Source organism: Achromobacter sp. Root565, assembly GCF_001427425.1.
Classification (GTDB): Bacteria; Pseudomonadota; Gammaproteobacteria; order Burkholderiales; family Burkholderiaceae_B; genus Achromobacter; species Achromobacter spanius_D.
Map to the genome: position 1 here is coordinate 1,487,947 of NZ_LMGO01000001.1, position 55,356 is coordinate 1,543,302.

General features: G+C 65.6%; 57 protein-coding genes (2 of these 57 cut by a window edge). 23 read left to right on the forward strand and 34 right to left on the reverse strand.

The genetic code is table 11. The features are described 5' to 3' along the window. The 7 genes from ASD71_RS06575 to ASD71_RS06605 form a co-directional block, all read left to right on the forward strand. Positions 1 to 531: the final stretch of a tetratricopeptide repeat protein gene (locus ASD71_RS06575; protein ID WP_056561324.1), read on the forward strand. It extends 792 nt beyond the left edge of the window; 531 of the gene's 1,323 nt are visible here — the last part of the coding sequence; its start codon lies off the left edge, out of view; the stop codon is at positions 529 to 531. Between the two features lie 40 nt (positions 532 to 571). Then, positions 572 to 1,714, forward strand: coding sequence for a formylglycine-generating enzyme family protein (locus tag ASD71_RS06580; RefSeq protein ID WP_056561326.1), 1,143 nt, complete (start codon positions 572 to 574; stop codon positions 1,712 to 1,714). A 102-nt stretch (positions 1,715 to 1,816) separates the two neighbouring features. After that, positions 1,817 to 2,797: an HAD family phosphatase gene (locus tag ASD71_RS06585; protein ID WP_056566500.1), complete on the forward strand. Its 981-nt coding sequence runs from the start codon at positions 1,817 to 1,819 to the stop codon at positions 2,795 to 2,797. Positions 2,798 to 2,929: 132 nt separating this feature from the next. Next, entirely contained in the window at positions 2,930 to 3,430 is a 501-nt protein-coding gene (locus ASD71_RS06590) for a sigma-70 family RNA polymerase sigma factor (RefSeq protein ID WP_056561328.1), read from the forward strand. Between the two features lie 3 nt (positions 3,431 to 3,433). Beyond that, a complete protein-coding gene (locus ASD71_RS06595; protein ID WP_056561330.1) occupies positions 3,434 to 4,414 on the forward strand; it encodes a FecR domain-containing protein in 981 nt (326 codons plus the stop codon). 231 nt (positions 4,415 to 4,645) lie between these two features. Further along, complete coding sequence (locus ASD71_RS06600; RefSeq protein ID WP_369818961.1) at positions 4,646 to 6,919, forward strand: TonB-dependent siderophore receptor; 2,274 nt, start codon at positions 4,646 to 4,648, stop codon at positions 6,917 to 6,919. Then, positions 6,919 to 8,094 carry a PepSY domain-containing protein gene (locus ASD71_RS06605; protein WP_056561335.1) on the forward strand — a complete coding sequence of 392 codons (1,176 nt, stop codon included), beginning with the start codon at positions 6,919 to 6,921 and terminating at the stop codon, positions 8,092 to 8,094. The genes ASD71_RS06600 and ASD71_RS06605 overlap by 1 nt, the downstream gene beginning before the upstream one ends. Before the next feature lie 157 nt (positions 8,095 to 8,251). On the opposite strand, the gene arsC is transcribed toward ASD71_RS06605, so the two are convergent. From arsC to ASD71_RS06625, 4 genes are all read right to left on the reverse strand, one after another. After that, positions 8,252 to 8,683, reverse strand: coding sequence for an arsenate reductase (glutaredoxin) (gene arsC / locus ASD71_RS06610; RefSeq protein ID WP_056561337.1), 432 nt, complete (start codon positions 8,681 to 8,683; stop codon positions 8,252 to 8,254). 72 nt (positions 8,684 to 8,755) lie between these two features. After that, positions 8,756 to 9,835, reverse strand: coding sequence for an ACR3 family arsenite efflux transporter (arsB, locus tag ASD71_RS06615; RefSeq protein ID WP_056561339.1), 1,080 nt, complete (start codon positions 9,833 to 9,835; stop codon positions 8,756 to 8,758). Positions 9,836 to 9,932: 97 nt separating this feature from the next. Further along, complete coding sequence (locus ASD71_RS06620; protein ID WP_056561341.1) at positions 9,933 to 10,259, reverse strand: helix-turn-helix transcriptional regulator; 327 nt, start codon at positions 10,257 to 10,259, stop codon at positions 9,933 to 9,935. A gap of 662 nt (positions 10,260 to 10,921) precedes the next feature. Beyond that, positions 10,922 to 11,830: a LysR substrate-binding domain-containing protein gene (locus tag ASD71_RS06625; RefSeq protein ID WP_056561342.1), complete on the reverse strand. Its 909-nt coding sequence runs from the start codon at positions 11,828 to 11,830 to the stop codon at positions 10,922 to 10,924. A 278-nt stretch (positions 11,831 to 12,108) separates the two neighbouring features. Between ASD71_RS06625 and ASD71_RS06630 the strand changes: the two genes are divergently transcribed. The 3 genes from ASD71_RS06630 to ASD71_RS06640 all read left to right on the forward strand — a co-directional run bounded on the left by ASD71_RS06630 (position 12,109) and on the right by ASD71_RS06640 (position 14,644). Then, positions 12,109 to 12,894 (forward strand): SDR family oxidoreductase, encoded by a 786-nt coding sequence (locus tag ASD71_RS06630; RefSeq protein WP_056561343.1) that lies wholly within the window; start codon positions 12,109 to 12,111, stop codon positions 12,892 to 12,894. Between the two features lie 42 nt (positions 12,895 to 12,936). Then, positions 12,937 to 13,872 carry a dihydrodipicolinate synthase family protein gene (locus tag ASD71_RS06635; RefSeq protein WP_056561344.1) on the forward strand — a complete coding sequence of 312 codons (936 nt, stop codon included), beginning with the start codon at positions 12,937 to 12,939 and terminating at the stop codon, positions 13,870 to 13,872. Between the two features lie 67 nt (positions 13,873 to 13,939). Beyond that, positions 13,940 to 14,644: a ribonuclease activity regulator RraA gene (locus ASD71_RS06640; protein ID WP_056561346.1), complete on the forward strand. Its 705-nt coding sequence runs from the start codon at positions 13,940 to 13,942 to the stop codon at positions 14,642 to 14,644. Between the two features lie 64 nt (positions 14,645 to 14,708). On the opposite strand, the gene ASD71_RS06645 is transcribed toward ASD71_RS06640, so the two are convergent. From ASD71_RS06645 to ASD71_RS06655, 3 genes are all read right to left on the reverse strand, one after another. Next, entirely contained in the window at positions 14,709 to 15,434 is a 726-nt protein-coding gene (locus ASD71_RS06645) for a type 1 glutamine amidotransferase (protein WP_056561348.1), read from the reverse strand. Positions 15,435 to 15,615: 181 nt separating this feature from the next. Then, on the reverse strand, positions 15,616 to 16,599 hold the full coding sequence (locus tag ASD71_RS06650; RefSeq protein ID WP_056561350.1) for a hypothetical protein: 984 nt from the start codon (positions 16,597 to 16,599) through the stop codon (positions 15,616 to 15,618). A 9-nt stretch (positions 16,600 to 16,608) separates the two neighbouring features. Next, positions 16,609 to 17,073 (reverse strand): hypothetical protein, encoded by a 465-nt coding sequence (locus ASD71_RS06655; protein WP_369818942.1) that lies wholly within the window; start codon positions 17,071 to 17,073, stop codon positions 16,609 to 16,611. A 225-nt stretch (positions 17,074 to 17,298) separates the two neighbouring features. On the opposite strand from ASD71_RS06655, the gene ASD71_RS06660 reads away from it, so the two are divergent. Beyond that, positions 17,299 to 17,514, forward strand: a complete 216-nt coding sequence (locus tag ASD71_RS06660; protein WP_056561352.1) for a hypothetical protein — start codon at positions 17,299 to 17,301, stop codon at positions 17,512 to 17,514. A gap of 125 nt (positions 17,515 to 17,639) precedes the next feature. Here the strand turns inward: ASD71_RS06660 and ASD71_RS06665 are convergent, their stop codons facing one another. From ASD71_RS06665 to ASD71_RS06720, 12 genes are all read right to left on the reverse strand, one after another. Next, positions 17,640 to 20,072, reverse strand: a complete 2,433-nt coding sequence (locus tag ASD71_RS06665; protein ID WP_056561354.1) for a membrane-bound PQQ-dependent dehydrogenase, glucose/quinate/shikimate family — start codon at positions 20,070 to 20,072, stop codon at positions 17,640 to 17,642. Positions 20,073 to 20,405: 333 nt separating this feature from the next. Beyond that, a complete protein-coding gene (locus ASD71_RS06670) occupies positions 20,406 to 24,266 on the reverse strand; it encodes a cobaltochelatase subunit CobN (RefSeq protein WP_162253552.1) in 3,861 nt (1,286 codons plus the stop codon). Positions 24,267 to 24,281: 15 nt separating this feature from the next. Then, complete coding sequence (locus ASD71_RS06675; protein ID WP_235512033.1) at positions 24,282 to 24,641, reverse strand: DUF2149 domain-containing protein; 360 nt, start codon at positions 24,639 to 24,641, stop codon at positions 24,282 to 24,284. Then, positions 24,638 to 25,192, reverse strand: coding sequence for a MotA/TolQ/ExbB proton channel family protein (locus ASD71_RS06680; RefSeq protein WP_056561358.1), 555 nt, complete (start codon positions 25,190 to 25,192; stop codon positions 24,638 to 24,640). Before ASD71_RS06680 ends, ASD71_RS06675 begins: the two co-directional genes overlap by 4 nt. 3 nt (positions 25,193 to 25,195) lie before the next feature. After that, positions 25,196 to 27,256, reverse strand: a complete 2,061-nt coding sequence (locus tag ASD71_RS06685) for a TonB-dependent receptor (RefSeq protein WP_082578949.1) — start codon at positions 27,254 to 27,256, stop codon at positions 25,196 to 25,198. Positions 27,257 to 27,539: 283 nt separating this feature from the next. Further along, on the reverse strand, positions 27,540 to 28,121 hold the full coding sequence (ribA, locus tag ASD71_RS06690) for a GTP cyclohydrolase II RibA (RefSeq protein WP_304438791.1): 582 nt from the start codon (positions 28,119 to 28,121) through the stop codon (positions 27,540 to 27,542). Between the two features lie 130 nt (positions 28,122 to 28,251). After that, positions 28,252 to 28,671: a YgiW/YdeI family stress tolerance OB fold protein gene (locus ASD71_RS06695; protein WP_056561360.1), complete on the reverse strand. Its 420-nt coding sequence runs from the start codon at positions 28,669 to 28,671 to the stop codon at positions 28,252 to 28,254. Positions 28,672 to 28,779: 108 nt separating this feature from the next. After that, positions 28,780 to 30,183 carry an ATP-binding protein gene (locus ASD71_RS06700; RefSeq protein ID WP_056561362.1) on the reverse strand — a complete coding sequence of 468 codons (1,404 nt, stop codon included), beginning with the start codon at positions 30,181 to 30,183 and terminating at the stop codon, positions 28,780 to 28,782. Position 30,184: 1 nt separating this feature from the next. Beyond that, positions 30,185 to 30,841, reverse strand: a complete 657-nt coding sequence (locus ASD71_RS06705; RefSeq protein WP_056561364.1) for a response regulator transcription factor — start codon at positions 30,839 to 30,841, stop codon at positions 30,185 to 30,187. A gap of 127 nt (positions 30,842 to 30,968) precedes the next feature. Continuing rightward, complete coding sequence (locus ASD71_RS06710; RefSeq protein WP_056561365.1) at positions 30,969 to 31,466, reverse strand: glycine zipper 2TM domain-containing protein; 498 nt, start codon at positions 31,464 to 31,466, stop codon at positions 30,969 to 30,971. A gap of 39 nt (positions 31,467 to 31,505) precedes the next feature. Beyond that, positions 31,506 to 31,946: a hypothetical protein gene (locus ASD71_RS06715; RefSeq protein WP_056561367.1), complete on the reverse strand. Its 441-nt coding sequence runs from the start codon at positions 31,944 to 31,946 to the stop codon at positions 31,506 to 31,508. A gap of 77 nt (positions 31,947 to 32,023) precedes the next feature. Then, positions 32,024 to 32,260 carry a lipopolysaccharide assembly protein LapA domain-containing protein gene (locus ASD71_RS06720; RefSeq protein ID WP_056561369.1) on the reverse strand — a complete coding sequence of 79 codons (237 nt, stop codon included), beginning with the start codon at positions 32,258 to 32,260 and terminating at the stop codon, positions 32,024 to 32,026. 267 nt (positions 32,261 to 32,527) lie between these two features. On the opposite strand from ASD71_RS06720, the gene ASD71_RS06725 reads away from it, so the two are divergent. After that, a complete protein-coding gene (locus tag ASD71_RS06725) occupies positions 32,528 to 33,256 on the forward strand; it encodes a carbonic anhydrase family protein (RefSeq protein ID WP_156395094.1) in 729 nt (242 codons plus the stop codon). 69 nt (positions 33,257 to 33,325) lie between these two features. Here ASD71_RS06725 and ASD71_RS06730 read toward each other — a convergent pair whose 3' ends face one another. Together ASD71_RS06730 and ASD71_RS06735 are read right to left on the reverse strand one after the other, a co-directional pair. Beyond that, on the reverse strand, positions 33,326 to 33,949 hold the full coding sequence (locus ASD71_RS06730; protein WP_234015627.1) for a class I SAM-dependent methyltransferase: 624 nt from the start codon (positions 33,947 to 33,949) through the stop codon (positions 33,326 to 33,328). A gap of 335 nt (positions 33,950 to 34,284) precedes the next feature. Then, on the reverse strand, positions 34,285 to 35,724 hold the full coding sequence (locus tag ASD71_RS06735) for an NAD-dependent succinate-semialdehyde dehydrogenase (RefSeq protein ID WP_056561374.1): 1,440 nt from the start codon (positions 35,722 to 35,724) through the stop codon (positions 34,285 to 34,287). Between the two features lie 214 nt (positions 35,725 to 35,938). Here ASD71_RS06735 and ASD71_RS06740 point away from each other — a divergent pair, with 214 nt between their 5' ends. Further along, entirely contained in the window at positions 35,939 to 36,223 is a 285-nt protein-coding gene (locus ASD71_RS06740) for a hypothetical protein (RefSeq protein WP_056561376.1), read from the forward strand. Between the two features lie 10 nt (positions 36,224 to 36,233). Here the strand turns inward: ASD71_RS06740 and ASD71_RS06745 are convergent, their stop codons facing one another. From ASD71_RS06745 to ASD71_RS06780, 8 genes are all read right to left on the reverse strand, one after another. Then, on the reverse strand, positions 36,234 to 37,163 hold the full coding sequence (locus ASD71_RS06745) for a symmetrical bis(5'-nucleosyl)-tetraphosphatase (RefSeq protein ID WP_082578811.1): 930 nt from the start codon (positions 37,161 to 37,163) through the stop codon (positions 36,234 to 36,236). Positions 37,164 to 37,262: 99 nt separating this feature from the next. After that, positions 37,263 to 37,502 carry a hypothetical protein gene (locus ASD71_RS06750; protein WP_056561378.1) on the reverse strand — a complete coding sequence of 80 codons (240 nt, stop codon included), beginning with the start codon at positions 37,500 to 37,502 and terminating at the stop codon, positions 37,263 to 37,265. Positions 37,503 to 37,535: 33 nt separating this feature from the next. After that, a complete protein-coding gene (locus ASD71_RS06755) occupies positions 37,536 to 38,081 on the reverse strand; it encodes a cytochrome b (protein ID WP_056561380.1) in 546 nt (181 codons plus the stop codon). 133 nt (positions 38,082 to 38,214) lie between these two features. Further along, entirely contained in the window at positions 38,215 to 40,701 is a 2,487-nt protein-coding gene (gene ligD / locus ASD71_RS06760; RefSeq protein ID WP_056561382.1) for a DNA ligase D, read from the reverse strand. Positions 40,702 to 40,703: 2 nt separating this feature from the next. Continuing rightward, a complete protein-coding gene (locus tag ASD71_RS06765; protein ID WP_056561384.1) occupies positions 40,704 to 41,720 on the reverse strand; it encodes a Ku protein in 1,017 nt (338 codons plus the stop codon). A gap of 19 nt (positions 41,721 to 41,739) precedes the next feature. Then, positions 41,740 to 42,018, reverse strand: a complete 279-nt coding sequence (locus tag ASD71_RS06770) for a hypothetical protein (RefSeq protein WP_056561386.1) — start codon at positions 42,016 to 42,018, stop codon at positions 41,740 to 41,742. A 60-nt stretch (positions 42,019 to 42,078) separates the two neighbouring features. Then, positions 42,079 to 42,471: a PRC-barrel domain-containing protein gene (locus ASD71_RS06775; protein ID WP_056561388.1), complete on the reverse strand. Its 393-nt coding sequence runs from the start codon at positions 42,469 to 42,471 to the stop codon at positions 42,079 to 42,081. Positions 42,472 to 42,501: 30 nt separating this feature from the next. After that, positions 42,502 to 42,699, reverse strand: coding sequence for a hypothetical protein (locus ASD71_RS06780; RefSeq protein WP_056561389.1), 198 nt, complete (start codon positions 42,697 to 42,699; stop codon positions 42,502 to 42,504). A gap of 284 nt (positions 42,700 to 42,983) precedes the next feature. Here ASD71_RS06780 and ppk2 point away from each other — a divergent pair, with 284 nt between their 5' ends. Next, positions 42,984 to 43,805 (forward strand): polyphosphate kinase 2, encoded by an 822-nt coding sequence (gene ppk2, locus ASD71_RS06785; protein WP_056561391.1) that lies wholly within the window; start codon positions 42,984 to 42,986, stop codon positions 43,803 to 43,805. Positions 43,806 to 43,822: 17 nt separating this feature from the next. Next, positions 43,823 to 44,077 carry a hypothetical protein gene (locus tag ASD71_RS06790; protein ID WP_056561393.1) on the forward strand — a complete coding sequence of 85 codons (255 nt, stop codon included), beginning with the start codon at positions 43,823 to 43,825 and terminating at the stop codon, positions 44,075 to 44,077. Positions 44,078 to 44,113: 36 nt separating this feature from the next. Here ASD71_RS06790 and ASD71_RS06795 read toward each other — a convergent pair whose 3' ends face one another. From ASD71_RS06795 to ASD71_RS27555, 5 genes are all read right to left on the reverse strand, one after another. Continuing rightward, positions 44,114 to 44,311 carry a hypothetical protein gene (locus tag ASD71_RS06795; RefSeq protein WP_056561394.1) on the reverse strand — a complete coding sequence of 66 codons (198 nt, stop codon included), beginning with the start codon at positions 44,309 to 44,311 and terminating at the stop codon, positions 44,114 to 44,116. A gap of 72 nt (positions 44,312 to 44,383) precedes the next feature. Beyond that, positions 44,384 to 46,444, reverse strand: coding sequence for a TonB-dependent copper receptor (locus tag ASD71_RS06800; protein ID WP_056561398.1), 2,061 nt, complete (start codon positions 46,442 to 46,444; stop codon positions 44,384 to 44,386). A gap of 179 nt (positions 46,445 to 46,623) precedes the next feature. Further along, a complete protein-coding gene (locus ASD71_RS06805; protein WP_056566517.1) occupies positions 46,624 to 47,037 on the reverse strand; it encodes a DUF2946 family protein in 414 nt (137 codons plus the stop codon). Positions 47,038 to 47,125: 88 nt separating this feature from the next. After that, entirely contained in the window at positions 47,126 to 48,529 is a 1,404-nt protein-coding gene (locus ASD71_RS06810) for a PepSY domain-containing protein (RefSeq protein ID WP_056561399.1), read from the reverse strand. A 73-nt stretch (positions 48,530 to 48,602) separates the two neighbouring features. Beyond that, positions 48,603 to 49,067: a DUF2946 family protein gene (locus ASD71_RS27555; protein WP_082578812.1), complete on the reverse strand. Its 465-nt coding sequence runs from the start codon at positions 49,065 to 49,067 to the stop codon at positions 48,603 to 48,605. Positions 49,068 to 49,351: 284 nt separating this feature from the next. On the opposite strand from ASD71_RS27555, the gene ASD71_RS06820 reads away from it, so the two are divergent. The 8 genes in view from ASD71_RS06820 to ASD71_RS06855 are tightly spaced (at most 43 nt apart) and all read left to right on the forward strand, a layout consistent with a single transcriptional unit that may run on beyond the window. Beyond that, positions 49,352 to 50,527, forward strand: a complete 1,176-nt coding sequence (locus ASD71_RS06820; protein WP_056561402.1) for a PepSY domain-containing protein — start codon at positions 49,352 to 49,354, stop codon at positions 50,525 to 50,527. Beyond that, entirely contained in the window at positions 50,524 to 51,063 is a 540-nt protein-coding gene (locus ASD71_RS06825) for a hypothetical protein (RefSeq protein WP_056561404.1), read from the forward strand. Before ASD71_RS06820 ends, ASD71_RS06825 begins: the two co-directional genes overlap by 4 nt. Then, positions 51,060 to 51,386 (forward strand): hypothetical protein, encoded by a 327-nt coding sequence (locus ASD71_RS06830; RefSeq protein WP_056561406.1) that lies wholly within the window; start codon positions 51,060 to 51,062, stop codon positions 51,384 to 51,386. Before ASD71_RS06825 ends, ASD71_RS06830 begins: the two co-directional genes overlap by 4 nt. Before the next feature lie 18 nt (positions 51,387 to 51,404). Continuing rightward, entirely contained in the window at positions 51,405 to 52,013 is a 609-nt protein-coding gene (locus ASD71_RS06835) for a DUF6162 family protein (RefSeq protein ID WP_056561408.1), read from the forward strand. A 43-nt stretch (positions 52,014 to 52,056) separates the two neighbouring features. Next, positions 52,057 to 53,010: a metal ABC transporter substrate-binding protein gene (locus tag ASD71_RS06840; RefSeq protein WP_056561410.1), complete on the forward strand. Its 954-nt coding sequence runs from the start codon at positions 52,057 to 52,059 to the stop codon at positions 53,008 to 53,010. Beyond that, a complete protein-coding gene (locus ASD71_RS06845; RefSeq protein ID WP_056561411.1) occupies positions 53,007 to 53,774 on the forward strand; it encodes a metal ABC transporter ATP-binding protein in 768 nt (255 codons plus the stop codon). The genes ASD71_RS06840 and ASD71_RS06845 overlap by 4 nt, the downstream gene beginning before the upstream one ends. After that, on the forward strand, positions 53,771 to 54,676 hold the full coding sequence (locus ASD71_RS06850; protein ID WP_056561413.1) for a metal ABC transporter permease: 906 nt from the start codon (positions 53,771 to 53,773) through the stop codon (positions 54,674 to 54,676). The genes ASD71_RS06845 and ASD71_RS06850 overlap by 4 nt, the downstream gene beginning before the upstream one ends. Then, positions 54,673 to 55,356, forward strand: the 5' portion of a protein-coding gene (locus tag ASD71_RS06855; RefSeq protein WP_056561415.1) for a metal ABC transporter solute-binding protein, Zn/Mn family. 318 nt of this gene lie beyond the right edge of the window; only the first 684 of its 1,002 coding nucleotides appear in the window; its start codon is at positions 54,673 to 54,675; its stop codon lies beyond the right edge, outside the window. Before ASD71_RS06850 ends, ASD71_RS06855 begins: the two co-directional genes overlap by 4 nt.

Consider the following 55,356-nt stretch of genomic DNA (forward strand, 5'->3'; position numbering starts at 1 on the left):
TCCACCGGGCAGGTGCTTGACCTTATCGACGCATCGGCCATGCTGTGGCGCCTGTTGCTGCGCGGGATTGATGTCGGTTGGCGGTGGCAGCAGCTTGCCGAGGTGTGGAAGGCGCGCGGCGGCTCGGGTTACTACGCCTTCAATGACGTGCATGCCCTGATGGCCTTCCTGGGCGCCGGCGACAACGCCGCGGCGCAGACGCTCATCGAGGCCATGGAAGCCGCCGCGCAGGGCGCTGGCACCAACGCCATGATGACGCGCGACGTGGGACTGCCGGTGGCGCACGCGCTGCTGGCATTCGCGCGCGAAGACTACGGGCTGACCGTGAATCTGTTGCGCGACGTGCGCCTCATCGCGCACCGGTTCGGCGGCAGCCACGCACAGCGGGACGTCCTGGCGTTGACGCTGGTCGAGGCGGCGCTGCGCGACGGCGCGCGGTCGCTCGCAAAGGTGCTGACCGCCGAGCGCATGGGTCTCAAGCCCAATAGCGAGGGCAACCGCAAGCTGGCCTCGCGGGCCGCCGCGTTGTAACGGCTTCATTGCGAAAGGATTCTCTTCAAGGAGAACGCGCATGAAAAAGCACGCGAAGATCGGGTTGGCGTTGGTGGCAATACTGGGCGCGGCAGGCGCGATCGGCGCGTATGTCGTTGTCTCCGCGCCGCGCGCTGGGCCGCCCGTCGTCACGCTGGGAGACGGCAAGCAGGGCCCGGCGGCGATGGCCTGGATACCCGGCAACGAATTCCTGATGGGCAACGACCACCAGATGTCGCAACCCAACGAGCGACCGGCGCACAAGGTGCGCGTCAGCGGGTTCTGGATGGACGTGCATGACGTCACCAACGCGCAGTTCCGCCGTTTCGTCGAGGCGACCGGCTACGTGACGACCGCCGAGCAGAAACCGCGCTGGGAAGATCTGCGCGTCCAGCTTCCGGCGGGCACGCCGCGTCCCAACGACAGCGCCTTGCAGGCGGGCGCCATGGTGTTCACCGGGACCGAGACCGAGGTGTCATTGCGCGACTATTCCCGCTGGTGGCGCTTTGTACCGGGCGCGAACTGGCGGCACCCCGAGGGGCCTGACAGCAATATCGACGGCAAGGACGATCACCCGGTCGTGCAGGTGTCTTACGAGGACGCGCAAGCCTACGCCAAGTGGGCGGGCAAGCGCCTGCCGACGGAAGCCGAGTGGGAATTTGCCGCACGGGGCGGGCTGGAGCAGGCCACCTATACGTGGGGCAACGAACTGCTGCCGCAGGGCACGGCCATGGCAAATATCTGGGACACCCGGCAGCCGCAGCCGTTTCCGGTCGTAAAGGATGAAAAGGTGCAGGTCGGCACCACGCCCGTGGGCAGCTTTGCACCCAACGGCTATGGCCTGTACGACATGGCCGGGAACGTCTGGCAATGGACGTCCGACTGGTACCGCGCGGACGCCTTCAGGTTTCAGGCGCAATACCGCCAGCCGCCACGGGACCCGGCGGGCCCAGCCGATAGCTTCGATCCCGACGACGGCGCCACGCCCGTATCGGCGCCCAAGCGCGTGACCCGCGGCGGATCGTTTCTATGCAGCGACACGTATTGCATCAGCTACCGCGCCAGCGCTCGACGTGGCACGGATCCGCTCAACCCCATGTCGCATATCGGGTTTCGTACCGTCATGACGCCTCAGCAATGGAAGGCGGCGCAGCCTTCGCAGGGCAGTATCGCCAGCCGTTGATGCAGAACGTCGTCCAAGTGGTGTCATCACTGCGCCATGCGCGCCCGGGAGATCCGCATGCAGACTTCGATTCAACGCCCCTCTGTGCGGGGGCTGGCCTGGATGTGGCTCTGCATCCTATGTCTGCTGGCCGGATGCGCTGCGTCAGATCGCCACAAGCAGGCGGAGCTGGCGTCGTGGACTGACGGGCCATCCCGCATGGCCATCGTCGCGTTCGTGAAGGCGGTCACCGACCCAGGCAGCCCGGACTTCGTGGCCGACGAAGATCGCATCGCCGTCTTCGACAACGACGGCACGCTGTGGAGCGAGATGCCGATCTACTTTCAGGTGATGTTCTCGATGGACGAGGTCCACGCGCTGGCGCCATCGCATCCGGACTGGGCCACGCGCCAGCCTTTCATGGCGGTGCTGCAGAACGATCATGCCGCAGTGGCCAAGTCCGGCGAACGCGGCATGATGGAGGTCGTGCTTGCCACCAACACCGGCATGCCCGTCCCGCAGTACACGCAGCGCGTCGACCAATGGCTGCAAACCGCGCGTCATCCGCGCACCAAACTGCCGTATGACAGCATGACGTACGTGCCGATGCGCGAGCTGCTGGATTACCTGCGCGCGCACGGTTTCAAGACCTACATCGTGTCGGGAGGCGAAACCGAGTTCATGCGCGCCTGGACGCAGAAGGCCTACGGCATCCCGCCGGAGCAGGTCATCGGCACGGCGTTCGGCAGCGAGTTCGTGGCAAGCGGAAACGGGTACGCGCTGATGCGGTTGCCAAAGCTGGACTTCAACGATGACGGCCCCGGCAAACCCGTGGCCATCCAGCGTCAAATCGGCAAGCGCCCGATCCTGGCCTTCGGCAACTCGGATGGCGACCTGCAGATGCTGCAATGGACCACCGCCGGGCCGGGCAAGCGCTTTGGCGGCATCGTTCACCACACCGACGCCAAGCGCGAATGGGCCTACGACCGCGATTCGAGCGTCGGCCGTCTGGACAAGGCCCTGGACGCGGCGCGGGCGAGCGGGTGGACAGTCGTCGACATGGAGAAGGAGTGGAAGCGGATCTACGCGAAGGATTGGCAGTGACTCCCGGGCGACACCGCGCCGAACACCCGTTGCGAACAATTCTTGGTATCATTTGGAGGTTCTCGCCGCCTGACCACACTCCGGACAGGCGGCTTTTCCGTGTCATCGCGCTGCTTGCCGGGGCGTTTGAGCATGTCCAACCCCCTCCAGCCGCTCCAGCTTCTTTGCGAAACCCATTACGAATGGCTCTGCCAATGGTGGCGGCGTCAGCTCGGCCATGGCGACGAGGCCTCGGATTTCGCGCACGACACCTTTCTGCGCGTCCTGCGCAATCCCGAAGAAGTCCGCACACTGCGGCAGCCCCGCGCCTATCTGACCACCATCGCCCGCGGCCTGCTGAACGATCACTGGCGCCGCCGGTCGCTCGAGCGCGCCTGGCTGCAGGCCGTTGCCGCGATTCCGCCCGAGATGGAGGCGTCGCCAGAAATGCTGCTGGGCGTGCAGCAGGCGCTGCAGCAACTGGACCGAATGCTGGCCGATCTGGCGCCACAGGCGCGGGAAGTGTTCGTGCTGTCGCAAATGGAAGGCCTGACATACGCCGAGATTGCGGTGCGCACCGGGCTCAGCGACCGCACGGTGAAGCGGTACATGGCGCAGGGTTTCGAGGTCTGCCTGACCTTGCTGGAGTACTGATCGATGGCCGCCACCGAATCCAAGCCCCTGGACGCCGCGATCATCCGCGAAGCGGCGCGCTGGCTGGTGCGCCTGCACTCGGGCGAGGCAGGGCCGGCCGATCACGCCGCCTTTGAGCGCTGGCGTGCGGACAGTCCCGACCGTGAGCTCGCCTGGCAACGCGCGCAACGCCTGACGCAACAGTTCAATGCCGTGCCGGCCGCGCTGGGGGTGCCGTTGCTGACGCGCGAGGCGCGGGTCAGCCGGCGCACGGTGCTGCGTACGCTGGCGGCTGTGGGTTTCGCGGCGCCGGCCGCGGCATGGCTGGGATACCGCGTCAACCATCGGCAGGCGGGCGAATACCGCACGGCGGTGGGCGAAAACCAGGATCTGGTGCTGGCCGACGGCAGCCAGGTGCTGCTGAATACCGATACCGGCATGAACGTACGGTATTCCGACGCGGCCCGTGTGGTCCAGTTGCGCGCCGGCGAAGTCTACGTGCGCACGGCGGCCGACAAGGCGGCTCGGCCCTTTTATGTCGAGACGCCGCAGGGCCGTCTGCAAGCCCTGGGCACCCGGTTCGTCGTCCGGCAGATGGACACACGCGACGCCATGACCGAATTGACGGTGCTTGAGCATCGGGTCGCCGTCACGCTGGCAAATGGAGGATCAACGCGGGTATTCAACGCGGGCGAGTCCGTGCGCTTTACGGCGCACGCTTTCCTGCAAGGCGACATCCTGCCGGACGCGCCGCTGCGGTCTGGCGTTGCACCGGGGTGGACGCGCGGGGTGATAGAGGCCGACAACATGCGGCTGGACGCATTGCTGGCCGAAGTGTCGCGCTACCGGCGCGGGGTCGTCCGTTGCGACCCGGCTGTAGCGGGCCTGCGTGTGTCCGGCGTCTTCCGCTTGCAGGACACGGATGCGCTGCTTGCAGTCGTGGCCAACACCCTCGAGCTGCGCGTAACGACGCGGACGCCGTACTGGGTGTCCCTCAGCAAATAACAGTCGCGACGTCGTTTCACTTATTTACAACTGTGTTGGTCCCTGCGTGTCCCTTTTGTCCCGGCTCATCCGGCATATCGCGCATTGATGACCTGAACGGGATGTGAACACGTGGCACTTCAAAACCCCTCGTCCGCACGCGCCGCGACGCGCGTCTTGCGCCTGGCCGCATTGAGCCTGAGCCTGACCGCCGCATTTGGCGCTTCATCGTCCGCGGCGGCTCAACCGGCGATGCAAGCCGGCGCGCAGGACTACCGCATCCCCGCCGGTCCGCTGGACCAGGCACTTTCGGCTTTCGCGAAGGCGGCGGGCATCATGGTTTCCTTCCGTCCGGAAGACGCCGGCCGCTTGACGACGCAGGGCCTGAGCGGCAGCTACGGGGTGGACGCCGGCCTGGCCGGGCTGCTGGCTGGCACGGGCCTGGTCGCCGAGGGGCAGGGCGGGCAGGGCTATGTCGTGCGCGCGGCGTCGGCTGCAAAGCCTTCGGCGCAGGCCGCCGAGCCCGCCGCCAGCGCCAGTACGCTGGAATCCATCCAGGTCAGCGGCGACTGGCTGGGCACCGGCCTTGAAAACAGCGTGCAGACGTTTGGCGGCGCGCGGACGCTGCTGCGGCGCGACGAAATCCAGAACAGCGGCGCCACCAGCGTGGCGGACGCGCTGCGCCGCGTGCCCGGTGTGCAGATCAGCGGCAGCACCAGCGCCACGGGCAGCTCGGTAGGCCTGCACGTCGGCATCCGGGGCTTGAACCCCCGCAATTCGTTCCGTACGACGATGCTGCTGGACGGCATCCCGATGGCGATGGCGCCTTACGGGCAGCCGAACCTGGTGATGTCCCCGACCAGCCTGGGCAACATCGAGGCCATCGACGTCGTGCGCGGCGGCGGGGCTGTGCGCTATGGTCCGCAGAACGTGGGCGGCGTCATCAACTTCAAGACCCGCGCGATTCCCAACACATCCGGCCTGACCGCCGAGGCCTCGGCCCGCTACAACATCTTCAGCCACGGTGGCGCCAACACCCAATACACCGGCTTTTTGGGCACGCAGTTCGACAACGGCCTGGGCGTGGCGCTGATGTATTCCGGCATGGATGGCGAGCAATGGCGCGATGGCAGTGATGACCGCTACAACGACGTAGCGATGAAATGGCGCTTTGCGCTGACGCCCACGTCGGAGATCTACGGCAAGTTCGCGCATTACGACGTCAAATCCATGACGCCCGGTGGCCTGACCGTCGCCCAGTATCGCGATGATCCCTTCCAGAACACGCACCCGACCGATTACTGGAAAGGGCAGCGGGACCAGGTCGATATCGGCTACTTGAATTCGATTTCCGACACGCAGGAGTTCGAGGCGCGCGTCTATCACTACGACAGCTCGCGCCAGAGTTCGCTGATCAATCCCGCCGCGAACCGGAACGACTACCAGCCGCGAAACAACCAGGTCCTGGGCATCGAACCGCGCTACACGCAGCGCATCGAATGGGGGCCGACGACGCACGACGTGACCATCGGCTACCGCTACATCCACGAAACGGGTCAGGACCGGCGCTATTCGGAGTCGCTGACGACCGGGCAGCGCGTCGGTGTGCAGCAGGTGTTCGACAACGAAACCGAGGCGCACTCCGTTTACCTGGACGACCGCATTGCGTACGGCAACTGGCGCATCACGCCGGGCGTGCGCTACGAGCGCATCGACACGCACCGCCAGCCCAACGGCACCGCCAACGACACGCCGTTCGACATGCGCAACAGCCGCGGGCTGCCGTCGCTGAACGTTGCGTACCTGCTCAGCGACGCGCTGACGCTCTACACCAACTACAACACCTCGTTCGGCGCGGTGCAGTACACGCAGCTCAACTCCATGTCGGCGACGAATCCGCTGAGCCCCGAGATCGCGAAGACGGTCGAGGCCGGCCTGCGCTACTCGGGCGAGCAACTGCACACCGAGTTCACCGTTTTCGACCTGCGTTTCGACAACCAGATCCTGTCGATTCCCGGCACGAACCCGGCCGTTTTCCGCAATTTGGGCGCGACGACGCACAACGGGGTCGAATTCGCCATCGACTATGACTTCGACCGGTCCGGCCCGCTTGCCGGCCTGAACGTCTACGCCAACTACACGTACGTGCGCGCCATTCAGAAATCGGGTGAATTCGAAGGCAACGACGTGCCGTTCTACTCGCGCCAGACCGGCACGGTGGGCGGCCGCTATACGCGCAACAACTGGACGTTGAACTTGTTCACCACGGCGCAGAGCGGCCAATACTCGGATACCGCCAACACCGGGCCTGAGAATGCGGACGCGACCAACGGGCGCGTGCCTGGGTTCAGTGTCTGGAATACGCAGTTGGCGTACAAGGTGCCGCAATGGCGCGGCAGCGAAGTGGCGGTGGGGGTGAACAACCTCTTTGATCGCCGTTACTACACGCGCAACGTCGATACCAACGGCGGGCGCATGGTGGGCGCGCCGCGGATGGTCTACGTGCAAGCGCGATTGGCTTATTGATGGTCCGGCGCTTCTGGCTGACCTGCCATCGATGGGCCGCGCTCATTCTGGGCGGGGTGCTGATCCTGTCCGGGCTGACGGGCGGCTTGCTCGTGGCGGTGCGGCCGCTGGATCGGCTCTTGCATCCGGCGTACTTCGTGGCGGAAAGCCGGCCGGATGACAGCGCCGTACCACTGGAAACCGTGCGGCGCACTTTGGTGGACACGTTCGGCCCGGACGCGTCGTTGACGTTCGATCCGCCTCGCAAGTCAGGTGACACGTTGCAGGTGCGGGTACGCGGCGGCTGGCGCGGCACCATCTATCTGGACCCGTCGACCGGCCGGGAGCAGGGCAGGCGGGCAGAGAACGAAGGCGTTGCCGCCTTTCTCTATCAGTTGCACAGCGCGTTGATGTTGGGGCAGACGGGCAAGGCGGTGCTGGCGTGGGCTGCCTTGGCGTATCTGGTGTTGATGCTGTCCGGCCTGGTGATCTGGTGGCCGCGCAAATGGCCGCCATCGCTGCGCATGGTCCTCGACAAGGGAACGTTGCGGGCGCTGTTTGATGTCCATCGACAGGGCGGCGCGATTCTGGCGGTGTTCTTGGCGGTGTCGGTGGCGACGGGGGCTTATCTGGCGTGGCGTCCGATCGGTGGGTGGATCACGGCGGCCAGCGGGCAGGCTCGCGTGGTGGCGCCGAAGCTGCCTGAGCTGACGGGGCTGACGGCTGGGACGGCGCCGTTGCAGGCTGGCATGTCTCAATCGTCAGCCGCGATGCCGCCGCTGCAGACTGGGACGCGAGAGCCGCCGTCTCTGGACGCCTTCGCAGCGGCCGCCAAGGCCGAATTCCCGGGTGGTGAGATCGGCTTCATTCTCTACACGCCGAACCGTGACCGGCCGATGGCCATTCGCATGCGCGTCCCCGACGATCCGCATCCGAACGGGCGTTCCACTGTATGGATAGACCCTCGCGACGGCACAGTCCTGGCCGCGCATCGCTGGGACGAACTGGATCCGGGCACGCGGATCAACTCGGTGATCTATCCGTTGCATACCGGAGAGCTCGGCGGGCCGGCGGGTGAGGTTGTCGTGGGGGTGCTGGGGCTGGGGTTGGGTGTGCTGGGGGTCAGCGGTTTGTGGCTGTGGTGGCGGAGGAGGGCGTTGCGGCGGGAGCGGGTTTCTGCGGATCTTGGTGTCTGACACCTGAATCAGTCTTACGGATCGGTTGCCAACCTCGGTGTCTGACTCCCTCTGAGACGCCGCTACAAGTTGACGTTCATCTCCCTGGGTGTCAGACACCAGACGCAAGTCTCCGGAACCGCCAGACGACAGTCTCCTGGGTGTCAGCCATCTTCAACTAAACATCTCGGAAGCGATCACCATTCGCGTCGATCACCCGCTCGCCGTCTTCCTTGTTGAAGGCGCCTTGTTGCGCTGACGGCAGGATGTCCAGGACCGCTTCCGAAGGACGGCAGAGGCGGGTGCCCAGCGGCGTCACCACGATGGGGCGGTTGATGAGGATCGGGTGTTGGAGCATGAAGCCGATCAATTGCTCATCCGTCCATGTTGGATCCGACAATCCCAGTTCCTCGTATGGCGTGCCTTTTTGCCGAAGCACGGCACGCACCGGCATCCCCATGGCGGCGATCAACGACTTCAGCGTCTCGGCGTCGGGAGGCGTCTTGAGGTACTCGACGATGAGGGGTTCTTCGCCGCTGTTGCGAATGAGCGCAAGGACATTGCGGGAGGTCCCGCAAGCGGGATTGTGATAGATCGTGATCGAACTCATGGCATGTCCCAGTGGGTGCTGAATAAGAAATCCTTGTCGCGGGCAACTGCGACTACGCTTGGCGACACCGCGTCAGGTGCGCGCGGCGCCGGCTTCGTACCAGCCCTTGCTTTGATTCACGATCCGCACGACGAGCAGCATGACGGGCACCTCGATCAGTACGCCGACCACGGTGGCCAACGCCGCGCCGGACTGGAAGCCGAACAGGCTGATCGCGGCCGCGACGGCAAGTTCAAAGAAGTTGGACGCGCCGATCAGCGCGGACGGACACGCGATGCTGTGTTTTTCGCCGACCCGGCGATTGAGCCAGTAGGCCAGGCCCGAATTGAAGAACACCTGGATGAGAATCGGCACGGCCAGCATCGCGATCACCAGCGGCTGGCCGATGATGGCTTCGCCCTGAAACGCGAACAACAGCACCAGCGTCAGCAGCAGGGCAGCCATCGAGAACGGACCAATCCGCGCCAATGCGGCGTCGAACGTGGGCTGACCGCGTCGCAGCAAGGCGCGGCGCCACACCTGGGCCAGGATGACCGGCACCACGATGTACAGCCCCACCGACACGAGCAAGGTGTCCCAGGGCACGCTGATGGCCGACAGGCCGAGCAGTAGTCCGACGACCGGCGCGAAGGCAAACACCATGATCGTGTCGTTCAGCGCCACCTGCGACAGTGTGAAAACCGGATCCCCGCCCGTCAGCCGGCTCCAGACGAACACCATTGCCGTGCACGGGGCGGCTGCCAGAAGGATGAGACCGGCGATGTAGCTGTCGAGCTGGTCGGCGGGCAGCCATGCGACAAAAACGTGGCGGATGAACAGCCAGCCCAGAAAGGCCATCGAGAACGGCTTGACCGCCCAATTGATGAACAACGTCACGCCGATGCCGCGCCAGTGCTGCTTGACCTGCCCCAGTGCGCCAAAGTCCACCTTCAGCAGCATCGGGATGATCATCACCCAGATCAGAATGCCGACCGGCAGGTTGACCTGAGCGACTTCCAGGCGGCCGATGCCTTGGAAAACGCCGGGGGCCGCCTGGCCCAAGGCCACGCCCAGGACAATGCAGAGAACGACCCACAGGGTCAGATAGCGCTCGAAGACGCTCATGGGCGGGCGCTGAGGCTGCGCAAGTGCGGCGGGTGCGGTGGAGGGCATGGTTATTTTGAGTGAAGGCGGGTGCGGCGAACTTTGGTCCACCGGCGCAGCCGGCGCCAGTTTCAGGAAATTAGAGCAGGGGGAACAGTTCGCGGTGTCAGCAGGACGTACACGCACCGCCGTCGGTGACTACGCAGGGCGCGCCTTCGCAGCAGTGTTCGGTCAGATAGCCCAGTAAGCCATTCATGCGTGAGAAGTCGGCTCGGTAAATCAGGTTGCGGCCTTGCTGCTCGATGGACACCAGTCCGGCATGCGCCAACTCTTTGAGATGGAATGACAACGTGTTGCGTGCAACTTCGAGCTGGTCGGCGAGCACGCTGGGAGTCAGGCCTTCAGGACCGGCAACGACCAGGGCGCGGAACACGCGCAGGCGTTGGGTATGGGCCAAGGCAGCAAGGGCGAGGACGGCATGATCTTCATTCATGCGGCGAATAATACAACGATTGTTGAATTATTGAATGATTGGAGATGAAAAATGCCGATTTCAAGGGCGACCTCGGTGTCTGACACCCTTTGAGAGGCCGCTACTGGTTGGCGTCCATCTCCCCAGGGTGTCAGACACCTGCCGAAGTACGAATGCCGATTCCAGGGAAAACCTCGGTGTCTGACACCCTCTGAGATGCCGCTACAAGTTGGCGTCCATCTCCCCAGGGTGTCAGACACCTGCCGAAGTACGAATGCCGATTCCAGGGAAGACCTCGGTGTCTGACACCCTCTGAGATGCCGCTACAAGTCGGCGTCCATCTCCCAAGGGTGTCAGACACCTGCCGAAGTACGAATGCCGATTCCAGGGAAAACCTCGGTGTCTGACACCCTCTGAGACGCCGCTACAAGTTGGCGTCCATCTCCCCAGGGTGTCAGACACCTGCCGAAGTACGAATGCCGATTCCAGGGAAAATCTCGGTGTCTGACACCCTCTGAGATGCCGCTACAAGTTGACGTTCATCCCCCAAGGGTGTCAGACACCAGCCGAGGTACGAATGCCGATTCCAGGGAAGACCTCGGTGTCTGACACCCTCTGAGATGCCGCTACAAGTTGACGTTCATCCACCCAGGGTGTCAGACACCCGCCGCATGCGACCGCGTTCACTGCGGTAATTCTCCCGCCGCGCTCTCATCCAGCAGCCAATCCCGGAAAGCCGCGACGGCAGGAATCGCCAGTCTGTCCGGCGATGCCAGGAAGAAATACCCCGCGCCCGTACTGAACTCCTCATCAAGCGCCGGCGCCAGCACGCCTTGCTGCAATTCATCCGCCACCAGGAAGGTCGGCAACAGCCCAACGCCCAATCCCGACGCAACCGCCTGGATCAGGTGCGTGGTCAGTTCGAACTGCGCGCCCCAGCGCATCGAGCGCACAGGCAGGCCGTGGGCCTCGAACCAGCGTTGCCACACGGCTGGACGGGCCGCGACTTGCAGCAGCATGTGCTGGGCGAGGTCGGCCGGTTTGCGAATGGTCTGGCGCGCGGCGATCTCGGGGCTGATGACGGGGATGACTTGTTCATTCATCAGCCGATGGGGGAGCAATCCCGGCCAGTCGCCGTCGCCCACGGCGATGACGGCATCGATGCCGGCCAGGTCCAAGTCGAAGCGCGTCACGCGGGAATGCAGGTGAACCAGAATGCCGGGATGGCGAGCATAGAAGCGGTGCAGCCTGGGCATCAGCCACTTTGCGGTAAACGTGGGCAAGGCGGCCAGGTGGAAGGCGCCTCGGCCGGTGCGGTGCGAGATCGCCTGAAGCGACGCGCTGCGGATGCGCTGCAGGGCGGCGGCCAGTTCCTTCTGGTATCCCGTGCCCGCCTCGGTCAGCACGATCCGCCGCTTCTCTCGGCGAAACAGCGCGACTTCCAGCAGATCCTCCAGCGCTTGCACCTGCCTGCTGACGGCGCTTTGCGTCAGTGCAAGCTCGGTTGCCGCTCGCGTAAAGCTCAGATGGCGGGCGCTGGCTTCAAAGGCCAGCAGCAGGGACATGGAGGGAGTGAGGCGGCGCGGGTTCATTCAATTCGTGCATGAAATAGGTGGCCCCAATATAGCGGAATTGCCCAGTGTGGCTGCTTTCACGCGATGAATCTCAAACCGTGCGCGAAATACTTCATTCGTAAAACGAATGATCTATCCAACAATTTTCCGTTTTTCCGCAGCGCGCATTGGCTAGAGAATGTTGTCTACAGGCCGCACCTTGCGATCCATCAGGAGCAGGGCGGCGCGACGCGGTCAACATAGGGCGGCCACAGCCAAGTTCTGGCCGATCACGCATTTTTTGCACGGAGGTAAAGATGGATTTGGGTATCAAAGACAAGACGGCGCTGGTGTTGGGCGGCGGGGGTGGCCTGGGAAGCGCCATTGCGCAGTCGCTGGCGCGCGAAGGCGCCAAGGTCGTCGTGGCCGACTTGAACCTGGACGCCGCAAAGGCCACGGCCGACGGCATCGACGCCCAGGGACAGTCCGCCGTCGCCCTGCAATGGGATCTGCGCGCGTTGGACGCCTTCGACAGCCAAGTTGCGTGGATCGAGGCCAACGTCGGCCCCGTCGATATCCTGGTCAACAACACCGGCGGTCCGCCGCCCACGCCGTCCTTCGGGCAGCAGGCGGATCTTTGGCGCGAACACTTCGAAGGCATGGTGCTGTCGGTCATCAAGCTGACCGATCGCATCCTGCCCGGAATGCGCGAACGGCAGTGGGGCCGCATCATCACCAGCACCTCGTCGGGCGTGATCGCGCCGATTCCGAATCTGGGCATCTCCAACGCGCTGCGCATGTCGCTGGTGGGGTGGTCGAAGACGCTGGCGCGCGAAGTGGGCAAGGACGGCATCACGTCGAACATTGTGCTGCCGGGCCGCATCGCCACGGCGCGCATCTCTTTTCTGGACGAAGCCCGGGCCAAGCGCGAAGGGCGCAGCGTCGAGGACGTCAGCCGCGAAAGCACCAGCGCCATTCCGGTAGGCCGCTATGGAGATCCGCAGGAGTACGGCGACGCGGTTGCGTTCCTGGCCAGCGCGCGGGCCAGCTACATCACCGGTTCGACGATCCGCGTGGACGGCGGCCTCATCGCCAGCATCTAAGGGCTGACGCCTGCCTCAATCAAATCATTGGAAAAACAGACCATGAAACTGACTGCTGACGCAAAAGGCGTCTATCCCATTGCCCCGACGCCGTTCTTTGACGATGGTTCCGTCGACCACGCCTCGATCGACCGGATGATGGAGTTCTACCTGGCGTGCGGTTCGACCGGCCTGACCGTGTTGGGCCAACTGGGCGAGGCGCCCAAACTGGACTTCACGGAATCCCTGGAAATTGCCTCGCAGGTGATCGGCAAATCGCAAGGCATTCCCATCGTGGTGGGCGTGTCGGCTCCCGGGTTCGCCTCCATGCGTTCGCTGACACGCGAAGTGATGGATCGCGGCGCGGCCGGTGTGATGATTGCACCGCCCAACACCTTGCGCACCGACGATCAGATCGTCAATTACTACCATCAGGCGGTGGAGGCCATTGGCGACGACGTCCCGTTTGTGCTGCAGGACTATCCGCTGACGTTCTCGGTGCAGATGGCGCCCACGGTCATCCGGCGGATCGTGACCGATCTGGCCTCGTGCGTCATGCTCAAGCATGAAGACTGGCCCGGCCTGGAAAAGATCTCGGCGCTACGCCGCTTTGAAGCCGAGGGCTCCATGCGGCATATTTCGATTCTGTGCGGCAACAACGGCCTGTTCCTGGATTACGAAATGGCGCGCGGCGCTGACGGCGCCAATACCGGCTACTGCTTTCCGGACATGCTGTGCGACTTCGTCGAATGGGTGGGCGAGGGCAGGACTGAAGAGGCGCATGACCTGTTCGATGCGCACCTGCCGCTGCTGCGATATGAACAGCAGCCGGGTGTCGGGCTGGCCGTGCGCAAATACGTGATGATGCGCCGGGGCATCCTGACCAGCGCGGCGCAGCGCCGGCCGGGCAGTGCGCTGACCAATCAGGCGCGGAGCGAGGTCGATCATCTCTTGTCGCGCCTGGGCAAGCGCGATGCGCGGGCGCGGGATCTGGTCTAGGACGGCTGCCGCATCAATCTCCGGCGCGCTGAGCGCCCATTCCGATTTCACCAGGGAGAAAAAACCCATGACCGTTTCGGACGAGGTTCAATTCAAGGCGCTGTCCGGCGTCACCACAGCAACACTGACCACAATTCTGTTGAAGAAGGGGCTGCGCAACGTCTGGATCCGCGGCGCCTTCCCGTTGGCGCAAGGCATGGAACGCATCGTCGGCCGCGCGTTCACCGTGCGCTTCGTGCCGGCCCGCGAAGACCTGGCTACGCCGGAATCATGGTCGTCGCCGAAGTCCAGCCGCGGCGCCATCGAGCAGATGCCCTCGGGCTGCATCGCGGTGGTCGACGCCATGGGCGTCAAAGACGCCGGCATCTGGGGCGACATCCTGTGCGCCCGCATGGCGAAGCGTGGTGTTGCGGGCCTGGTGACCGACGGCGTCGTTCGCGATCTGGCCGGCGTGTTGGGCACCAAGCTGCCCGTCTGGGCGAGCGGTGCGGCGGCGCCTCCCTCGGTAGCCGGCCTGACCTTCGTGGATTGGCAGCAACCCGTCGCCTGCGGCGGTGTGGCGGTTTTTCCGGATGACGTAATCGTCGCCGACCAGGATGGCGCTGTCGTCATTCCTGCCGCGCTGCTGGCCGACGTGGTTGACGCCGCCGTCGAGCAGGAACGGTTTGAAGGCTGGATCATGGACGAGGTCAACAATGGCGCCGTGCTGCCAGGCCTGTACCCGCCGAACGAAGCCAACAAGGCGAAGTACGAGGCGTCCAAGAAGAAGTAACGCTGTACAAAAGGCGATGCCGGGGAAACCTGGCATCGCCTTTTTTTGCGCTTCAAGCGCCGGATCAGCGCTGCGCGGGCTTGCCTATGGTGGCGACGAAGGCCCGCGCAATGTGCAGGCCCGCCGCGTCGGCGTCGGCGGCAAAGCGCGCCCGATCCTCGGCCGCCTGCGTTTCCAGCCATCCCGGCGCAATGCGATTGACACGCTCAGGATTACCGCGCGTCCAATCGTGAACGACGTCGGCGCTGGCTTCGAAGTGGAACTGCATCCCGTAAGTCGCCCGGCCCACGCGGAAACACTGATTCTGGACGGTTTGCGACCGAGCCAGAAGGAGGGCGGTCTTGGGAAGGGTGTAGGTGTCGACGTGCCACTGAAAGCTGGTGAAGCCGTCCTGCAACTCGGCAAACAGCGGATCCGCGCGTCCATCGTCCGTCACTACCAGCGGCGTCCAGGAGAATTCCCGTGCCACGCCCAACAGGTTATCGGCGCCGTAGGCGCGGGCCAGTACCTGCGCACCCAGGCAGATGCCAAGGACGGACTTGCCGGCATCGCCGAACGCGCGCATCAGCGCGACCAGCTTGGGCAGGTAGGGATAAAGATCATCGTCCCGCGCGCTCGGCCAGCCGCCCGGAACGATCAGGGCGTCGAAGTCGTCGAGCGCAATGTCGCCGAGTCCGTCGCGATAGACCCGGAACCAGGTGATGTCGGCATGGGCTTCATTCAGCGCGCTCAGCAGAAGGCCGAGCTGCGTGTTCTCCATGGTTTCGATGATTGCGACGCGCGGGGGCATGGGTACTGGATTGGGACGGGCTAGAGAGGCTTGGCGCGCATCTTATCCGATGGCGACCGGACAACGGGGCGGAAACGGCTATTTCGTACTTTACATAATACACATTATGCGTATGTCGGCGATTCCGCAGTCCGAATACGCCTGACGGTCTCCGCGCCTCGCGCGGCCGATCCGCTTGTCGTCAGAAGCTGACCGCCAGGCCAACAGAAAAGCCGGACACGTTGTTGCCGAATACATACCGCCCGACCAGGCGGGTGCGCGTAATGAATACGTCGTAGGCGCTGGAGTCCAGTTCGAGACCGGCGCCCACTGAAGTCAGCCGGTCAAAGCCCAGAATCCCCTTCTGATCGCCCAGGAATTCCGAGTGAGTCAGTTCCAGGACGTATCGCAGCGGGCGTTGCAGCAGCAGCATGCCGGTGGGCGCCCGATAGCGGGCCCATAGATTCGCCGACTGCGCGATCGCGCTGCCGCTGACCGCAGCGGAACTGTCGAAGCTCTTCAAGCGGATGTCGGAATAGCGCAGTTCGACATCCACTTCATAGCCAGGCCGATAATGCTCGTAATCCAGCATGATCGAGCCGCCCAGTCCGTAGGCGTTCAGCGATCCCCGGTCCAGGAAGTCGATGTCCCGTCCTGTGCGTTGCCCCACGTACCAGCTTGCGGCGCGCAAGTCGCTGGTGACATTGCCCAGGGCGAAATTGAAGATGGGGCGAAGTTTCAGCTCGTCCGTCAACTTGAAGTCCCAGCCGATTCCCCCCGTGGCCGAGAGGCTGTTCCATTTGGTCGGAATGCTCCGGGTTTCGGCGCCTTGCGTTGCCACGAATGTGGGATCGTACCGGCTGCCCGCCAGCACGCCTTCCAGATAGACGGGAAACGAATCCGAAATCGTGTCCCCTCCTCCCAGCTGCGTCATGAAAAATTCAGTTGATCCCGACGTCGAGCCGCCGCCGCCGGCGATGTTCAGGGAGCTGGTGGTGATGTCCGGCACGATCGAGAACGACATCAATGCGAGCACGCCATTTGCCCGCTTTTGCAGGTCATTCTGCGTCAGACGCAGCCCCTCCTGGCCAAAGGCAAGGCCAGGAACCACGGCAAGCGCCGCCAGCGTGCATGCGCCAAAGCCGCCCGTGGCCCGGTGGCGCGCAACTCTGGATCCGCTGGGCATACGCACCTCCTATTTAACGGCGGGCGGATCGACCATTGATTGCCGCTGCGCAATCAGCAGTTCGTCGCTCTGGTCGATCCGTATGGTGCCGATGCGGGGAAATTCGAAGTCGATGATGATGTAGAGCGCCGCCGTCATGACGACGGCATACACGAGCCGGTGGATCAGCGTGTCGCGGTTGGACGATGCCAGGTTGAGGCCGACCAGCACCGCCGCCACCAGCGCCAGAAACCCCAGGAAGGCATAGGTGGCAATCGGCGGATGCACCTTTTGCGCCACCGTTTGGGCGGATGCCATATCGAACATTTCATTGACCGCGCCGGCGTAAGACGCGGCAAATGGCGGAACGCTGCTTCTGGCCGCCTGCATGGATGTCGCCCAGATTTCCTTCTGCATCGCCGCCACCTTTGCGGCCACCGCGTCTCGATGCGCAAGGTCCGCGACATTACGGTAATAGTCGATACGCCCGTCCACGTACCGGCGGAACTGCTCTCGCAAGGCGGGCTGCTGGCTCGCATCCAGCATGTCAATGCGTAGCCAGGCGGTCCCGATCGCATTGACTTGCCGATGTCGCCAGGGATTATCTATTACATTTTGTTAGCGACACCCCCTGCGCACTACGCCTTCCGGCTATTCCAGGTTGCATGCCTTCCCGACTAAGATCCTTATTTTTCAGCGACTTATGAAGAGGCTGCGGAGATGACTACCACCTACTTTGGCCTGACCGTCGTGAAAGACCGCCTGGTGCGGCTGAACGACATTCGTCGCCTGCCGTTCTTCTCGTTCTGGGAAGAAAGCAGCCGGGGCTCGGCGCTTTGCGAAGGCGATGAGGGAGAGATGTTTGTGTTCCTAAACGACTGGGAAAACTTTTCGGATCTCTTCATCAAGACGGGGAAGCATCGATACAGCCAATAATCGGCTTGGTGGGCGCCCCGGTGGCGTTGTACAAGCTGTACCGCACCCGCACGCTGCAATCCCGGCTTTGACCCAAAGAAAAAGGCGCTCCGAAGAGCGCCTTGATCCTACGCTTACCGCACCGTTCAGATCTTGCCCGGCAATGCGTAAGCGATCACGTAGTCGCCGCGGTCCGGCGAGTTGCGGGCGCCGCCGGCCGAGATGACGATGTACTGCTTGCCATCGGCGGTCGACTTGTAGCTGATGGGCGTGCCCTGGCTGCCGACCGGCAGGCGGACCTTCCACACTTCCTTGCCCGTCCCGGCATCGTAGGCGCGCAGGTAGTAGTCCTGCGTGGCGGCGATGAACACCAGACCGCCCTGCGTGGCGAGCGTGCCGCCGATGGTGGGCATGCCGATCGGGATCGGCAGGCCCAGCTTGACGCCGAAGGGGCCGGTGTCCTGCACGGTGCCGACCGGCACCTGCCAGACCATCTTCTGCGTCTTCAGGTCCACGGCCGTCAGCGTGCCGAACGGCGGCGCCTGGCACGGGATCTCCAGCGGCGACATGAAACGCACCTTGGCGTTGATCGCATAGGGCGTGCCGGACAGGGCCACGGGGCCCTGGATCGCGGCGGCTTCATTGCCGTCGCTCTTCTTGGCGTTGGCGCCGGCTTCGACCAGTTGCACTTCCAGGCCGACGCGCATGTCGTTGATGAAAAGGTAGCCGTTCACCGGGTCGATCGAGATGCCACCCCAGTTCATGCCGCCCAGCGAACCCGGCAGGTTCAGCGACGGATCCGTGCCCGGCGGCGTGAACAGGCCCGTGTAGCGCTTGGACTTGAAGTGGATGCGGCACAGCAGCTGATCGAACGGCGTGGCGCCCCACATGTCCGATTCCTTCATGTCGTTCGCGCCGATCGAAGGCATGCCGACGGAAAACGGCTGGGTCGGCGAGTAGGTTTCGCCGGGGATGTTGCCGGCTGGCACCTTGCGCTCTTCGACGCGCGTAAGCGGCTTGCCGGTCTGGCGGTCCAGCACGAAGATCTGGCCGGCCTTGGTGCCGAACACCAGCGCCGGCACGGTCTTGCCGTCGACGGGGAAGTCGGCGAAGGACGGCTGCATCGGGACGTCGAAGTCCCACAGGTCGTCATGCACGGTCTGGTAGACCCACTTCTCGCGGCCGGTGCTGGCATCGACGGCCAGCACGGACGCGCCGTACTTGCGGTCGAGCGCAGTGTGCTTCACGCCCCACAGGTCGACGGCGGCGCTGCCCACCGGCATGAACACGGTGTTCGACTGCGCGTCATACGACATCGGCGCCCACACGTTCGGGGTCGAGCGTGCGTAGGTCTGGCCGTCGGCGGGCGCGGCCTGGTCTTCCGGATTGCCCGGATCGAAGGCCCAGCGCAGCTCGCCGGTAATCACGTCGAAGCCACGCACCACGCCGCCAGGCATATCGGTGCTGACGTTGTCCGCCACGCGGCCGCCGATCACGATGGTGGTGCCGGCCAGCGTCGGGGCCGAGGTCGGGTAGTACTCGCCCTTGTCGGCGCCCTTGCCCATGCCGGCGCGCAGATCCACGCGGCCTTGCTTGCCGAAATCGGCGCAGAAGGCGCCGGTGTCGGCGTCCAGTGCGATCAGCTCGGGCGTCACGCTGTTCATCAGGATGCGGCGGCGGCAGGCGGCGCCGGCGCCCAGGCTCACGGCCTTGACCGGCGTCGCGCCCTCGACGGTGGGCTGCTCAAGCGGCGCATCGATATCGAAATAGGCCAGGCCGCGGCAACGCATCCACTTCTTCTGTTTGGCGTTGATCTCGACCTTCCAGAGTTCCTTGCCCGTGGTGGCGTCCAGCGCGATCACGTTGTTGTGCGGGGTGCACAGGAATACGCGGTTGCCGATCTGCAGCGGGGTCTGCTGGTCTTCGGCTCCGCCGCCACCGGGGCTGACGGGGGTGTCGCCCGTGCGGTAGGTCCAGGCAACCTCAAGGTCCTTCACGTTGTCGCGCGTGATCTGGTCCAGCGCTGCAAAGCGGGTACCGCCGGCGGTGTTGCCGTAGTGCGCCCAGTCCTTTTGTTCCTGGCCGGGTGCGACGGGCTTGAGCGCCAGGGTCTCGCCTTGCGACACGGGCGCGTGCGGCACGAACATGCCGGCCACGGTCGCGATGAAGGCCAGCGCCAGCACGGCGGCGGCAATGCGGGCCGGCGCCGGATTGGCCGGCAGCTTCTGCGCGCGGCGCAGCAGCGGCTGCGACAGCGCGACCAGGATGCCGAAGCCCACGAACACCAGCACGCGGGAGACGAGCGGCCAGAATTGCAGGCCGACGTCGATGACTGCCCAGATGGCGGTGCCGGCCAGCGCCAGCGCGAAAAGCAGGCCGCCATTGGCGCGGCGGCGGGCGATCTGGATGCCGGAGATGGCGAGCACAACGCCGCACACCACGAAATACCAGCTTCCATTCAGGGCCACCAGACGCGCGCCGTGGTAACCGAAAAACAGCCCGGCGGCCAGAATGCACGCGCCCAGCACAAACAGCCACACTTTTGCGAGCGCGGACAGGTCTTTATGTTGTTGATTCATAAGGGATTCCAAAACGAGACGGCCACTCAGTCAGCAATGCGTCTCAATGACCGGCCCAGAGTATAAGGGTTTGTCCTAGGTCAAGGAACCCGCAGCGGCGGCTAAATCTGATTCGGGTTGAGCTGCATCCCGTACGCAGCGCCCCATCGGTCGTACGAGCGGATCCATAACGTCCCGCAGGCCGAGCACGAAAAATGCGCATGGCGGCGACCTGCATGTTCCGGTGCAGTGGCGTCCACCCGCTGGACGCCACGGTACATCAGACGCGGATGCGCCTCGACCCGGCCGCCGTTCGCCAGCGCGTGGCAATGCGGGCACAGCCCTTTCAACGCGTCACCATCTTGGGCGCAGGAGCATGCCTGCCAATATGGCGGCCAAGGCGATCAGCGCCAGCGGCCAATGTCGTGAAGCGGCGGGATCCGGCGCGTCGGCGGCCTGGCGCGCTTGCAGCGCATAGCCTTCGACGACGGCGCCCTCGCCCATCTGGTCGCCAGTCTCGCCGCCCGGCACGCGAGCCGGCGCCTGTTGCCCGCTCGGCGATGCGCCGCAGTCCGCGGCACCGCAGGCGTTGCGCGCGGCCTGCCGGCTGTCTGCCAGCGCGGCAGCCAATTCGCTACGCTGCTGCGCGTCGGACTTCCAGGCGCCCCGGTCGATGGCCGCCAGCAGGGTCTCGATCAGGTTTTCGCGTGCCGCCGGATTGCTGGCCTCGAAGTAAGTCTTCAGGCCGAGGTCATGCTTGTCGTCGACATACACCTCCTTGACGTGCGCCCAGTCCGCGTCGCTGACGAGATCCGGTGTGGTGGTGTCCCACAGCAGCAGATTGGCCGGCAGCTCGGCCATGTAGCGGGCGCCGTTGTAGCCGCTACCCTGCATCGCCTGGATCCACGCGGGATTGAGGTAGCGGGTGGCCAGCTCGCGGTTGAACGTGCGCGACAGCGATTCCATCCGCACGTCGCCCCGCCGCATGTTTCGCGTATCGGCCACGTAGTTGCTGATCTGGCGTCCGGTCTGCTGGCGCACCGCCATGCCGATTCCGCCCAGATACGCGGCGGGCATGCTGGTGTCCAGCAAGCCATACGCGTTTGAGCTGCGGCTGAAGACGGCCGCGTCCACGCCCGAAAGCTGGGCGGCGAAGGCCTCGGCGTCGGCCGCGCCCGGGTCGGTTTCCCCGTAGGCATGGCCAAGCCTGTCCGTATACAGCCGGGCCAGCCGTTCGTCGGTCCATTCCGCCCCGGCCTGAATGGCAAATTGGGTCGATGGCGAATAGGCGCCGGGCGCTGTCGAGTAGATGCGCCGTCCGGCGCGGGTGGCGGCTTCGCCGGGAGCGACGCCCGCCGCGATCAGGATGCGGCGCGTACTTTGTTCGCTCTGCCGCACCGGGTTGTCGGCCTCCGGCGCGGACGCGGCCAGCCGTGCGGCCTTGGCAAGCATGGCAATCTTGTCGCGGAAATGATCGCGGTAGGTACCTGACGTGGTGACCAGCACATCGACGCGCGCACGCCCCAATGCCGCGCGGTCATCCAGCGCCACGTCGATCACTTCGCCCCGCGGATTCCAGACGGGCCGGGTGCCGAGCAGCCGCATGATCTGCGCTTCGATCATCCCTTCGTTCTGCGCGGACTCGCCAGACCACAGCACGAAGGCGACCTTGCCGGGCACCGCGCCATGCTCGCGCTGGTAGTTGGCGACCAGCTCCTCGGCCAGCTTTGCTCCCTGCTCCCACGCCTGCTTCGTCGGGAGACGCCGGGTTTCAGAGGTGTAGGGATTTCGGCCAGGCGGCAGCGCGTCCGGGTTGCGGATGGCGTCCGCCATGGGTCCCGGCGGGACATAGCGGCCGGCCAGCGCGCCGATCACGGCGTCCATCTCTTGCGGCGCGGCCAGGATGCGTTCGGTGTAGGCCTGAATCCGGGCGGCGGTCTCCGCCGGCAGCGCGGACGGGTCGCCGTCCAGCACGGCGCGCACCGCGCCGATCGCGGGTGCGTCGGCCGAGTCGCCCGCCAGCATGGCCTGCACCATGCTCGCTACCGTGTCCGGCCCCGGCGCCTCTCCCAGCACGTGACCGCCGATCGGGGTGACGGCGCTGTCCATCTCCTGCAGATAGGCCTGCAGGGCCGACGCGAGCGTTGGCCAGTCGGCCGTCTGCGGGTCCACATCGAGCGCCGTGGCAAACGGCTGCGCCGCAGCGCGCGCCGCGTCCTGCGTGGCGGGGGCCGAGGGGCTGACCGCTTCGAGCGCCTGCCGCAGCGCCTGCACGTGCGGCGCAGCAGGCAGACGGCCGATGGGCGGCATGAATCCGATCGTCACGGCCTGCGTGCGGCGCTTGTTGCCCACGCCGCCGTTGGCCTGCAACGGCGTGGGCTGGATGTGCGGCACATTTCCGATCAGCGCGCCCACCCAGTCGTCGCGGCCGGGCCCCTGCTGTTTGCCGGGCATCAGCGACAGTTGCGTGAAGATCGGCAGATAGGCGTCGGCCTGCCATGACTGCTGCATCCAGAGATAAAACGCGATGTACTGATGGTGCGGCGCCAGCGCACCCGTCGAACGCAGCGCCCCGGCATCCTGCAGATAGCCCCACACCGGATGCGGCATCAGCGCGACCTTGCCGAATCGCAGAATGGGCAGCACGATTGCGCGCTTGCCATCGGAAGCGGTATGCACCATGAGCCGGCCGGGCGGCGGGCCCCATTGCGCTTCGGTCTGCGCGCGCAGCGCTTGCGGCAGCCGTGCATAGGCGCGCAGGTAGTCGGCTTCCGGCAGCAGCACCGCATTGCCGTCGCTCACGCGCCGCGCCATTTCGTCCTGCGCGGCCTGCGTCTTCGCAGGGTCGCGCGCCGGCTGGGACGGATCCCACAGGCCGCCATCGATGTTGGACGCGTCGCGCGCCATCACTTGGGCAAGGTGCGCGGCGTCGGGCAGTGCGGCGTCGCCCACATCGTAGCCCTCTGCTTGCAATCGCCTGAGCAACGCGGCCAGGCTGGCCTGCGCATCGAGATAGGTGTCAGGGTCGCTGCCCACGTCCGCCTGGTCCGCGGCCTCACTGTGGAAGGCGACGACGATCCGTTTGTCGTGGTTGGCCATGCGATGCAGCCGGGCCCAGGCCAGCGCCCGGGCGACACGCCATTCGATCTGCTCGGGGATCGGCACATGGCGCACCGCGCCGTCGGGTTGCACGGTTCGCGCGCCGACCATCATGGGCTCGACGATGCCGCTGACCTCCGACAAGGCCAACTGTCCGCTGCGATCCGGCGCGAAGCCGCCTATGTCGCGCCGCCATTCGTCCGGGGTGCGCGTGTAATCGGTGGTGCAGCCCAGGACGGTGACGCCCAGCGCCCTCGCCTGTTCCACGCCGGCGCGATGATCGCGGTAATCGATCTGGCTGGCGCACAGGATCAGGACATCGATGGCCGCGCGCCCATCCGGTCCCATGAACGATTGCAGCGAATCACGGCTATCGCTGCGCCAGATCGGCACTGGCAGACCGCCCTGCCGTTCGACTTGTGTGATGAGCGCATCGATCACGCCCGTGTTCTCGCCCAGCGCGAGGCTGCGGTAGAACATGATGCCGACCCGAGGCCTGACGGATGCGTCCGGCAGCCGCTGGCCCATCCATGCCATGTAGTCCGCGGGCGATTCGAACGCCTGGGCATGCGCGGGGTGGTAATAAGCATGGTCGGCGTATCGGACGGGTGGTTGGACCTCGCCCGGCATTCCCAACAGACGTGCCCCCAGGTAACCAAAGAGCCGGACGTAATTGCTGACCGTGGCGTTGCGCCAGTAGACGATGGCGTCCGGGACGCTGTCCGCCGCCACGTTGCCGCGCAGCCATTCCGATCCGTTGATCACCAGCACGCGCGTGCTCGCGCCCGCCGCATCGAACTGGCTGCGGTATTGGGCAAGCTTCGGCCCGACGCCTTCCACCAGGACGAGGTCATACGCCGCCAGGTCCACATTGTCGATTCCCGGCAAATGCCCCGATCCGAGCCCGAACAGGTCGATCTGGAACCGGCCGGCCAGGCGCTGCACGGCCGCGCGCAGCGTGGTCGGCTGCTGGGCAACTTCGATCGACACGACGGCGATCCGCGGCGGCGCGGGTGCGGCCAGCAGGGGCGCGACGCCCATCATCGACAGCAGCGAGGCCACTATGAAAAGCAGCGTGAAGGCCAGATATCGCTGCAACGCGGGGTATTTGTTCAACTGGAGTTTCATCGCTTACTTGGACGCCGGCGCGCCTTGTTCGGGAACGTAGACGACCTGGCCGTCGGGAAGCCGGTAGGCAGTGCCCAGGCGATGGCCCTGCCCCGACAGTTTCTGGTCGGTCACGCGTTCGACCTTGATCTGCTGCTTCTCCTTGCTCACCACCTCCAGCGTTCCATCGGCGGTAGTGCGCGTGAGCGTCCAGCTGGCGTCGTCGCTCAGGAGGTCGGTCGACCCCAGCACCGAGAACAGCGCCAGCGCCATCGCAACGATGAAGGCAAGGCTTGCGTCGAACAGGTTGGCCACGCCGGCCAGCGGATCGTCGTGGACCGCGCTGTCGCCGTGCCGCCGGGCGAACCGCATGCGCGGCTTCACGAGACGGCTCCGTCAGCGGCGGCCTCATGGCGGCGCAGCACGCGCTCGGCATGCAGCCGGATCGCGTCCAGATCCTGCCGCTGCCATCCCTCGCGCACCATGACGATGACGTGCGCCACCACCCCGACAGCGATGCCCACGATGGTGGACGAGAACGCCACCACCATATGGTTCGCCAGCGCGGGCAGGTCGCCCTGCGCCAGACCGCTGAGGGCGGCCGCCATCGGGATCAGCGTGCCGATCAAGCCGAGCGACGGTCCGCACCGGACCGCAAAGCGCACCGCGTTGAGCGACCGGAGGCTGGCATGGTCGGCCTCGGCCAGCACCTGTTCTATCCGGATGTCCACGGGATCGTCGGCGGCCTGCGCTGCGTCGTCGATGCGCGCCGTGTAGCGCGCAACGGCCGACCGCCGCCCACGCAGCCGTTGCATCGCGCTACGCCCAAACATGCCCAGCGCGATGAGCGTCCATGCCACCAGGACGATGAGCAAGGCGATGACGGGTTGGAACAGCAATTGCGCGATGCCTTCCAGCAGGGACTTGATCTCCATGGCTTACAGCATCCGCGTGTAACGCAGGTAATAGGCGCGGCCGGGCATCACGTAATCGGCCTTTTCGTAATAGTCGCGGTCAAACAGGTTGGCCACGTCAAAGCGCAGCGAATCCTTTGGCGTGACGTTCCAGCGTGCGCTCAGGTCGACCACGGTGAAGGGTTCGTTGCCGAACACGCCGCCCCGTCCGCCGGTGTAGATGCTTCCCTGGCTGTTGTCGTTGTCATAGCGCGTGCCGACGTGACGCGCGGTCACGGTGGCCGACAATGCCCGACCGTTGCTGACGGTAAGCGACATGTTTGCCTTCCACTTGGCGACGTTGCGGATGGGCACCGGGCCGCTCGCATCGAAGTCTTCCGCCTGGATCAGACGCGTAAGGCTGCCCGACACGCCCACGCGGTTGGCCGGCAGACCGAACCACTGCCCGGCATCCACCGCCAGCCGGGCTTCGATGCCGCGCATGCGCGAATCATTGGCGTTCTCGTAGCTGCTGATCCGCTCCTGCGGCGTGTTGCTGACGATGACCGAGCGGATGCGATCGCGGATGCGTGAATCGAAATAGGTCAGGTCGGCGTCGACGCGATCGTCGGCATAGCCCAGGCCCAGGTCCCAACTGCGATTGCGCTCGGGCTTGAGGTTTGCATTGCCCATGCTGACGCGCCGCTGGGCTCCGGCGTACTCGACGTTTTCGCCCGCCAGTTCGCTGCCCTGCGGTGGCGCGAATGCGGTGCCGGCGGACCCATGCACGCGCCAGAACTCATTGAGCTTGTACACGGCGCCGCCCCGCGGATTAAAACTGGTGAAGCGCGACGAACCCGGCGAGAACGTGTTCTTGTACGGCGTGGACAGGGTGCTCGATTCGATCCAGTCCATGCGCCCGCCCAGCGTCAGGATCAGGCGATCCTCCAGCCAGCGGCTGCCCCACTCGGCAAAGATGCCGTTGCTGTCGCGGCGTTCATTCGGGCTGTAGGGCGCGAGCCGGTCGCCGCTCGCGTTGTAGCTGTAGCGGTCGGCCTCCACACGCTGCCAATCGGTGCCGTAGGTCAAGGTGTGTTGCGGGGTTAGCGTCCACACATCCTGCAGTTGCATGCCGACATAACGCGACTCGGTGCGGCTGGAACGGTAGCGCGACGCCGCGGGCGGCACGGTGAGGTAGTTGTAGTTTTCGCGCGAGGCATACAACACCGCCGTGACCAGGTGGTCGTCCGGCGAGACTTGCAACCGCACATCGCCACCCAGGCGGTCAGTCTGATTGGCGGACGCGTTGGGCGGGTCGAAACTGACCGGGCCCGGCGCGTTGTTGTTCAGGTCTGCCCAGTCGAGCGTCGCGTCGATGCGCACGCGGTCGGTCAGATCGCTGCCGATACGGGCCTTGCCCGAGGTGCGCCGGAAGTCGCTGTTCGGCCGCTTTTCTCCGGCGCCGGTCCGAAAATCGCCATGCTGGTTCACGTAGCCAAGCGCCAGGTCGAAGTCGGTGCGGTCGTCGATGGATCCGCCCAGCGCCAGATCGGTCTGCCGGGTGTCGAACGACCCATAGCCCACGCTCACTGAGCCGCCGATCGGCCCGCTGGAACGGCGCGTGATGATGTTGACCACCCCACCCATGGCCGAGGCGCCGTACAGCGACGACGCCGGACCTTTCAAGACCTCCACGCGCTCGATGCTCTCGGGCGACAAGGTCGTGAAGCTGGTCGAGCCGGACGGACGGCCATCGATCAACACCAGCGTGCGCGGGTTGATGGTGAACTCGAAGTTGGGCCGCAATCCGCGCAAACCGATACCCGCCAAGCCATTCGGATACTGGATCACGTCGACGCTGGCGTTCTTCTTCAGCCGGTCCAGGAACGTGTTGCCCACCGTCTCATCCAGCGTGTTTCCGTCCACCACTTCCATCGACGAGGCGACATCGTCCCGTCGCTGCTCGTTCCGGGTGGCAGTGACGACGACCGGGTTCAGTTCGACCGGCTGCGGGCTGACTGCAACGCGTTGCGCGGACGGCGGGTTTGCGGGGGACACTTCTGCGCCTTGCGCGGCGCAGACGGAGCCCAGGGTGATCGCGGCCATGGCAGCGCGCGCGCTCCGGCGTTGCCGGCGGTCTTGCGGCGCCGAGTGGTGATGCTTCTTCATTGACTTCTCGAATGGATGAAATTGCTGCGTATCGCGGGTTGGACGACCGGCGCTCATTTGGCGCGCGGTGCCAGGACCACTGCGAATCGACGCAATGTTATAACATCACATTCAACTTGCATATAGTTACGCGCCCGGCGGGCGCGCATGAACAGTTGGACTCGGATGCCGCGCGCAGAACTCGCGGGGCCGGTGACCGGCTATCAGTCGGGCAAACCTGTCATTCCTCGGTCTGACCGAGCTCGATCCGGTGCTGCGTGCGCAGCGCCTTGGCTAGCAGATAGCCCTTGTTGTGCTCGTTGGGATAGACCCCCGTCAGCCGGCAACCGCTCACCCGGATGCCCATGTGTTCGAGCTGGGTGCGCTTGTCGGGATTGTTCGTGAGCAGTTCCAGATTGTCGACGCCCAATGCACGCAGCATTTGCGCCGCCGGCGTGTAGTCGCGATCGTCCAGGCCGTGGCCCAGTTCCAGATTGGCGGTATAGGTGTCATAGCCCAATTCCTGCAACCGATACGCGTCGATCTTGGAATACAGGCCGATGCCGCGCCCTTCCTGGCGCAGGTACAGCAGATAGCCGCCCTCCTGGCTCATGAGGCGAAGCGCTTCCTGCAATTGCGGGCCGCAGTCGCAGCGCAGCGAGCCGAAGACGTCACCGGTCATGCACTCGGAATGCAGCCGGACGAGCGGCTGCGGGCCGGGCTGCCCGAATTTGAGGGCGAGATGGTCTCGGGCGTCGGCCAGGCCGTGAAAGCTGTACGCCAACGCCTGCGCCTCGGAGCCGTCGGCAAGACGGATGGGCAACCGGACAGTGGCGCGGATGGTGGCTTCGGGCAGTTGGACCGCGGCGGGGGGCGTTACGGGGTTCACGACAAACAGGTACGGGTATTGACTTGAGGCCGACAGAATACCGTATGCGCCCTCCGCACGCTCTTTACATCACGCGGACGCTGTCCACATCGAACTCGACGTTGTTGCGATCGCGGTCCAGTTCGCCGCGCAGTTCGACCTGGGTCTTGTCGTCGATCTTCTGGCCGGCGGGGAAATCGTCGTTGTCGATCTCGACGCGGATCTGGCCCGTGCCGTCGTCGAAAGTGTAGTGATCGTCGCCGTCGTGCGAGACGATCCGGCCGCGCAGGATGGCGTTCTGGTCATCGCGGCCATTGGCCAGCAGTTCCTTGACCGTGGTGACGGCCACCGTGCTGGGGCCGCTATAACCTTGGGCCGCCGGTTTGCCGGTGCTGGGACCGGTGTAGCCCTGCGCATGCGCCACGCCCGCCACGGTGGCGCCGGCCAGCACCGCGCTGGCCAGGAACGTGCGGATGAAAGTGGAACGACGGGTGATCTGGGTCATGGTGCAGCTCCTTGCGCAAATTGCGCTTCGTTGTTGAACATGGCTTCATTTGACGCCCCGAAGATGAAGCAGATCTTAGCCTTGGGCACGGATGCGAAATTGTTGTGGTCAGACCGCGGTGTCGATGGGCACGAGGAGCGTGACGCCCAGCCCCCGGCCGTCCAGTCCCGGCCCGAACCGCAATTGCCCGCGGTGCATGTCGGCCACGCGCGCGACGATGGACAGGCCCAGGCCATTACCCGGGACATTCGTGCCCAATACCCGATAGAACCGCTGCGTCAACCGCTCAAGGTCGGCCGGGGCCACGCCCGGGCCGTCGTCCTTGACACTGAGCGCGACGAATTGACCCGCGCGGTCGGCAGCGACCACCACCTGCCCACCTTCGCGGCCGTACGACACCGCGTTGTGAATCAGGTTGCGCAAGGCGGTAAAGAGCGCATCCCGGTTGCCGGCCAGTGCGGCCTCGCGGGCGGCAATCGCTATCGTCGTGCCATGCGCCGCCGCCATGGGCGCGCAGGCGTCGGCGGCGTCCTGCAGCAGGCTGGGCAGATCCAGACGCTCGCGGGGCATGGCATCGGCCGATTGCGGGTCCAGGCGCGCAAGCTGCAGCAGGTTTTCGACCAGGCTGGTCGTGCGCATCATGTCGGCGCGCAAACGCTGCAATTGGGCGGCAAGCGCCGGGGCCTGTTCGGCGGGATGGCTGCGTTGCAGCACCTGGATCCGCGACGCCAGCGCGGCGAGCGGCGTGCGCAGCTCGTGCGCGGCGTCTGCCGTGAAGCGCCGTTCCGCTTCAAGGGCGTGATCCAGGCGGCCCAACAGGCGGTTCAGCGCCGCCGTGATCGACTGGACTTCATACGCCCTGCTCTCCTCCGCCACGGGCGACAGGTCCGTCGGCGATTTGGCCTCGATGCCGCGCGTCATGCGCGCAAGCGGCTTGAGCAGCCGCCAGATCAGGAACCAGTTGATCAGCCCCAGCAGCACCCACAGGCCGACCAGCGGCCAGGCCAGCGATTCGAGCATGTCCCAGATGAGATCGGTGCGGTCGTCCATCTCTTGACCGACTTGCGCCGAAAACCCCAGGGTGTCGTGATGGCGCACGTAGACGCGCCAGTCCTCGCCGTCGGCACGCACGTTGTAATAGCGGTCACCGCGTCGCTCGGGATCAACGAACGGCCGCTTGGGTGCGTCTTCACCGCGCAGCAGCACCTCTCCCGTGCGCGACACCAGTTGGTAGTCCAGCCGCAGCGCAGGCTGCGTGTCGGCCGGGGCGCGTTCGCCAGCCACGCGGCCGATGCTGCCCTCGCCCAGGGCCAGGACCAGCCGCGCGCCCTCTTCCAGCCAGTCGTCGTAAGCGTCGTTGACTTCCTTGCGCGCGATGGCCAGCACGATGAGCGTGCTGACAAGTCCGACCAGGATGCTGGAGCCGAGCGTCGTGCCAATCAGCCGCCGCCGCAGGGAATAGCCGCGCGGGGGATTGGACGTGGTGTTGGGTGCCGCCTTGCGCCAGCGCATGTCAGTCCGCCAGCCTGTAGCCCTGGCGCCGCACCGTCTTGATGAGATCCGCCGCCAGCTTGCGCCGCAGGTTGTAGATGTGCACTTCGATCGTATTGCTTTCGACTTCGTCGCCCCAGCCGTACAGGGCTTCTTCGAGTTGCGCGCGGGACACGATGTGGCCGGGATGGCGGATGAGCGCGTGCAGGATGGCGAATTCACGCGCCGTCAGCTCCACCTGCGCACCTTGGTAACGGACCTGCTTGGCGGCGACATCGAGCGAGACACCGCCGTGTTCCAGGGCCGGCGTGGCGTTGCCGTCGCGGCGGCGCAAGGCGGCGCGGATGCGCGCCGACAGTTCCTCCAGGTCGAACGGCTTGACGAGATAGTCGTCCGCGCCCAAGTCCAGGCCTTCGATGCGGTCGGGCACCGCGTCGCGGGCGGTGATCATGATGGCCGGCACGTTGTCCCGCCGCGCGCGCAGCCGCCGCAGCAGGTCGTCACCCGTCATGCCGGGCAGCCCGCGGTCGATCAGCACGCAGTGGTAGTTGTGAGTGGCAAGCGCGGTCTCGGCAAGATCGCCGCGCGTCACGCGGTCGACGACGTAGCCGTCGAGCTCCAGCCAGGACTCGATCGACTCGCCCAGGGATACATCGTCTTCGGCCAGTAGGATACGCATGCGCCGACTATACGCGACAGGATGAAGTGAATCTTAAGACGGCTATTCTCCGCAAAATCTGCGGAAAATAGCCGCCCTAATCACCGCATCCGGCCGAACCCCGGCGCCGGATGCCGCTACCGCCGCGTCAGATACCTCCAACGCGGCTGACACCGCCCTGCGTGACGATCTGGACGCGCTGGCCGGTCGAAATCGGCACGCCCGCTTCCTGCGTAATGACGCGCACGTCGCCCGAATCCAGGCGCACGGTGATTTCCAGGCCAGCCCTGCGCGCGCTGGCGTTTTCGATGGCGTTGCCGGCCATGGCGCCGCCGACCGCGCCGCCGACGGTGGTGATGCGGCGTCCCGAGCCGCCGCCCACGGCGCTACCCGTGACGGCGCCCAGCGCGCCGCCGGCAATGACGCCCAGGCCCGAGGTCTGGCTGGCCTGGATGGTGACGGGCCGCACGCCGATCACATAGCCAAGGGTGACGGTCTGGGCGCGCTGCGCCTGGTCGAAGGTGTAGACGCGCGAGGACGCCGACGGGTTGGCGCAACCGGCTAGGATGGCCGCCAGGCCAAGGATGCCGCCTGCGGCGATAAGGGTCAGGGGGCGACGCGGGGTGGCCTGCTGAGGCTTGTGCATGATGGGTTCTCCGGAACGGCGGAATGGGGAATGCCGGGCCTAGCGCGGCTGCGCCGGCGTGGCTGCGGGCGCGGGCGCAGCCGCGCCGGGCGGCTGGGCGCTGGTGCGCATGAACTTCCCATTCGCATCGAAACCGCCTATCGCGCGGCCGTTGAAGAACACGACGCGCCGCGCGGTCCACTGCGGCTGGTCGGGGCCAGCCTGGTCGTAGCCGGCAACTTCAAAGTCATACTGCCAGGCGGACACCGGTTTGCCGTCCTCGCCCACAACCGTGGTCTTCTTCACGGATTCGGCATATCCCTTGTCGCGATAGCTGACGTACCGGGTGGGCGGCATGGAATCGCGTAGCGTCGACATGTACTGGTACAGGTCGTCGTCACTGGGCGGCGTGCCGTACTTGGCCAGATCGTTCTTCGTCGCGACCGTGCCGGCGCAGCCGGCCAGCACGCACGTGGACAAGACAAGGAATAACCGTTTCATCGGGATTGCTCCTAAGTACGCGTTCGCGCCCTGACTGCGGACGCACGGCGGCTAACCGGGTGGCGCTTGGGGAATCGTCAGGTGGTGGGACCGGCGGGACGGCCGGTGGCCCCACGGAAGGCGGAACGCAGCAGGCTGAGCAGAAAGCCGCCTGTGAGCATGCCCAGGATGTAGACGCCGATGACGAGAACCGACGCCGGCAAAGTGAAGGTGGAGGTCCAGAGCGTCAGGGTGACGGATTCGAAGTTCTGGATCTTGAACGACAGAACCATCGCCGTGAGCAACACGATCAATACGATGTACAGGTATCGCATGGGGCACCTTTCGCATTCGTTGTCGAACCGCCCCGAAGCCGCCCTGGGGCCCGTCGTGCGAAAAACTATGCCACTCATCCGGCACGAAAACAAGAAAAATAGGGCCGCGCGCGAGACCATTGTTCACCGCCGCAAACAGGAACAGAATGTCTCTCGCCGCGAAAACGGCATGTGTGGCCGGCCCATCATCGAGTAGCCGCGTCCCGCGGTCTATCGTTGTGGGCTGCTTATAGGGGACACCTCATGGAAGCGATCAAGGATTGTTGCATGGCTGGGCACCCTCTGGACCTGGGACGGCGTGGCTGGTTGAAGGCCGGTGTTGGCGCGGGCGCGGCAGCGATGGCCGGCGTGACGTTTGTGCCCAGCGATGCGCAGGCCGCATCGCTGACGCAGGCGCAGCGCGATGCGATGACGCCGGACCAGGTGATTGACATGATGAAACGGGGCAACGCGCGCTTCCGGGCGGGTAAGCCTCAGAAGCACGACTATCTTGCGCAGAAGCGTTCCAGCGCGCTAGGTCAGTTCCCGGCAGCGGTGATCCTGAGCTGCATCGATTCGCGCGCGCCCGCCGAGATCATTCTGGATACGGGCATCGGCGATACCTTCAATGGGCGGATCGCCGGCAACATCTCCAACAACGATCTGCTGGGCAGCATGGAGTTCGCCTGCGCGGCGGCGGGCGCCAAGGTGATTCTGGTGATGGGCCACACCGCATGCGGCGCGGTGGCCGGGGCGATCGACAATGTCCAGCTCGGCCACCTGACCGGCCTGCTGGACGTCATCAAGCCGGCGGTCGAGGCAACGAAGTACACGGGAGACCGGAGCGGCAAGAATGGCCAGTTCGTGGACGCCGTGGCGCGGACGAATGTGCTGCACACCGTCGAGGCCATACGCAAGAACAGCCCGATCCTTGCCGGGCTGGAAAAGGAAGGCAAGATCAAGATCGTCGGGTCAATGTACGACCTGAGCAACGGCATGCTGACGTTCCTGGCATAGCCATCTCCCCAAAAGACTTACCCTCGGGCGCGCGAGCCGATCCAGCATCGCCACGCGCCCGCCCCGCGCTCAGCGCGTCCGGCTAAGGCTATAGACAGAGGCCGGCGGCAGGTTCATCGGCACAAAGCGCACCCGCCGCGCATGGAGCCCACACGCGTCAAGCACCCCCGCCGAGATCGGGCATTTCACGCCATAGGTGAAAAAGTGCATGGAGCCGCCCGGCGACATCGCCTCGAAGACGGCGGTCAACAGCTTATGGTGATGCGCGCCGCTCATGTTCCGTAGCGGCAGGCCGCAAATGGCCGCGCTGATCCCATGCAGCTCCGGATGGCTGTCCCGCGACAGATCCTGCGCCGGCACCTGCAGGACGGCTGCTTCGGGAAACTGGCTGCGCAGGCTGGAACTCATGTCGGAGTCCTGCTCCACCAGAACCAGGCTGGACGGCGCAATGCCCTTACGCAGCATTTCCCGGGTGAACACGCCCGTTCCGCAGCCCAGTTCGAGGACTTTACCGGCCCGCGGCTGGATCGATTCCGTAATGGCAGCGGCCAGCGCCGCGCTGGAAGGCGCCACTGCGCCAACGGCCGCGGGGTTGGACAGCAGCGCCTTGACGAACTGCTTGCGTTCCTTGAGCCAATTCATGGCCGGGCCGGCGTGGGACTTGTGCCGGGCAAGGGTCTTGAGGGGCGGCATGGAAAACATCGAAACGTCTATCTCCGGGGCGACATGGTCAGAGAGACCTTACCTGCGGGCGGCGGGCGCGACCGGCAACGGTGCGTAAGCGACCCTGTCAAATGGAGAACGGCGAAAGGATCGAAAGCAGGAAAAACGCGGCGCGCCGGAGTGTGCAGCGCCGATTCTGCCGCGCGCAGGCGACTGCGGCTATCGCCCAGACGAGAGACATCCAAAAGATGGGCGCCGGCAGGAAAGCGACATCAAAACCTGAACCCACGGCCACAAACGAAAAGGCCGTATCCGATGTGACTCGGATACGGCCTGTTTCTAGTCAGGCAGGGTCTGACGCGGGCTTAGACGCCCACAACCGACACGGCCTTGGTGACCAGGTACGCCTCGAGCGCCTCGGGACCGCCCTCGGAGCCATAGCCCGAATCCTTCACACCGCCGAACGGCAGTTCAGCCGAAGGCGTCGCGGGCTGGTTGACCCAGAGCATGCCGACTTCAAGGCGGCGCGAGAGCTCGTGCACCGTCTTGATCGACCGGGTGAAGCCATACGCGGCCAGGCCGAACGGCAGGCGGTTGGCTTCGCGGATGGCTTCATCGAGGGTTTCGAAGCTGCGGATGGCCGCAATGGGACCAAACGGCTCTTCGTTGAAAATATCGGCGTCGAGCGGCACGTCGGTCAGGATCGTCGGCGCGAAGAAATTGCCCGCGCCGCCCACGCGTTGACCACCGGTTGCAACCCGGGCGCCCTTCTCGCCCGCGTTCTTGACGATCTTATCCATGGCGGCCAGGCGGCGGTCGTTGGCCAGCGGGCCAAGCGTGGTGCCTTCGGTCAGGCCGTCGCCCAGCTTCAGCTTTTCGGCATGGGCCACGAAGGCCTGCTCGAAGGCGGCCTTGACGTTCTTGTGCACCAGGAAGCGGGTCGGCGAGATGCAGACCTGCCCGGCATTGCGGAACTTCGCGCCGCCCGAGGCCTTGACGGCCAGTTCGACGTCGGCGTCCTCGGCCACGATCACCGGGGCGTGACCGCCCAGTTCCATCGTGACGCGTTTCATGTGGCGGCCGGCCAAAGCAGCCAGTTCCTTGCCGACCGGCGTGGAACCGGTGAAGGTGACCTTGCGGATGATCGGGTGCGGGATCAGGTAGCTGGAAATCTCGGCCGGCGAGCCAAACACCAGGCCCAGAACGCCCTTCGGAATACCCGCGTCGACAAAGCAGTTGAGCAACGCGGCCGGCGAGGCCGGGGTTTCTTCCGGCGCCTTCACCAGGAAGGAGCAGCCCGTGGCCAGTGCCGCGCCCAGTTTGCGCACGATCTGGTTGACCGGGAAGTTCCAAGGCGTGAACGCGGCGACGGGACCAACCGGTTCCTTGATGACCAATTGCTGGGCCGCCGGATTGCGCGACGGCACGATGCGGCCGTAGACGCGCAGCGCCTCGTTGGCGAACCAGTCGATGATGTCCGCACCGGCCAGCACTTCGCCGCGCGCTTCGGCGAGCGGCTTGCCCTGCTCCTGCGTCAGCAGGCGCGCCACGTCGTCCGCGCGCTCGCGCAGCAGGACGGCAGCCTTGCGCATGACGGCGCAGCGCTCGTGGGCAGAGGTGTCGCGCCACGTCTCGAAGCCGCGTTGCGCTGCCGCCAAAGCGGCGTCCAGGTCCTCGCGGGAGGCGCTGGCCACTTGGCCGATCTTCTGGCCGGTGGCGGGGTTCACGACGTCGATGCGCGCGCCGCCGCGGGCCTCGCGCCATTCGTTGTCGATCAGGAGAAGAGTATCTGGGTAACCGTTCATGAATGCTCCGTGGTTGAAATGCGGCCGTCACGTGTCAGTCGATTCGGGCAAGCGCGGCGAGAAACGCCCGGCGCCTGCCGTATCGTAAGTGTTTGGGCAGGAGACGGGAAGTGGGCCATGCGCGGACCGTCCGGCTGACGGGCAAGGGTTGGGCACGCTGCTTGCTGTAGGCGTTTCGCCTTTCGTCACCCACCCCCAACTGCGGAGGCTTTCCATGAGCTCACCGGAACCCGTTCTGACGCCGACTCCCGCCGGCCGCCCCCTCATCTCCCTGGGTATCCCGCCCATCGCTCGCGGCGCGGACGCCGTGGCCAGCCAGCGCCTCAGCCCCAAAGCCGCCAACGAAGAAATCCTGCCTGACCCGCAATCGGCCGGGCGCCACGCCGAGACCGACGCGCCGGTACGCGTGCCGCTGAGTGCCTGGCTGTCGCTGGCTTTCTACGCCATCGGCACCGCCCTGCTTTTCAGCCTGGGCGTGGCGTACCGCCTGTTCGCGTGACCGGCCCCGGTCAGGCGACCTGGGCGAGCGCCTCGCGCGTCACCTGTACCAGCTTGCGGTCGGACAGCCGATAAGCTGTGAGCGGGCCGCCCGTCACGCAGCCCGTGTCCAGGCACACGGCGTCCGAGCGTACGAGCAAGCCCAGCGTCGCCCAGTGGCCGAACACGATGGTCCTGTCGGCGCCCGACTGCCGCGGCAGGTCGTACCAAGGCAGGGTTTCGCGGGGCCAGCGCCCCGGCGTGGACTTGGCGCCGGGCGCCAGCGCCGCGTTGCGGGTGCACAGCCGCATGCGGGTGAACGCGCTGACGATGAAGCGCAGGCGTTGCTGCGTGTCCAGCTTGGCGCTCCAGGCGAGCGGCGCGGCGCCCGAGAGCGTTCGCATGTGGCGGCGCCAATCGCTGTCCCGAAGCATGGACTCGACCTCCCCGGCATGCGCCATGCCTTGGCGCTCATCCCATCCGGGATACAGGCCCGCATGCACGAGGACGTGACGGTCCTGCACGTGGACGAGGGGTTGTGCGCGTAGCCAATCCAACAGCAGCTCGGCATCAGGCGCATCGAATAGATCGCCGAGGGTGTCGCGGGCGTCCGGCCGGAGACAGCCCGCGGCGACGCCCAGAGCGCGCAGATCGTGGTTGCCCAGCACTACCGTGGCACGGTCGCCCAGGGACATGACCCGGCGCAGGGTCTCCGCGTTCGAGGGGCCCCGGTTGACGAGATCGCCGACGAACCAGAACCTGCAGGCCGGGTCGCCCGCGATCTCCGGGCTGGCCAGCAAGGCGTCCAACGACTGGCAGCAGCCATGTACGTCGCCGATTGCCCAGATGGCGGGCCGGTGTGCATCCGGTTCGTCGTCCGCCAGCGGCGGGTCGCGGGCCAAGGTCGCTGCGGGGGTGATGGGGAGGCGGCGGATTGGCTGTCTTACCCGTCTGCGTAGCATGTGCTGTCCTTCTCGCTGGCCATTTCCTGGCACGAATCAATGGTTTCGTGCCGGCAGGCCAGCAAGCCCCATGCCCATGTAAACGTTTGCATGCGGGGACTAACCTTCCTTCTTGCGGCGCCCCCAAACGGATTCCTGCCGATAGGAATCCGCCTGGCACAGCGTGCGGTAGAACATGGCGCCCGCGCCGATGAAGTTGCCCAATTCCTTTTCGGTCAGCTTGGGCGCGACGCCTTCCAGGTATCCCGCATAGAGGGAAAGCACGCGATCCCACTCGTCCAGCCGGGGAGCGGGTGCGGAAACCGAGATCATCAATGCCAAAAGCTCATCGCGCTGCATGGTTCCCTCCCGTGGCAGACGCCCCGCCGGCCGTCAGCCCTTGGTCATGTGGGTCAATACGCGCCGCCCGTCCGCCCTGCGGTGCAGGAAGGCCATGGTGATATGACCCACGGCCAGCGCCAGCAGCGTCCAGCCCAGCAATCCGTGCCAGGCGTTGCCAAGTTCGACCAGGTCTTCGATCTCCTGATCGCGGGGGCTGAAAATCTGGATGCCGAAGGCGGAATATCCCCTGCCCCGCCCATAGGCCCGCAATAGCGCCAGCGTGGGAATGGCGATCATCAGCAAATACAGGACAAGATGCCCAAAGCCCGCCAGCAAACCGCTGTCGGGCCGCTTTCCCCAGTTGGCAATGGCCCACGCGCCGCGCACGAGCACCAGGATCAGCAGCAACAGGCCCAGCGACGTATGCGAGGCCCAGAAGAAATCCTCGATCGGCGTGTCCGGCAGGAATTGCCGCGACGCCGCGCTGGTGAACTGCCATGCCAGCAGCACGGCCATGAGCCAATGCAGGACGCGGCTGACGATTCCATACCCATCCGGATGGTCCTTGACGCTTGAGGCGGCGACGCGGGGTGGCATAAGGAGCCTCCTTCGAAGATCCATGCTGCACAAGGAAAATCCTGCTCCGAGCATTGTGCCAATGCCCCGGGGGCCGGATGCAACGATTTGCAATTCCCGACAGCCGGGGGGCGCAGGTGCGGACGCGTGCTCATCATGGCTTGAACTCCATCGCAGACATGGCGGCCGTCAGCGATTGCGGCGCGTAGTCGTCCCAAGGCGTGTTGCCCACGTCCAGCCGGGAGTGGACATCCTGAATCGTCCAGTGCGCCCCGCTGGTGAGCTTGTCCAGCTCGTCCCACGTGACCGGCACCGAAATGCCCAGACCCGGCCGGGCGCGGGCAGACCACGCGCATACCGTTGTCGCGCCGAAACCGTTGCGCAGGTAATCGGCGAAGATTTTTCCGACGCGGTTCTTCGGGCCGCTCTTGGCCACGAACAGTTGCGGCAGCGTGCGGGCCAGGTGCTGGACCACCGTCTGGGAAAACCGCTTCACCGTGTCCCAGTCGTACTGCTTTCGCAGCGGCACGACAACGTGCAGCCCCTTGCCGCCGCTGGTCTTCAACCAGGCCTGCAGGCCGATCTCCTGCAGCAGCACGCGCACCAGGTTGGCCGCCTGCTGCATGGTTGGCCATTGCACGCCCTCGCCCGGGTCCAGATCGAGCATCAAGCGATCCGGTTTGCCGATGGATGTTTTGACGGCGTTCCAGGTGTGGAACTCGACCACGTTCATCTGCACGGCAGACATGATGGCCTCTGCCGTCGGGACTTCAAGCAGCGGCGGATGATCCGGATCGAGCTTGGCGGGCAAGGATTTCACGCCGGGCATGGCGGCTTCAAGGTGCTTCTGGAAGAAGAATTCGCCCTGAATGCCGGCGGGCGCGCGCAGGAATGACACCGGCCGCCCCTTCAGATGCGCCAGCATCAGCGGCGCGATCAGGCCGTAGTAGCGAGCGAGATCCAGTTTGGTGAGCTTGGTGGACGGGTCGATGACCCGGTCCGGATTGGTGAGCTTGCCGCCCTTGCTGCGGCTGGTTTTGCTGGCGGGCGTTTCACTGTCGATGTCCTTGACCGGCACCGCCTTCTCCCTGGAAATCGCCTTCACTGGCTTATCCTGCCGCAAGCCCCGGAACACGGAATGACGGATGTGGCCGCCGCTCGTCCATTCGCCAAACGACACTTCGGCGATCAATTCCGGTTTGACCCAGCGCACGCCTCCGGCCGCCGGCGCATTCGCGACCGGTTTCTTGTCTGTTTCCATAGCCGCCAGGCGCTTCTGCAGGGACACGAGACTCGCGTCGTCAAAGCCCGTGCCGACCTTGCCGGCATAGCGCAGGCTGCCATCCTGCTCAGTGACCGCAAGCAGCAGCGCCCCCAGCCCGGCGCGGCTGCCCTTGGGCGCCGTATACCCGACGATGGCGAATTCCTGGCGCCGGGCGCACTTGACCTTGACCCAGGTGTCGCTGCGGCGCGAGACATAAGGCGAGGACAGGCGCTTGGCCATGATGCCCTCCAGCCCCATCCTGCACGCGGTTGCCACCAGATCCGACGGCGCGGCCTCAAAGGCTTCGCTGAATCGCAGATGATCGTCTTCAGCCGTGTCCATCAGTTGCTGCAGCAGCGCCCGGCGCACGCCCAGCGGTTCCTGGCGCAAGTCGCGCAGCCCGATGAACGGCAGGTCGAAGGCGTAGAACACGATGTCCTGCGTCCGGTCGTTGTCGAAGGCATTTTGCAGCGACTGAAAGTTCGGAATGCCTTCGCGGTCCAGCATCACGATCTCCCCGTCGACCCACGCCCATTTGGCGGGCAACGCGCGCAAGGCCTCGACCAGATGCGGCAGTTTGGCGCTCCAGTCGTGGCCGTTGCGGGTGAACAGACGGACATCCTCGCCTTCGATCCGGGCGACCAGCCGGTAGCCGTCGAACTTCATCTCGTACAGCCAGTCCGGGGCATGCTGCGGCACGCCGTCCACCAGCGTCGCAAGCTGGGGCTTGAGTTGCGCGGGCAAGTCGGCGGCTATGCCTGGCAAGGCGGGTTGGGCGTTGGATCTGGACGTGGCCTTGTCTTTCGGACCCGCGCCCTTCCCCATTTTGCGCAGCGGCACCACGCTGTCCGGCATTTCATCCACCACGCTGAAATCCCGCTCTGGCCGTGAGAAATCGTCGCGGTCCTTGATGAGCAGCCAGGGCGGCTGCTTTTCGGACTCCTTGCCCTTCAGGCGGATCAGCGCCCAACGGCCCTGCATCTTCGCGCCCTGCAGGTCGAACTTCAGATGGCCGTCCCGGTAGCCTTTGCGCGGATCACCCACCGGCATCCACGTGCCTTCGTCCCAGATGATGACCTTGCCCGCGCCGTACTGGCCCTCGGGGATCTGCCCCTCGAACTGGTTGTAGGCGATCGGGTGGTCCTCGACCTGGACCGCCATGCGCTTGACGGCCGGGTCGTAGCAAGGTCCCTTGGGTACCGCCCAACTCTTCATGGCCCCGTCCAGTTCCAGGCGGAAGTCGTAATGCAGCCGGCTTGCCCAGTGCTTCTGGATGACGAAGGCGCGCGCGTCCTCGTTTGCCTCGCCTCCCTCGGCGGGCTCCGACGTGACCTCGAAGTTGCGCTTTTCGCGGTACTTCTTCAGGGAGTCAGCCATGTTCAGGCCGCCTTGCGCGCTTTGCTCGCCGTTTTGCTCGCCGTCTTGCTCCCCGTCTTGCTGGCCGCCTTGGTCGCCGTCTTGGTCGTCGCCTTGCTGGCGGTTTTGCCCGTCGCCTTGCTTGCGCTCTTGGCGGACTTGGCAGCCGTCTTATTGGCCGGCGCTCTGGCCGCCTTCTTCTCATCGCCTTCGTCTGACTTCGCGGACGCCTTGGACGCGCCCTTGCCCCCCTTCAGGCTGCGTTGCAGCAGTTCGGTCAGGTCAATGACGTTGTCCGCATAGGCGGGCGACGATTCCTGCGGCTCGATGACCGTCTCGGTCTCGCCAGCGTTCGCCTTCTGCTCCACCAGCTCCATCACGGCGGCCTTGAATTCGTCCTTATACTGTTCGGGATCCCATTCGCCGGACATGTCATCGACAAGCATCTTCGCCATCTTCATCTCGCTGGCGTTGGGCGTCATGTTCTTGGCGCCAGCCTTGGGCAGATCCAGTCCTTCCACCGACTTGACCTCGTCGCCCCAGCGCATCAGATTCAGCACCAGCGCATCGCCCGACGGAATCAGCGCGGCCAGATGCTGCTTGGTCTGGATCACGACCTTGGCAATGCCGATCTTTCCGGTCTTGGCCAGCGTGTCGCGCAGCAAGGCATACACCTTGTGCCCCTTGTTGATGGGCGCGACGTAGTAAGGACGCTCCAGATAGACGAACGGCACGGCCCCGGCGTCCACGAACTGCTGGATCTCGATGGTCTGAGTCGTCCGGGGATAAGCCTCGGATATCTCCTCGGGCGACACGATGACGTACTTGCCGTCCTCATACGCCACGCCCTTCACGATGTTGTCCTTGTCGATTTCCTTGCCTGTGCGCTTGTTGATGCGCTTGTAGCCCACCGGGTCCATCGAGCGTTTGTCCAGCCAGTCGAAGTCGACGCCGGATTCGGTCGTGGCCGTGTGCAGGCCCACCGGAATGTGGACCAGCCCGAAGGAAATCGCCCCTTTCCATATGGTTCTTGCTGCCATGACGGCCTCCTGCGCGTGATCAGCCCAGGCGTTTGACGATCCGGGCGACGCGGGCAATGCCGCCGGTTCCGCTTGCCGCGCGGCCGATCAACGCGGTCCCAGCGGCGGTAATGAGGGTGCGCCGCAACACGGTGCGGCTGCGCATGCCCGACAGCATGAGCAGCACGCCCACGCCAAACACGATCAGGTGTTCGCCGGGAAAATCCGGCCTGCGGGCGTCAATGTCCTTGATCTGCGCAACCAATGACCGCGAGCGCGGCTCGCGACGGCGGGGTTCGGCGACGGGTTCGATCTGCATGCGGCCTCCTGCGGGCGTGGATGAGGACACGCGGTGCGGGGCGGGCTGCCCCGCACCGCCTTACTTGGCGTACTTGAATTCGGGCAGCGCCTTGAGCGTGTCCTTGGTCGCGTCGGGTAGCTGGAACTGATCGCCGGCAATCTGCATCTTCGACAGCGGGACCGTCACCAGATGGTTGCCAACCCCCAGCAGCCCGCCGACCGACAACACCGCATACGGCGCCCAATCGGGCGGGCCGATGATCAGGTCATCCACCGTGCCGATCTTTTCCTTCTTGCCGTTGTAGACGGTCGCTCCGATGATCTTCGAGGCGCGGTAGCCGGCCTCGACCTTGGCGACATCGACACGGACCTCGGTCACCGACTGCGGCGTGCCCTGCGCCCAGCCGGTGGATACGGCGCCAGCGGTGCCCAGCAAGACGGCCACGCCCAACATTGCGGTCTTAACGATCATGATCGGATCTCCTCAGGGGTCTGTTGGTGGTCAGGACGTGCGCTGCGACTCGGCGGGATCGGGATTGGACTCGGAGGCGTCGGACGGCTCCAGGTCTTCGCTGCTGACTTCGTTGCCCTGGGCGTTATCGCTGGCGTCCGACGGCTTGACCGGCGGCGCGCCGCCCGTGTCCTCTGATCCGCCCGCCGGCCGCACCGGCAGATCGTCCGGCGTCGAAGTCGCTTCCACGGCGTTGTCCTGGGAAGCTGGCTGCTCAACGGAATATCTTGGTTCCATTTTCGTCACCTTGGATTGACGGCGGCCATCGGAAACGTGGCCGAGGACCCGGACAGCAAATAGCGTTCCCGCCAGGCGCACCCGGCACCGCCCTCCCCATGACGTCGCGGACTGCGGCACCATAATTCCATTGGTAACGCGGTCCCAAACCGCCGTGGATCGGCAATATATTCAGATCACAGGCGGCGCCCTCGTGCGCCGTTCATTCGTGGCAGGAAGACCTCCGGAGCGCGACGATGGGCGACAAGAAAAAGCAGAAAGATATCCCCGAGGCAACTGGGACGGCCAAGCTATCCAAGAAGCAGTACGAAAGCGAACTGGCGCAGCTGCATGTCGAACTGGTCAAGTTGCAGCAATGGGTCGTCGCTACGGGCGCCAAGGTCTGCATTGTGTTCGAGGGGCGTGACGGCGCCGGCAAGGGCGGCACCATCAAGGCCCTGACCGAGCGCGTCAGCCCGCGCGTCTTTCGCGTCGTGGCGCTGCCCGCCCCCACGGAGCGCGAAAAATCCCAGATGTACATGCAGCGTTACCTGCCGCATCTGCCGGCTGCGGGTGAAGTCGTGATCTTCGACCGTAGCTGGTACAACCGGGCGGGCGTTGAGCGGGTCATGGGTTTTTGCAGCCAGCCGCAGGTCGATGCCTTTTTGAAAGCCGTGCCGCTGGTCGAACGCGTGATGATCGACTCCGGCATCCTGCTCTTCAAATATTGGCTGGAAGTCACCGAAGCGGAGCAGACGCGCCGACTGCAGTCGCGCATCAATGATGGGCGCAAGACCTGGAAGCTGACCAAGATGGATCTGGATTCGTACAGCCGCTGGTACGACTATTCGCGTGCGCGCGATGAGATGTTCAAAGCGTCGGATACCGCCATCTCACCCTGGTACGTGGGGCGTTCCGACGACAAGAAGCGAATCCGGCTGAACATCATCACCCACCTGCTCGAACACATTCCCTACACCGCCGGCCCCAAGGAAAAGATCACGTTGCCCAAGCGGCAGAAGGCCAAGGGTTACACGCAGCCGGAGCATCCGTTCCGGTATGTGCCCGAAAAGTTCTGACTTCCGGAGGTTCTGTCATGGCAGCGCTGCTCATCAACCAGGTCGAAGACTCCACCAGCGACGAAGACATCCAGGCTTTCCTGGTCAAGTACGGATTTCCCGCCCCGGACGGCGTGAAGCGCGTGCCCAGCGAAGGCGATCGTCCGGCGGTGCTGGTCACATTCAACGGCGTGACGGAACCGGAGCTGCGAGCCTTGCTGCCCCGGATCCATCAGATGTTCTGGAAAAATCACACCATTTCGGCGCTGGTGATGCGCGCGCCGATCGAGTAACGGGCGCCGTCATTCCGCGGCGCCCGTCCTCGCCTCTTACCACCCCGTGTGCGGCCGGTAGGTATCTTTTACATATTTGGCCAGTTCGGCCTCGACGGACGACATCAGGACGGCCGGCGGACGCTCCGGATGCAAAAGCTGCTGCGCCGCAGCAAGCGTACGCAGCGCGCAACGTTCGCCGTTGGTCATGGGCTGGGGAGTGGACAAGGTGGGCGTGTAGTTGAAAACTTCCATGATGCTTCTCCATAAGACAAGGAATGACCCTCGACCCACCTTCAGCAAGTAGCGTGCCCAACCCCGTTTCGGTCAGTATCGGACGCTGACCCGGGCCCAGACGCTACGCCCGGGTTCGTTAACCGCCGTCCCCGCCGAATAGCCAAAACCGGCATTTCCCGCCAGATTCAGGTGTTCGCTGTAGGTCTTGTCGAACAGGTTGTCCACCCCGAGCGACAGCCGCACCTGCTTGTTCACGACATAGCCCGTGTTTAGGGAAAAGACGCCAAAACCGGCGCTGGGGCCGAAATCCTTGCCCACGACATTGCCTTCGTTGAGCGCATAGCGCTTTTGCGGCGCCACGATGCGCCACAAGGCGCCCGCCGACCAGGTGCCGTCGTCATAGGCGGCGGTGAGCTTGGCCTCCAGCGGAGGAATCTGAGGCAGCGCGCGGCCGTCGCTTCGGTTCTGGCCCCAGGCGTAGGCCAACGTGGCGCCAAGCTTCCAGCTCGGCGACACGGCATAGGACGCGCCGAACTCCCCGCCAAAGATCCGGGCATCCACGTTCGTGGCCTGCGAGGTGGCTCCCATCATTCCGCCGGACGTGTAATTGAAAAGAATGAAGTCGTTCACGTAGCCCGCGTACCCGGAGAACCAGGCGTCCAGCGTTTCGGTTTTGTACTGGGCGCCGAAATCAAGCTGGGTGGTCTTTTCGGGCTTGACGCCCTGAAAGGCGTTGACCGATCCGGCCGGCCCGCGCTTTGGTGAGAACAGCTCCCAGTAGTCCGGGAACCGCTCGACGTGGCCCAGCCCGATGTAGAGCGTGGCGGGCAGCGAATCCAGGTCTTTCTCATAGCGCAGGAAGCCGCTGGGCAGCGTATCGTTGCGGCGCTCGCCCGCCGTGGGATTGGGCATGGCCATCATCATGTCGCTGGTGGTCTGCCGGAAATCCTTGGCGGACGCCCAATCGACGCGGGCGCCGCCGATGACGCGGCTGCCGGGCGCGGCGCGCCAGGTCAGTTCGCCAAAGACGCCCGTGTTGGAAAAATCTGCATCCTTGACCCACGGCTGGCTGCTGTAAGACACGGTGTCCGTGCCGCTGCGGGCGCGGTGGCGGCTCTGCTGGAAGTCCATCCCCGCCTCCAGGCTGGTGTCCTGCGACAGGGTCCAGGTGGTGGCAACGCGTCCGCCCCAGGTCGCGCGGTCCACATCCGAGGCCATGGCCATCGCCATGGCGCTGGACGGGTCCGGCGCGCGCAGCGTGTAGTTGTCCATGACGTGGTCGGCGTAGTTGTAATAGAGCTGCGCCTCGACCTGATTCAGCACGGACCCGAGGTTACGCTTTTCAAAACGCAGTCCAAAACTTTCCCGCTTGAACTGCGAGCCGTCCATGCCGCGGCCCGCATAACGGGCCTCGCCGTCCCCCGTCCCGGCGGTCAGTTCATACAGCGTGTCCGCATCCGGCGTGAAGCCCAGCGTGAGATCCGCATTCCATTTGTCCCAGCGCGACGGCACGGTGTTGCCGTCGCCGTCCTTGTAGTCCTGCGAATGCGAGTGGTTGGAGGTGATCCGGGTGTAGACCTTTTCGTTGCCGATGGTCAGGTCCGCCGTCTGGTCGTTGCGGCCGAACGAGCCGCCCGTCAAGCTGCCATCAAAGCGCACACCCGGCTCGTCGAACTGAGGCGTGTCGCGGTCGAAGCGGACGGTGCCAGCCGAAGCGCCCGGCCCCCACAGCACGGTCTGCGGTCCCTTGATGACAGTGAGCTGGTCGAAATTCTCGGGCGAAATATAGGAGCTGGGCGCGTCCATCCGTGACGGGCAGGCGCCGGGCATGGAGGTGCCGTTGGTCAGGATGTTCAAGCGCGAACCGAACATGCCGCGCAGCACCGGGTCGCCATTGGTGCCGCCGTTGCGGATGGCCGAAAACCCGGGAATGGTCTTGAGATAGTCGGTGCCGTCGCTGGCTGGCAGCGGCTGGCGCGGCAGCTTCGGATCGGTGGTGAAAGTCAGCGGCGCGCTGGGCGCCACGCCCATGATGACCACCGGATCGAGCGTGGCCACGCCTTCCTGGACGGGCTGCGCCCCGGCGGAAAAGCTGGCGGCCATGGCGCCGGCCAGGCAGGTCATGCGAAGGAATTGCTGTTGCTTGCACATAGGGAATCTGGACCAACTTGGAGTGTGTGTCGGGGGCCGTGCATACACGCGCCGCGGCACCCGAACCCAGGAATGGGTCCGAGCCACGAACGACGAGGCGGACAGGCGTTAACCGGCGGCGGCGCGCCCGTCAACCGTGGGCGCCGCGATGCAAACCGGTGATGCTGAGAGAAATGCCGTCAGGCGGCGGATGGCGGCGCGCGCGGCTGCTGCTGCAGGCGGGCGTGCGCGCTGGAGAAGTGAGGAACGTCGGCGGCGGGCGCCGTAACGGGCTGCGCCAGAGTGGGCAGGAACCAGGCAAGCAGCCACAGTCCGGGCAGCGTCGCGCCGCCCAGCATGGCGCAGCCGGCGACGCAGCAATGCGGCATGGCGCCGCTGTGCTGCTCCACGCCCTGTGCGGCGCCTTCGATGCCGATGGTGACAACGCGCGGCCCGCCGGCCGTGCAGATGATGGTGGTGGCGCCGGCGGCACCGGATATTCCGCCGGGACCGGGCGCGGCAAGCGCCGCGGAGGCAATCAACGCCTGAAAGACGAACAGGGCCGCCGCAAACAGCGAAACCCATCGTCTGACCGTAGTGGCGCTTCTGTACATCAAATCCCCTTGACGCCGCAGATGGTAGCGCGGATCCGGCCGCAAGCTCGGGCCGGCAACGCCCATCCGCACCGCCCGTTGACGCATATCAAGCCCGGCGGGCGGCCGCCCAGCGCACCACGTCAATCACGAGGAATACGGCCAGGCTCACGCCCATCACCGGCAGGCTCCAGCCCAGCGCCAGCGCGACTGCGGCCACGCCGATCCGTCCGGGCCAGGACAGCTCGCGCCAGGCATGGGTCAGCGTCTGCCCTGCCGCGCCCGCAGCCGGCCGGCGCAGCCACCACATCCGGTAGCCCAGTACGATCATCGCCGTCAGCGCGATGCCGATGGCCGCCATCAAGAGCTGATTGGGCCAGCCGAACAGAATGCCCATGTGCATGTCCACGCCCCAGCGGATCAGCTTGGCGATGAGCGGGAAGGTGTCGAAGTCCGCACGGCTGGTGATGGCATACGTTGCCGGGTCCACGGCAATGGTGTCGACCTGGGTAGGCCAGGAACGGTCCACCTCGCGCACCAGCCAGGCCTGGCCCGCGCCGCGCGGCGGGCGGATTTCGAGCTGGCTGCTGTCGATGCCGCCTTGGCGCGCGGCTTGCAGTACCCGGTCAAAGCCCGATGCCACATTGTCCGGCGCCGGCGCCATGGCGGCATGGTCGTGGCCGCCATGGTGATGGGCGTGCTCGCCGCCCGCCGGCATGGCGGTCATCCCGGCGCCGGGCAGTGTCAGGGATACCGCCGGCGTGATCCATCCCAACTGCGCGCGCAATTGGTCCACGCGCGCACCGGCCCAGTTGGACCACGTCAACCCGGTGGCCGAAAAAAACACCAGACCGATGCCAATCCACAACCCCAGCAGTCCATGCCAGCGCCGCGCGCGCAGGCGCGGGCTGCGTGATTCCACAGCCTTGTCGCGCGCGCGCCGGGCAAACCACAGCACCAGCCCGCCCAGCGTCGCGATCCACAGCCATGACGCCGCCAATTCGCTGTAGTTGCGCCCCAGGTCGCCCAGCATCAGGTTGCGGTGCAGGTAGTCCAGCTTGGTCCGGAAAGGCAGCGTGCCGCTGGTGCCATAGACGACCATGTCGCCCTGGATCTTCAGCGTGACGGGGTCCACAAACAGCGCACGGGCTTCGGAGTCTCCCATGCCCGGCTGCGTGAACATGACGCGGGTGGTTTCGCCCGGGCCGGGCGCGGGTCGGACCGCGAACAGGCGCGGGCCCGGTCCGATCTGGTTTTGCGCGGCCTCGACCTGCGCCGCCAACGGCTGCGCCGCGCCGGTGGAGGTGGTGCGCAACTGGTCGGCGTAGATCAGGTTCTCCAGCTGCGGCGTCAGCACGAACAACGTGCCGGTCACCGCCGCGACGAGGATGAAGGGGCCGACGAACAGGCCTATATAGAAATGCAGCCGGGTGATCAGCGCGAGGAACGCGCTGCCGCTTGCCGCCCGGGGCCGCGCGGACGCGGCGGGGCTAACCAGGGTGTCAGTGGACATGATGATCTCGAAAACAACGGACGCCGCCTGCAGCAGGCGGCAATCGTGCGCGCGGGGCGCACGGCGACGGATGTCATCCGGTGATTCGAGGCGGGGCGCGCTGTCCCAGTGGCGGGCCGGCGGCCGGCATCGGCGGCCGCGGACTGGCGGTCAACCGAGGCGTCTGCACCCACCAGCCCAGCAGCGCGGGCACCAGCGTGACGGCGGGCGGTACGAGCAGCGCCTGATGCGCGCTCAGTCCGAATGGGCACTCCTGGCCGGCGCCAACATGCTTGGAAGAATCGTGGTGCCCATGATGGTCATGGGCGGCATCGGCGTGGGCGGTGTGCGGATCGGCCAGACCCGGCATGCCAGGAAACATCCCGCCGCCCGCGGCACAGAAGCCCAAGGCCAATCGCCCCTGCTTCAGCGCCTGCACATCGGGCATGTATCCGACCGGCACGAACGCCCGAGCCGCCAGCAGAAGCAGCAGCAACAGCCGCGCGATGGCGGCGGCACAGGCTGGGCGTAAGGACGGACAGGAGGATCGGGCGTGCATGCGGGGCTTCCGGACGACGGCCGATTCCGTCGCCAAACCGGCATTTTAAACACCGGGCCGCCGATCTGGCGCCAAGGGATTGACGCCGGCGGACCTTGCGCCGCCCGACCGGAGCGCGGGCAGGTTTCAGGCGGATGGGCCCGCCCCACGCCGAATCGCGCGCGACCGCGCCGGTAATCTGGGGTAACGAAGACAATTGAGAACTATTATTGCTAGAATTCCGCCTGACGCCTCCCTTAAATGGGGACCAGGCATACCTTTTTCGTCTACCGGATAGCTTTTGAATGGCCAAGCCATCGCGCTCCAAATTATGGTTTCTCGTCCACAGTTGGCTGGCCTTGCCAATCTGGATCTTCCTTTTCTTCATCTGTGCGACCGGAACCATCGCCGTCATCAGCCAGGAAATCGTCTGGCTCATCAATCCCGCCGTTCGCGCGCAGGCGCCCGATGCCAATACGCCCCGCATGGGCTATCAGGCCCTGATGGACGCCATTGCCAAACAGGAACCCGAAGCCTCTGTGCAGCGCCTGTCCTGGCCTGAGGAATCCCAATTCGCTCTGACGGCGGCCGTCGGCTATCCGGGCGCACGTTTCACGTCCATCTACGTCAACCCGTACACCGGCCACGTGCAAGGTCCGGCCCTGAGCTTTGACCTGCGCCAGTTCATGCGCGCGCTGCACGGCTGGCTGCTCATCCCCTTCAACAACGGCTATAGCTGGGGCTGGTACCTGGTCTCGCTGCTATCGCTGCCGATGCTGCTGTCGCTGATCACCGGCCTGGTGGTCTACAAGCGGTTCTGGCGCGCCTACTTTCAGAAGCCGCGTCTGCGCGTCGGCCAGGGCGCCCGTATTTTCTGGGGCGACTTCCATCGTCTGTCGGGCCTGTGGTCCGTGTGGTTCATCCTGCTGATCTCGGTCAGCGCGATCTGGTTCCTGGCGCAGGCAATCCTGGCCGATACGGCCACCACCATTTCGACGCAGGGCGTGCCGGCTGTCGTCGCACGCGATCAGGTGCCGACGGTCGCCGCCGGCGAATCTGTCAAGCGCCTGCCGCTCGACCAGATCGTCGCCGTCGCCGAGCGCGAGCTGCCCGGCCTGGAAACGCAGCACGTGTTCTTCCCGGGCAACGCGTATGACCCGATCACCATCTCGGGCCGCGGCGCCTATCCGCTGATGTTCCAGTACGCCAAGATCAATCCGTACAACGGCACGGTCGAGGAAGTGCGCCGCCTGTCCGACCGTAACGGCCTGGAGTTCTTCACCGAATCCATGCGCCCGCTGCATACCGGCGACTTCGGCGGCTTCTGGCTGAAGCTGGTGTGGTTCCTGTTTGGCCTCCTGCTGACCATGATGTCGCTCAGCGGCCTCCTGATCTGGACCAAGCGCACCGCGCAAGCCACCGCCAAGGCCCTGCGCCCTGCCCGCGCAGACCGTACCGCCGCTCGCGAGGTGACCGAATGAGCAAGACTGCCACCCTGGACGCCACCGCGGCCAAACCCAGCTTCTGGCGCCGCTGGCGCTTCCATCTGAGCGCCCTGCTGCTCATCCTGCCCATCATTTATGTCCCGAAGTATTTCGAAAACCTCGCGTTGTCGCGCGGGTTGATGGGATTGGGCCAACGGCCTGCCGGCGACGTGCAAGTAGGACCCTGGAAGCTGCAGTTCGCCGAATGGAAGGTCGAACCGCCCCAGTCCGACCCCGCCGGCATGGTCAAGACCTTCACCATGGCCCAGTGCGCAGGCTGCAGCGACCAGATCCGCGCCGTCTACGTCCGCGTGGGTAAACCGCGCAGCCTGCGCGCCGCAGGCTCGATCTTCTTTGGCAGCCCGCACCGGGCATTTGCCACCGTGCCGATTCCGCCGCGCACCGCCCCGGACGCCGAGCTCTGGGTTACCGCCGAAGGCTGGGACGGCTCGGTGCACCAGGCAGCCTGGCCGCTGGCCTCGGCCTCCCCCGCCACCGTCGAGTGGCTGAAGAAACAAGGAGCATCGCGATGAATGCGATTTTTGCGAACAGCCTTCGCGCCGCCCTGATGGGCGCGTTGTTGACCGCCAGCGCCACCGCGTTGGCGCACAATCCCATGGCCGAATGCAAGGCCGATGGCAAGGAACAGATTCAGTGCACCGGCGGATTCTCCGACGGCAGCGGCGCCGCCGGCGTCACCATGGACGTGATCTCGTACGACGAACAGATCATCGTTCCGGGCAAGCTGGATGCGGATTCCAAGATGTCGTTCAAGCGGCCCAATGGCGAGTTCTACGTGCTCTTCGACGCGGGCCCCGGCCACGTGGTCGAGATCGATCACGTCGACATCCAGTAAGCCCCGGCCCTGCGCAGCATGCATACACAAGTCATCCGACCCGCCGGCGCCGGACATGAAACCCTGGCGGTGCTCGGCGCCTGCCTGGTCATCGTCGCGGCCGCCGCGGGTTACATCGGCCTGCGCGAAGCGCCGCCCGAGAGCGCGCCGCTCGCCGCCACACAGATCGATGCACGGCGCGACCTGACGCCCGCCGAACAAGGAATCTACGCCGACCTGCGCGTCGCCTACGAGGAAATCGGTTTCGCCCTGCAGGCCGGCGACCCCCTGCCTTCCGTCGCCGATCTTGCCGCGCAGGGACTGCCGCCTTTCGTGGCCGACAACAGCACGGCCGCGCGCGGCGGCCATGCCTGGCGGCTTCAGCGCCAGGCCGGCAAGGCGCTCTACGTGGGCCAGACGGCCGACGCCGCGCTGGCCGGCTCGTTCGTGCTACGCACCGAAGACGGCCACGCCAAAGACGGCCATGGCCATGACCATGGCGCGGACGGCCAAGCCGATGTCTGGCTGGCCCGCGATGCCGCGGCGCGCGTACCGGACGCCGCCGACGACGCCGCCCTGGCGGCCGCGGGGTGGCGCCAGGTCGTCGCCCAGTTCGACGCCGGCGTGACCCGCCAGAACAAGCCCTGATCGGGCCCCTCCCCTTCGTCTTCCGACACGAGCCTACGGATTTATGTCTGCCTTTTCGTCTTTCTCACAGCTCCTGCGCCGCTGCGCCGCGCCGATCGCCGCGCTGGCGCTGCTGGCCGGCGCGTTCACCGCGCCCGCCCACGCCGAAGAGGCCAAGCGCCTGAAGATCGGCGTGACGCTGCATCCTTATTACAGCTACGTCGCCAACATCGTCGGAGACAAGGCCGACGTCGTGCCGCTGATTCCGGTCGGCTTCAATCCGCACGCCTATGAGCCGCGCGCCGAGGACATCAAGCGCATCGGCATGCTGGACGTGGTCGTGCTCAACGGCATCGGCCACGATGACTTCGCGGACCGCATGATCGCCGCCAGCGAAAACCCCAAGATCCCGGTTATCGAAGCGAATGCGCAGGTGCCGTTGCTGGCCGCCGTGGGCATGGCCGCGCGGGGCGGCGGCGATTCCGGCAAGGTGGTGAATCCGCATACGTTCCTGTCGATCACCGCCTCGATCGCCCAGATCAACACCATTGCACGCGAACTGGGCCGAATCGACCCGGCCAACGCGCAGACTTACACCGCCAATGCGCGCGCCTATGGCCAACGTCTGCGCAAGCTGCGCGCCGACGCGCTGGGACAGCTTGCAAAAGCGCCCAACGCCGACCTGCGCGTCGCCACCATTCACGGCGCCTACGATTACCTCTTGCGTGAATTTGGCCTGGAAGTCACCGCCGTCGTGGAACCCGCGCACGGCATCGAGCCCAGCCCCGCGCAGCTCAAGGGCACCATCGAGCAATTGCGCGCGGCGGACGTCAAGGTGATCTTCTCCGAGCTGAACTTCCCGTCCGCGTACGTCGAGACGATCCAGCGCGAGACCGGCGTGAAACTGTATGCGCTGTCGCACATTTCCTACGGCGAATACAGCCCGGAGCAGTTCGAGAAGGAAATGAAGCAGAACCTGGCCACCGTGGTGCGCGCCATCGAAGAGGCCGGCGCGTGACCGCCCCCGTGACAGCCCATCCGGGCGCACTGGGTCCCACGCTGACGTTCGACCACATTTCCCTGACGCTCGGCCGCACCGACATCCTCAGCGACGTCGCCTTTACCGTCGCGGCGGGCAGCGTGCATGCGCTGGTCGGCCCCAATGGCGGCGGCAAGAGTTCGCTGGTCAAGACGCTGCTGGGCCAGATGCCGCATCGCGGCAAGCTCAGCGTGGCATGGCCGGGCGACCGGCCCGGCATCATCGGCTATATCCCGCAGGCGCTTGAATTCGATCGCGGCCTGCCCATGACCGTCAACGATTTCATGGCCGCGATGTGCCAGCGCAAACCCGCGTTCCTTGGCCTGTCGCGCGCGAAGTCGAAAGACATTGGCGAGGCGCTGGAACGCGTCGGCATGCAGGACAAACGCAACCGCCGCATGGGCGCCTTGTCGGGCGGCGAGCGCCAGCGCGTGCTGCTCGCGCAGGGACTAGTGCCCAGCCCGTCGATGGTGGTGCTGGACGAGCCGATGTCGGCGCTCGACGGAGCCGGCGTTCGCGTGTTTGAAGAACTGCTGGACAGCTGGCGCGCGCAGCGCGTGACGGTGCTGTGGATCGAACATGACCTGGAGGCCGTTGGCCGCCTGGCTGACCGCGTCACCGGCCTGAACCGCCAGGTGCTTTGCGACGGTCCGCCCGCGCAGGTACTGACGCCCGACCGCCTGCTCGCCCTCTTTTCGACCCGCCCGCGCGTTGGCAACCAGCCGCAGGAGCGCGCCGCATGAACGCCCTTTTCGACAATCTGCGCCAGCTCATCCAGAGCGCGGCGGAATCCGGCGTGCTGCCGGAATCGCTGGCCTACGGCTTCGTAATCAACGCCCTGCTTGCCGGCCTAATCATCGGGCCGGTGCTGGGCGGCTTGGGCACGCTGGTCGTGGTCAAGCGCTTCGCCTTCTTCTCGGAGGCCGTGGGCCATGCCGCGCTGACGGGCGTCGCGATCGGCATCCTGCTGGGCGAGCCCTACACCGGGCCGTACGGAAGCCTGTTCAGCTATTGCCTCATCTTCGGCATCCTGCTCAATTTCCTGAGCAACCGCACGCGCCTCACGCCTGACACGCTGATTGGCGTGTTCCTGTCGGTCTCGCTGGCGCTGGGCGCAAGCCTGCTGCTGGTGCTGTCCGGCCGCATCAACATCCACATCCTGGAAAACGTCCTGTTCGGCTCGGTGCTGACCGTCAACAGCAACGACCTGTCGGTCCTGACGTGCGTGGCGATCCTGGCGTTGGCGCTGGCGCTGCCCAACTACAACCGCCTGATGCTGGCCAGCTTCAATCCGCAGCTCGCCGCCGTGCGCGGCGTGCCCGTCAAGGCCATGGACTACCTGTTCGTGATCCTGGTGACCCTGGTCACCGTGGCCTCGGTCAAGGTGATCGGCGCCATTCTGGTCGGCGCGCTGCTGGTGATTCCGGCAGCGGCGGCACGGATGCTGGCGCAGTCGCTCAAGGGCTTTTTCACGATGTCGGTGCTGTTCGCCCTGGTCAGCACGCTGGCCGGCATCATGTTGCCCATCGAGCTGGAACTGCCGATACCTTCCGGCGCGGCCATCATCCTGGTCGCGGGTGTTCTGTTTGCGATCTCGGCCCTGGCGCGCAGCCTGGTCCCCGGTCTGAAAGGAAATGCAGCATGAGTCTGAAGTCAGGTTACGTCACCCTGCGCCGCGCCGCCCTGGCGGTGGCGATGGCATCCGCCCTGGGCGCCGCCGTCACGGCGCACGCCCAGGAAGCCGCCAAATCCGGCCGCGCCGCGCGCGCCGCGCAGCCTGAAGCCACGGCTGCGGCCCCGGCCGCCGTCACCGTGCTGGCCGCGCATCCGGTCGTATTTGCGCTGACCGACAGCCTGGCCAAAGGCAGCAGCATCCGCGTCGAACGGGCTGCGCCGGCCAACCTGCCGCCCACCCGGCTCACGTCGTATTTCAGCGGACGCGGCGGCGCTGCGCTGCAAAAGGCCGCCGCATCGGCCGACGCCGCCGTCGGCCTGCGCTCGATCTGGCCGGACGATCCGCTTTACGCCAACGCGCGCCGCACCAACATCCGCATTGTGGAAATCGACGCAGCGCGTCCGCTGGATGGCGCGCTGAACGGCATCGCCCTGCAAAGCGACACGCGGCCCGGTGGGCAGTTCGCCGCCCATCCGTGGCTGAGCATCGTCAACCTCGGCCGCATGGCCGATATCGTCGCCGCCGATCTGGGGCGCCTGTCCCCGTCCGACGAAAAGCGCATCGCCGAGAACCTGGCGCAGATCAAGCGCACGCTCGTCGAGCTGAACGCCAGCAGCCAGGCCGGATTGGCTCAGGCCGAGAACGTAGCC

Excerpts from the sequence above, each read along its gene's own strand:
- ASD71_RS06695 (WP_056561360.1), bottom strand. The coding sequence starts at position 28,671 with ATGACCCAGATCACCCGTCGTTCCACTTTCATCCGCACGTTCCTGGCC.
- ASD71_RS06720 (WP_056561369.1), bottom strand. The coding sequence starts at position 32,260 with ATGCGATACCTGTACATCGTATTGATCGTGTTGCTCACGGCGATGGTT.
- ASD71_RS06775 (WP_056561388.1), bottom strand. The coding sequence starts at position 42,471 with ATGATCGTTAAGACCGCAATGTTGGGCGTGGCCGTCTTGCTGGGCACC.
- ASD71_RS06795 (WP_056561394.1), bottom strand. The coding sequence starts at position 44,311 with ATGGAAGTTTTCAACTACACGCCCACCTTGTCCACTCCCCAGCCCATG.
- ASD71_RS06730 (WP_234015627.1), bottom strand. The coding sequence starts at position 33,949 with ATGCCGCCCCTCAAGACCCTTGCCCGGCACAAGTCCCACGCCGGCCCG.
- ASD71_RS06835 (WP_056561408.1), top strand. The coding sequence starts at position 51,405 with ATGCATACACAAGTCATCCGACCCGCCGGCGCCGGACATGAAACCCTG.
- ASD71_RS06685 (WP_082578949.1), bottom strand. The coding sequence starts at position 27,256 with ATGGCCGCGATCACCCTGGGCTCCGTCTGCGCCGCGCAAGGCGCAGAA.
- ASD71_RS06625 (WP_056561342.1), bottom strand. The coding sequence starts at position 11,830 with ATGAACCCGCGCCGCCTCACTCCCTCCATGTCCCTGCTGCTGGCCTTT.
- ASD71_RS06765 (WP_056561384.1), bottom strand. The coding sequence starts at position 41,720 with ATGGCAGCAAGAACCATATGGAAAGGGGCGATTTCCTTCGGGCTGGTC.
- ASD71_RS06595 (WP_056561330.1), top strand. The coding sequence starts at position 3,434 with ATGGCCGCCACCGAATCCAAGCCCCTGGACGCCGCGATCATCCGCGAA.
- ASD71_RS06580 (WP_056561326.1), top strand. The coding sequence starts at position 572 with ATGAAAAAGCACGCGAAGATCGGGTTGGCGTTGGTGGCAATACTGGGC.
- ASD71_RS06800 (WP_056561398.1), bottom strand. The coding sequence starts at position 46,444 with ATGTGCAAGCAACAGCAATTCCTTCGCATGACCTGCCTGGCCGGCGCC.
- ppk2 (WP_056561391.1), top strand. The coding sequence starts at position 42,984 with ATGGGCGACAAGAAAAAGCAGAAAGATATCCCCGAGGCAACTGGGACG.
- ASD71_RS06705 (WP_056561364.1), bottom strand. The coding sequence starts at position 30,841 with ATGCGTATCCTACTGGCCGAAGACGATGTATCCCTGGGCGAGTCGATC.
- ASD71_RS06735 (WP_056561374.1), bottom strand. The coding sequence starts at position 35,724 with ATGAACGGTTACCCAGATACTCTTCTCCTGATCGACAACGAATGGCGC.
- ASD71_RS06600 (WP_369818961.1), top strand. The coding sequence starts at position 4,646 with ATGCAAGCCGGCGCGCAGGACTACCGCATCCCCGCCGGTCCGCTGGAC.
- ASD71_RS06830 (WP_056561406.1), top strand. The coding sequence starts at position 51,060 with ATGAATGCGATTTTTGCGAACAGCCTTCGCGCCGCCCTGATGGGCGCG.
- ASD71_RS06740 (WP_056561376.1), top strand. The coding sequence starts at position 35,939 with ATGAGCTCACCGGAACCCGTTCTGACGCCGACTCCCGCCGGCCGCCCC.
- ASD71_RS06635 (WP_056561344.1), top strand. The coding sequence starts at position 12,937 with ATGAAACTGACTGCTGACGCAAAAGGCGTCTATCCCATTGCCCCGACG.
- ASD71_RS06665 (WP_056561354.1), bottom strand. The coding sequence starts at position 20,072 with ATGAATCAACAACATAAAGACCTGTCCGCGCTCGCAAAAGTGTGGCTG.
- ASD71_RS06650 (WP_056561350.1), bottom strand. The coding sequence starts at position 16,599 with ATGCCCAGCGGATCCAGAGTTGCGCGCCACCGGGCCACGGGCGGCTTT.
- ASD71_RS06850 (WP_056561413.1), top strand. The coding sequence starts at position 53,771 with ATGAACGCCCTTTTCGACAATCTGCGCCAGCTCATCCAGAGCGCGGCG.
- ASD71_RS06750 (WP_056561378.1), bottom strand. The coding sequence starts at position 37,502 with ATGCAGCGCGATGAGCTTTTGGCATTGATGATCTCGGTTTCCGCACCC.
- ASD71_RS06770 (WP_056561386.1), bottom strand. The coding sequence starts at position 42,018 with ATGCAGATCGAACCCGTCGCCGAACCCCGCCGTCGCGAGCCGCGCTCG.
- ASD71_RS06755 (WP_056561380.1), bottom strand. The coding sequence starts at position 38,081 with ATGCCACCCCGCGTCGCCGCCTCAAGCGTCAAGGACCATCCGGATGGG.
- ASD71_RS27555 (WP_082578812.1), bottom strand. The coding sequence starts at position 49,067 with ATGCACGCCCGATCCTCCTGTCCGTCCTTACGCCCAGCCTGTGCCGCC.
- ASD71_RS06585 (WP_056566500.1), top strand. The coding sequence starts at position 1,817 with ATGTGGCTCTGCATCCTATGTCTGCTGGCCGGATGCGCTGCGTCAGAT.
- ASD71_RS06630 (WP_056561343.1), top strand. The coding sequence starts at position 12,109 with ATGGATTTGGGTATCAAAGACAAGACGGCGCTGGTGTTGGGCGGCGGG.
- arsB (WP_056561339.1), bottom strand. The coding sequence starts at position 9,835 with ATGCCCTCCACCGCACCCGCCGCACTTGCGCAGCCTCAGCGCCCGCCC.
- ASD71_RS06745 (WP_082578811.1), bottom strand. The coding sequence starts at position 37,163 with ATGCTACGCAGACGGGTAAGACAGCCAATCCGCCGCCTCCCCATCACC.
- ASD71_RS06715 (WP_056561367.1), bottom strand. The coding sequence starts at position 31,946 with ATGAAACGGTTATTCCTTGTCTTGTCCACGTGCGTGCTGGCCGGCTGC.
- ASD71_RS06710 (WP_056561365.1), bottom strand. The coding sequence starts at position 31,466 with ATGCACAAGCCTCAGCAGGCCACCCCGCGTCGCCCCCTGACCCTTATC.
- ASD71_RS06660 (WP_056561352.1), top strand. The coding sequence starts at position 17,299 with ATGACTACCACCTACTTTGGCCTGACCGTCGTGAAAGACCGCCTGGTG.
- ASD71_RS06605 (WP_056561335.1), top strand. The coding sequence starts at position 6,919 with ATGGTCCGGCGCTTCTGGCTGACCTGCCATCGATGGGCCGCGCTCATT.
- ASD71_RS06680 (WP_056561358.1), bottom strand. The coding sequence starts at position 25,192 with ATGGAGATCAAGTCCCTGCTGGAAGGCATCGCGCAATTGCTGTTCCAA.
- ASD71_RS06645 (WP_056561348.1), bottom strand. The coding sequence starts at position 15,434 with ATGCCCCCGCGCGTCGCAATCATCGAAACCATGGAGAACACGCAGCTC.
- ASD71_RS06805 (WP_056566517.1), bottom strand. The coding sequence starts at position 47,037 with ATGTACAGAAGCGCCACTACGGTCAGACGATGGGTTTCGCTGTTTGCG.
- ligD (WP_056561382.1), bottom strand. The coding sequence starts at position 40,701 with ATGGCTGACTCCCTGAAGAAGTACCGCGAAAAGCGCAACTTCGAGGTC.
- ASD71_RS06790 (WP_056561393.1), top strand. The coding sequence starts at position 43,823 with ATGGCAGCGCTGCTCATCAACCAGGTCGAAGACTCCACCAGCGACGAA.
- ASD71_RS06820 (WP_056561402.1), top strand. The coding sequence starts at position 49,352 with ATGGCCAAGCCATCGCGCTCCAAATTATGGTTTCTCGTCCACAGTTGG.
- ASD71_RS06640 (WP_056561346.1), top strand. The coding sequence starts at position 13,940 with ATGACCGTTTCGGACGAGGTTCAATTCAAGGCGCTGTCCGGCGTCACC.
- ASD71_RS06840 (WP_056561410.1), top strand. The coding sequence starts at position 52,057 with ATGTCTGCCTTTTCGTCTTTCTCACAGCTCCTGCGCCGCTGCGCCGCG.
- arsC (WP_056561337.1), bottom strand. The coding sequence starts at position 8,683 with ATGAGTTCGATCACGATCTATCACAATCCCGCTTGCGGGACCTCCCGC.
- ASD71_RS06725 (WP_156395094.1), top strand. The coding sequence starts at position 32,528 with ATGGCTGGGCACCCTCTGGACCTGGGACGGCGTGGCTGGTTGAAGGCC.
- ASD71_RS06590 (WP_056561328.1), top strand. The coding sequence starts at position 2,930 with ATGTCCAACCCCCTCCAGCCGCTCCAGCTTCTTTGCGAAACCCATTAC.
- ASD71_RS06700 (WP_056561362.1), bottom strand. The coding sequence starts at position 30,183 with ATGCGCTGGCGCAAGGCGGCACCCAACACCACGTCCAATCCCCCGCGC.
- ASD71_RS06825 (WP_056561404.1), top strand. The coding sequence starts at position 50,524 with ATGAGCAAGACTGCCACCCTGGACGCCACCGCGGCCAAACCCAGCTTC.
- ASD71_RS06810 (WP_056561399.1), bottom strand. The coding sequence starts at position 48,529 with ATGTCCACTGACACCCTGGTTAGCCCCGCCGCGTCCGCGCGGCCCCGG.
- ASD71_RS06620 (WP_056561341.1), bottom strand. The coding sequence starts at position 10,259 with ATGAATGAAGATCATGCCGTCCTCGCCCTTGCTGCCTTGGCCCATACC.